This window comes from Chloroflexota bacterium, from assembly GCA_026710945.1.
Lineage (GTDB): Bacteria > Chloroflexota > UBA11872 > VXOZ01 > VXOZ01 > VXOZ01.
Window position 1 is genome coordinate 57672 of the sequence record JAPOQA010000031.1, and the last position, 57671, is coordinate 115342.

At 58.7% G+C, this 57671-nt stretch carries 44 protein-coding genes (2 of these 44 cut by a window edge); 25 read left to right on the plus strand and 19 right to left on the minus strand.

Annotated elements, in window-relative coordinates; all coding sequences use genetic code 11:
* Positions 1–3042: the 5' portion of an O-antigen ligase family protein gene (locus tag OXE05_06430; GenBank protein ID MCY4436954.1), read on the minus strand. Its footprint begins 75 nt before the window's first position; 3042 of the gene's 3117 nt are visible here — the first part of the coding sequence; its start codon is at positions 3040–3042; the stop codon falls past the left edge of the window.
* Between the two features lie 258 nt (positions 3043–3300).
* The gene (gene mnmA / locus OXE05_06435; protein MCY4436955.1) at positions 3301–4443 is read right to left on the minus strand and encodes a tRNA 2-thiouridine(34) synthase MnmA; all 1143 of its coding nucleotides are present in this window, start codon (positions 4441–4443) and stop codon (positions 3301–3303) included.
* 462 nt (positions 4444–4905) lie between these two features.
* Here mnmA and OXE05_06440 point away from each other — a divergent pair, with 462 nt between their 5' ends.
* Positions 4906–5343, plus strand: a complete 438-nt coding sequence (locus OXE05_06440; protein ID MCY4436956.1) for a thioesterase family protein — start codon at positions 4906–4908, stop codon at positions 5341–5343.
* Positions 5344–5361: 18 nt separating this feature from the next.
* Entirely contained in the window at positions 5362–5526 is a 165-nt protein-coding gene (locus OXE05_06445) for a hypothetical protein (GenBank protein MCY4436957.1), read from the plus strand.
* A gap of 463 nt (positions 5527–5989) precedes the next feature.
* Here the strand turns inward: OXE05_06445 and OXE05_06450 are convergent, their stop codons facing one another.
* The 3 genes from OXE05_06450 to OXE05_06460 form a co-directional block, all read right to left on the minus strand.
* The gene (locus OXE05_06450; GenBank protein MCY4436958.1) at positions 5990–7396 is read right to left on the minus strand and encodes a hypothetical protein; all 1407 of its coding nucleotides are present in this window, start codon (positions 7394–7396) and stop codon (positions 5990–5992) included.
* Between the two features lie 48 nt (positions 7397–7444).
* The gene (locus tag OXE05_06455; GenBank protein MCY4436959.1) at positions 7445–8764 is read right to left on the minus strand and encodes an extracellular solute-binding protein; all 1320 of its coding nucleotides are present in this window, start codon (positions 8762–8764) and stop codon (positions 7445–7447) included.
* 88 nt (positions 8765–8852) lie between these two features.
* A complete protein-coding gene (locus OXE05_06460; GenBank protein MCY4436960.1) occupies positions 8853–9515 on the minus strand; it encodes a glycosyltransferase family 2 protein in 663 nt (220 codons plus the stop codon).
* 291 nt (positions 9516–9806) lie between these two features.
* Between OXE05_06460 and OXE05_06465 the strand changes: the two genes are divergently transcribed.
* Both OXE05_06465 and OXE05_06470 read left to right on the plus strand, forming a co-directional pair.
* On the plus strand, positions 9807–11519 hold the full coding sequence (locus OXE05_06465; protein MCY4436961.1) for a CocE/NonD family hydrolase: 1713 nt from the start codon (positions 9807–9809) through the stop codon (positions 11517–11519).
* Positions 11520–11651: 132 nt separating this feature from the next.
* Positions 11652–12935 carry an MFS transporter gene (locus tag OXE05_06470; GenBank protein MCY4436962.1) on the plus strand — a complete coding sequence of 428 codons (1284 nt, stop codon included), beginning with the start codon at positions 11652–11654 and terminating at the stop codon, positions 12933–12935.
* Positions 12936–13103: 168 nt separating this feature from the next.
* On the opposite strand, the gene OXE05_06475 is transcribed toward OXE05_06470, so the two are convergent.
* Together OXE05_06475 and OXE05_06480 are read right to left on the minus strand one after the other, a co-directional pair.
* Complete coding sequence (locus OXE05_06475; protein ID MCY4436963.1) at positions 13104–13508, minus strand: PIN domain-containing protein; 405 nt, start codon at positions 13506–13508, stop codon at positions 13104–13106.
* The gene (locus OXE05_06480) at positions 13495–13776 is read right to left on the minus strand and encodes an AbrB/MazE/SpoVT family DNA-binding domain-containing protein (protein MCY4436964.1); all 282 of its coding nucleotides are present in this window, start codon (positions 13774–13776) and stop codon (positions 13495–13497) included. Before OXE05_06480 ends, OXE05_06475 begins: the two co-directional genes overlap by 14 nt.
* A 279-nt stretch (positions 13777–14055) precedes the next feature.
* Here OXE05_06480 and alaS point away from each other — a divergent pair, with 279 nt between their 5' ends.
* From alaS to OXE05_06510, 6 genes are all read left to right on the plus strand, one after another.
* Positions 14056–16713, plus strand: a complete 2658-nt coding sequence (gene alaS, locus OXE05_06485) for an alanine--tRNA ligase (protein MCY4436965.1) — start codon at positions 14056–14058, stop codon at positions 16711–16713.
* Positions 16714–16792: 79 nt separating this feature from the next.
* On the plus strand, positions 16793–18862 hold the full coding sequence (locus OXE05_06490) for a RecQ family ATP-dependent DNA helicase (protein MCY4436966.1): 2070 nt from the start codon (positions 16793–16795) through the stop codon (positions 18860–18862).
* A gap of 6 nt (positions 18863–18868) precedes the next feature.
* Positions 18869–20143 (plus strand): DNA-processing protein DprA, encoded by a 1275-nt coding sequence (locus OXE05_06495; protein ID MCY4436967.1) that lies wholly within the window; start codon positions 18869–18871, stop codon positions 20141–20143.
* A 141-nt stretch (positions 20144–20284) separates the two neighbouring features.
* Entirely contained in the window at positions 20285–21505 is a 1221-nt protein-coding gene (locus tag OXE05_06500) for a DegT/DnrJ/EryC1/StrS family aminotransferase (GenBank protein MCY4436968.1), read from the plus strand.
* A 297-nt stretch (positions 21506–21802) separates the two neighbouring features.
* Positions 21803–22561 (plus strand): DUF624 domain-containing protein, encoded by a 759-nt coding sequence (locus OXE05_06505; protein ID MCY4436969.1) that lies wholly within the window; start codon positions 21803–21805, stop codon positions 22559–22561.
* Positions 22562–22571: 10 nt separating this feature from the next.
* Complete coding sequence (locus OXE05_06510; GenBank protein ID MCY4436970.1) at positions 22572–23744, plus strand: ABC transporter ATP-binding protein; 1173 nt, start codon at positions 22572–22574, stop codon at positions 23742–23744.
* 341 nt (positions 23745–24085) lie between these two features.
* Here the strand turns inward: OXE05_06510 and OXE05_06515 are convergent, their stop codons facing one another.
* The 5 genes from OXE05_06515 to OXE05_06535 form a co-directional block, all read right to left on the minus strand.
* Positions 24086–25072, minus strand: a complete 987-nt coding sequence (locus tag OXE05_06515) for a zinc-binding alcohol dehydrogenase (GenBank protein ID MCY4436971.1) — start codon at positions 25070–25072, stop codon at positions 24086–24088.
* Between the two features lie 210 nt (positions 25073–25282).
* On the minus strand, positions 25283–25612 hold the full coding sequence (locus OXE05_06520) for a transcriptional regulator (protein ID MCY4436972.1): 330 nt from the start codon (positions 25610–25612) through the stop codon (positions 25283–25285).
* A complete protein-coding gene (locus tag OXE05_06525; GenBank protein MCY4436973.1) occupies positions 25596–26165 on the minus strand; it encodes a hypothetical protein in 570 nt (189 codons plus the stop codon). Before OXE05_06525 ends, OXE05_06520 begins: the two co-directional genes overlap by 17 nt.
* 133 nt (positions 26166–26298) lie before the next feature.
* Positions 26299–28104 carry an ABC transporter ATP-binding protein gene (locus tag OXE05_06530; GenBank protein MCY4436974.1) on the minus strand — a complete coding sequence of 602 codons (1806 nt, stop codon included), beginning with the start codon at positions 28102–28104 and terminating at the stop codon, positions 26299–26301.
* A 530-nt stretch (positions 28105–28634) separates the two neighbouring features.
* Positions 28635–30434: an ABC transporter ATP-binding protein gene (locus tag OXE05_06535; protein MCY4436975.1), complete on the minus strand. Its 1800-nt coding sequence runs from the start codon at positions 30432–30434 to the stop codon at positions 28635–28637.
* A 220-nt stretch (positions 30435–30654) separates the two neighbouring features.
* On the opposite strand from OXE05_06535, the gene OXE05_06540 reads away from it, so the two are divergent.
* Positions 30655–31230: a hypothetical protein gene (locus OXE05_06540; protein ID MCY4436976.1), complete on the plus strand. Its 576-nt coding sequence runs from the start codon at positions 30655–30657 to the stop codon at positions 31228–31230.
* Between the two features lie 3 nt (positions 31231–31233).
* Complete coding sequence (locus tag OXE05_06545) at positions 31234–32490, plus strand: NTP transferase domain-containing protein (protein MCY4436977.1); 1257 nt, start codon at positions 31234–31236, stop codon at positions 32488–32490.
* On the opposite strand, the gene OXE05_06550 is transcribed toward OXE05_06545, so the two are convergent.
* The gene (locus OXE05_06550) at positions 32474–33487 is read right to left on the minus strand and encodes an A/G-specific adenine glycosylase (protein MCY4436978.1); all 1014 of its coding nucleotides are present in this window, start codon (positions 33485–33487) and stop codon (positions 32474–32476) included. The genes OXE05_06545 and OXE05_06550 overlap by 17 nt on opposite strands.
* Positions 33488–33606: 119 nt before the next feature.
* Here OXE05_06550 and OXE05_06555 point away from each other — a divergent pair, with 119 nt between their 5' ends.
* The 10 genes from OXE05_06555 (at position 33607) to secF (ending at position 46505) form a co-directional block, all read left to right on the plus strand.
* Positions 33607–34503 (plus strand): radical SAM protein, encoded by an 897-nt coding sequence (locus OXE05_06555; protein ID MCY4436979.1) that lies wholly within the window; start codon positions 33607–33609, stop codon positions 34501–34503.
* A gap of 603 nt (positions 34504–35106) precedes the next feature.
* Entirely contained in the window at positions 35107–36069 is a 963-nt protein-coding gene (argF, locus tag OXE05_06560; protein ID MCY4436980.1) for an ornithine carbamoyltransferase, read from the plus strand.
* Positions 36070–36155: 86 nt separating this feature from the next.
* Positions 36156–37013, plus strand: coding sequence for a diadenylate cyclase CdaA (gene cdaA / locus OXE05_06565; protein ID MCY4436981.1), 858 nt, complete (start codon positions 36156–36158; stop codon positions 37011–37013).
* 9 nt (positions 37014–37022) lie between these two features.
* The gene (locus OXE05_06570; GenBank protein MCY4436982.1) at positions 37023–38366 is read left to right on the plus strand and encodes a CdaR family protein; all 1344 of its coding nucleotides are present in this window, start codon (positions 37023–37025) and stop codon (positions 38364–38366) included.
* 297 nt (positions 38367–38663) lie between these two features.
* Positions 38664–40139, plus strand: coding sequence for an FAD-dependent thymidylate synthase (locus OXE05_06575; GenBank protein MCY4436983.1), 1476 nt, complete (start codon positions 38664–38666; stop codon positions 40137–40139).
* 187 nt (positions 40140–40326) lie between these two features.
* On the plus strand, positions 40327–41412 hold the full coding sequence (recA, locus tag OXE05_06580; protein ID MCY4436984.1) for a recombinase RecA: 1086 nt from the start codon (positions 40327–40329) through the stop codon (positions 41410–41412).
* Entirely contained in the window at positions 41409–42794 is a 1386-nt protein-coding gene (gene secD / locus OXE05_06585; GenBank protein MCY4436985.1) for a protein translocase subunit SecD, read from the plus strand. Before recA ends, secD begins: the two co-directional genes overlap by 4 nt.
* Before the next feature lie 14 nt (positions 42795–42808).
* On the plus strand, positions 42809–44296 hold the full coding sequence (gene hisS, locus OXE05_06590; protein ID MCY4436986.1) for a histidine--tRNA ligase: 1488 nt from the start codon (positions 42809–42811) through the stop codon (positions 44294–44296).
* Positions 44289–45305 (plus strand): ATP phosphoribosyltransferase, encoded by a 1017-nt coding sequence (hisG, locus tag OXE05_06595; protein ID MCY4436987.1) that lies wholly within the window; start codon positions 44289–44291, stop codon positions 45303–45305. The genes hisS and hisG overlap by 8 nt, the downstream gene beginning before the upstream one ends.
* Before the next feature lie 306 nt (positions 45306–45611).
* Positions 45612–46505 carry a protein translocase subunit SecF gene (gene secF, locus OXE05_06600; GenBank protein MCY4436988.1) on the plus strand — a complete coding sequence of 298 codons (894 nt, stop codon included), beginning with the start codon at positions 45612–45614 and terminating at the stop codon, positions 46503–46505.
* Positions 46506–46630: 125 nt separating this feature from the next.
* Here the strand turns inward: secF and alr are convergent, their stop codons facing one another.
* The 3 genes from alr to OXE05_06615 form a co-directional block, all read right to left on the minus strand.
* Positions 46631–47779 carry an alanine racemase gene (gene alr, locus OXE05_06605; GenBank protein ID MCY4436989.1) on the minus strand — a complete coding sequence of 383 codons (1149 nt, stop codon included), beginning with the start codon at positions 47777–47779 and terminating at the stop codon, positions 46631–46633.
* A 147-nt stretch (positions 47780–47926) separates the two neighbouring features.
* Complete coding sequence (locus OXE05_06610; protein MCY4436990.1) at positions 47927–48715, minus strand: class I SAM-dependent methyltransferase; 789 nt, start codon at positions 48713–48715, stop codon at positions 47927–47929.
* Between the two features lie 225 nt (positions 48716–48940).
* On the minus strand, positions 48941–49819 hold the full coding sequence (locus OXE05_06615) for an aldo/keto reductase (protein MCY4436991.1): 879 nt from the start codon (positions 49817–49819) through the stop codon (positions 48941–48943).
* A 748-nt stretch (positions 49820–50567) separates the two neighbouring features.
* On the opposite strand from OXE05_06615, the gene OXE05_06620 reads away from it, so the two are divergent.
* Both OXE05_06620 and OXE05_06625 read left to right on the plus strand, forming a co-directional pair.
* Complete coding sequence (locus OXE05_06620) at positions 50568–52184, plus strand: GMC family oxidoreductase (GenBank protein ID MCY4436992.1); 1617 nt, start codon at positions 50568–50570, stop codon at positions 52182–52184.
* Positions 52181–52684: a gluconate 2-dehydrogenase subunit 3 family protein gene (locus tag OXE05_06625; GenBank protein ID MCY4436993.1), complete on the plus strand. Its 504-nt coding sequence runs from the start codon at positions 52181–52183 to the stop codon at positions 52682–52684. The genes OXE05_06620 and OXE05_06625 overlap by 4 nt, the downstream gene beginning before the upstream one ends.
* 570 nt (positions 52685–53254) lie before the next feature.
* On the opposite strand, the gene OXE05_06630 is transcribed toward OXE05_06625, so the two are convergent.
* Positions 53255–54961 carry a cation:proton antiporter gene (locus tag OXE05_06630; GenBank protein MCY4436994.1) on the minus strand — a complete coding sequence of 569 codons (1707 nt, stop codon included), beginning with the start codon at positions 54959–54961 and terminating at the stop codon, positions 53255–53257.
* A gap of 315 nt (positions 54962–55276) precedes the next feature.
* Between OXE05_06630 and OXE05_06635 the strand changes: the two genes are divergently transcribed.
* Positions 55277–55501, plus strand: coding sequence for a hypothetical protein (locus OXE05_06635; protein ID MCY4436995.1), 225 nt, complete (start codon positions 55277–55279; stop codon positions 55499–55501).
* Between the two features lie 73 nt (positions 55502–55574).
* Here the strand turns inward: OXE05_06635 and OXE05_06640 are convergent, their stop codons facing one another.
* Both OXE05_06640 and OXE05_06645 read right to left on the minus strand, forming a co-directional pair.
* Positions 55575–56423 carry a sugar phosphate isomerase/epimerase gene (locus OXE05_06640; protein MCY4436996.1) on the minus strand — a complete coding sequence of 283 codons (849 nt, stop codon included), beginning with the start codon at positions 56421–56423 and terminating at the stop codon, positions 55575–55577.
* A gap of 202 nt (positions 56424–56625) precedes the next feature.
* Positions 56626–57671, minus strand: the 3' portion of a protein-coding gene (locus OXE05_06645; GenBank protein ID MCY4436997.1) for an MFS transporter. It continues 208 nt past the right edge of the window; only the last 1046 of its 1254 coding nucleotides appear in the window; its start codon lies off the right edge, out of view — the gene reads right to left on this strand; it ends in the stop codon at positions 56626–56628.

Consider the following 57671-nt stretch of genomic DNA (forward strand, 5'->3'; position numbering starts at 1 on the left):
GGCGCACAAGGCCGCCGTTAACCAAAACCAGCTCGCCAGGTCCGGCAAGAAATAGTAATTGTCCAACATGCCGTGGGTTACTGCCGCGAGTTGGCTCCCAGCCAAGCCCACACCAAGAGCGCGTACTTCCTTTTCCCGGCTGGTATACGCAATGCGATGTGTGAGCATGAAGAAGCGCGCAAGATAGCCAACGATGAAGACGACTCCCACTATCCCGAGGCGCAGCCAGAAGTCAAGGAAGAGATTGTGCGGGTGCGACAAATTCGGCTCACGCCAGGCAGCCGGGTTCAAGTACTGCGCGTGGACATAGAGGTAGTTATCCAGACCTACACCGGTGATCGGGTAGTCCGCGATCATCTGCAGGGATGACTGCCCATTAACGATTCGCATGTGCGTCGTTGTGCCTGGCTCGACACTTAGTACCGACCGCACCCGCTCCGGGCCAAAGTTGACGCCACCGGCAAACAGCAGCACCGCGACGAGGACTACGCCACCGAAGAAACGTACCCGTAGTCGGCGTTCCGGCAAGAGCACCCAAATGAAGAACAGCAGGAGTATAAGCCCGGCTATCCATCCCGCGCGCGAGAAGCTGCCCAGCAACGCCACCGCGAGCACACCTGCGAGCGGCCAAGCCACACGGGAGGGCCAAAGCTTGAACATGCCGGCAGCGACCACAAACGGCAGCGCCCGTTCGACTATCATCGCAAGGTGATTGGGCGAGGGATAGAATCCCGAGAGCCGAATCACGCCTTCTGCCTGCACCGCAGCATTGGGGTCGATGATGGGCCCTGCCAGCGCCACTGCCGCCGCCACGGCCGCGCCCGCCACAAACGCCTGTATCAACCGCCACGCCTGCTGCCGGTTTTCGAGCAGCCAGCTTGCGACCAAGAACAATAGCACCGGCACAACTATCGTCTGGCGCAACTCGCGCAAACTAAAGACCCCATAGTGGGAAAACAGGAGCGACACCGCACCGATCACGAGCAAACCGACAGCCCACCAGGTAAAGACGCGCCGTTCAACAACCAAGCGCTGCCTCACGAACGTGTGCACCAGCAGCGACCCGACGAGCAGTGCCGCCAGAATCTCATTGACGGGCAGCGCGAGGCGACCGGCGGCGGGTGTCAAAACGGAGAAGGGCAGTGTTGCTGCCACAACGAACAAGAGTGCACGGGGCCAGACCAGTGCGGCAAGGCCAAGCAGGGCCACGAGCAAATACTGCGCCGCCGCTCCCGGCACAATCCACAGCAGACCGGCCACCGGCAGCAACAACCCGAATCGAGCCGTCTCATGCTGCCATATGCCACTGGCAGTCCGTTCCATGATCTTGCCGAGAAGCTCGCTAAGCTGACGCCGTTGCCGCAGCCATCCGGTAAGAATCCAGCCGATTGCGGCAATGAATCCCGCGTACAGCCCGCCTACAAGTACATAGGGCCACAAGGGACGTTCCCGCACGACGACTATGGCATCGATGTCTACCCCAATGTCGCTCGACTGTAGGTTGCGCCGGCCTGTGACTTCGATCTCAACAAGGTGCTCGCGATCCGGGAGTCGATCTGCCAGCAGCACTTCTTCTTGCCAGCGGTCTTCAGGTGCGTAAAGGTCCAGCATGGCCTGACCGCCCGCGTCCTTGTCCAGGCGGTGGGCAAGAGACTGCGAGCCGTTGATGCGCACCAATGCAATGCCCTTGTCCGGCCCTTTGTGGACTACCAGGGAGACTGCCGTGCCATGAAAGCGAAAGCGCAGGCGGGCGCCCGCCTGCGGGCTGCCCCGCGCCTGACCCAGCGAGTAGGTTTCATTGGCGATGTCGATCCACTCGCCCTCCCAGGCGAGCGCGGGATGGTTCTCCTGATGGTAGCCCGGCCCGAGTACGGGCGGCGCGCCCATCAAATCCCGCATGGCCGCAAGCACCGGGCGCTGTGCGAATTCCTTATCCACAATGCCGAAGTATTGCGTGGGGTCATCGGGGTGGGCTTGGGGCCAGTAGAAGTGCCAGAGATTTATCATCGGCAGCCACGGCCACTCGCGTTGCGCGCGCTGCATGCCCTCCACTGTGTAGCGTGCCTGCGTCGCTTCCGAGACATTGCCCCAAGGCGAAGGACTGCCCTGCCAGTCCGTTGGCAGCGCGACCCACCCGTACTCTCCGGCCCAGATGGGTTTGGACGCGTCGCCGTTTCGCACCATCACTTCCCGTACCAACACCGCTCGCGCCATGTTCGTGCGGTGTCGCGCTATGTAGCGGTCATCCGGGCCGTGCCACAAGCCATAGGACGCCGTGCTGACCACGTCGAAGTACGGCGCGCCGCCGTGCGCATAGATGCCCTCGAGAAAGAGCAGCTCACTGAGGTTCTTGGGACCGGTCTCAGTCGTCGGCGCCAACACGGCGGCAACGATGATCGCCTTCGGATTCGCCTGCCGGATACGCTGCGAGGCCACTTGGAGCATCGCCACGTAGGCCGCCGGATCGGGATTGTGCGGCCACCATTCGCCATGGAGATTGGGTTCATTCCAAATTTGGAAGATCTGCACGTCCCCGCGGTACCGCTGGGCAAACGCATATGCAAAGTCTCCATAGTCCTCAAGCCGTGCCGGTGGGCCCTGTTGACGCCCGTCGTCCGGCGGCTTGTCGTCGGCATACGCCCAAGGTGGGGGTCGTTCGAGGCGCGCGATGATCGTCAAGTTGTGTTGCTTCGCCAGCGCGACCAGCCGGTCGTACTTCTGCCAGGTACTTTCCTCGGCAAGGTCGTTCCAGTACCTTCCCTTCCACGGACGCTCGATGTCCTCCCAGGCAAAGACCTGCCGGATGTAGCGAAAGCCTGCTTCTTCCAATAACGCCATGCCGCGCTCGATACGATCCCAATCCGGGTCTTGATCGAAGCGCGTATTGATGCCGTAGCGATACACCGCGGCGTGGCGGAGGGGGTGCACGGATTCGCGTCCGTAGGCGACGCCGGTTTCAAACCAGAAGCGGTAGCCGACCAAGGCCAGCGTCGCGGCGCAGAGCACCAGAAGACAACCAACAAAGAGGAGTAGTCGCACCACTGTAGGAAAAGTCTCTCCAGGGAAGCACTATCTAAGCGCGTGGCGACCAATCGGGATCCCATTTAAGCAGAGTTTAGCAGTAACGCCGCTAACGCGTACTCGCTGCCTAGGACTGCCGCAAGTCAGTTGGGACGCTGGGTGGAGTCTCGTGCCCGGGCGGGAAAGCTTCAGGTCAGGCGGAGAAGATGAGGGAGCAGTTGGCCCGCAGCCGCTTCCAGGCACAAGTCTTGCGGCAGGAAAGTGCCCGAGGGAAGCCTGTTACACCACCGCAAGCAGCTCTTCCTGGGCCGGATTGAGGACACGGTCTATGCGCCCCCCGCCAATCACTTCATCATCTTGATAGAATACCGTCGCCTGGCCGGGAGCAACCGCGCGTATCGGGCGGGCAAACACAACCTCCGCTGCACCATTACCCGCCGGCTCTACAATTGCTTCCACCTCTTCCATACGGTACCGCGTGCGCACGTTCACACGAATTGGCTCCGTTGGAGGCGAGCCCGCCACCCAGTGCACGTCAATCGCCTGCAGGGCATGCGCGTAGAGGTCTTCCTCTTCACCGACGAAAACGGTATTTGCCTCCGGGTCCAATGCAATCACGTACAACGGGCGCGGCCACGTCAAGCCAAGACCCCGGCGCTGTCCGACCGTATAGTTGACAGTGCCGTCATGTGCGCCTAGTACCTTTCCATCTTTAAAACAGATCGGCCCGGAGCGGGCGATGCCTGGCTGCCAAGACTCCAGGAAATCGCGATAGTTGTCGTTGGTCACAAAGCAAATCTCATAGCTATCCGGCTTGTCCGCCACGTGCAGACCGTACCGCCGCGCCAAGTCGCGAGTCTCTGTCTTTGTCTGGGTCCCCATGGGAAAGAGCGTTCGCGCCAGTTGTTGCTGGCCCAGCATATAGAGCACGTAGGACTGGTCTTTCTGTGGGTCTAGCGCGCGATGCAGACGATAGCGCCTGGACACGGCATCTCGCTCAATGCGCGCGTAGTGGCCGGTGGCAAGATAGTCGGCGTCGAGCTCCTGCGCCCGCTTGAGAAAGGCCGCAAATTTGACGAACTGATTGCAGTCGACGCAGGGGTTCGGCGTGCGGCCGCTGGCGTAAGAAGCGACAAACCGCGCCATGACTTCCTTCGCGAAGATCTCGCGGAAGTTGAGTGAATAGTGCGGGATGCCGATCCGGTCCGCCACGCGCTGGGCGTCATGGGTGGCGCTCAACGAGCAGCACGCGTGCAGGCGGGTATCCACCATGCCCTTCTGCCAGACATTGAGCGTGATGCCAATCACCTCATGTCCCTGCTCGGCAAGCATGGCGGCCACCACAGAAGAATCAACGCCGCCGGACATCGCGACGACGATGCGCAGCGGCTCTTTGGTTCGGGAATTCTCGTCAGGAAACATAGCCCTCTAAGTTTAGCACAATTCGCTCCCTCCACCTTGGAAATCCCGCAAAATCAGTGCCGCCAAGCAAGGGTCTCCCTCTCCCATGGAGACACTTGCACTACCAAGGCCGACTAGCTAGAGGCCCCCCTCTCCCTAGGAGCTTGTCACAAGAGTTCACTGCTCAAAGTAGACTTACCCTTCGACAAGGCTCAGGGCGAACGGCAAAGGCAAATCCCGTTCGTGCTGAGCCTGTCGAAGCACAGTTTTGCTTATCGAGTCGACCTATGAGACTGCCTCCTGGGGGAGAGGGTCGGGGTGAGGGGAAGACCACGTCAACCAAGCCTATTGCTAACAGTCAGGCACAGTTGCATAGGGCTCTCATTCGATCGAGGACGGTGTTATTGGTAGCCTGCGACGCATACGCTATACTGGGGGCAGCGAGAGCCGCGCACGCATCACACTACTACCAGCACGCAGCGCATGACACTAGACGTCCCGATACGCGTTCGCTATGCCGAAACCGACGCCATGGGGGTGGCGTACCATGGGCATTATTTCACGTGGTTCGAAGTCGCGAGGGTAGAGCTTATGCGCGCGCTAGGATTGCGCTATCGAGACCTTGAGGCGGAGGGGATCTACCTGCCGGTTGTGGAATGTCGAGCGCGATTTCTTGCCGCCGCCCGCTACGACGCTCCCTTGCAGGTGCGCACGGCGCTCATGGCGGCCACGCGCGCCAGGATCGTGTTCGGCTACCTCGTGCGGGAACCGGAAGCGACTGTCCCACTTCTCGCCTGCGGTCAGACTACCCACGCGTTTACTACGCGCGAGGGCCGCGCCACGCGACTGCCCCAAAGTCATCCGCTGTGGCAAGGCATGCGTAACGTCACTTGTCAGCCTGAATTCGTCTCAATTGCCTAACTGGGAGCTGCAACACCGATGACCAATCGCCCTCAGACGCAAAAACGCTCCGTGTTGCGGCTCGTCCTCTACGCGTTGGTGCTGCTCACGCTCGTCATAGCATTCCTCTACGCTTACGAGCTGATTGGCGGACTCGTCGACTCCTTGCTGGAGTTCGTCGGAGACATCATCGGCCAATTCTAGCGTCCCAGTTCGCGCGCCTCTTCTCCATGCTATGGCCCCTGAGAATTGTAAGTGTTGAGTAATTCGTTGACAGAATCCGCTTTCCATTCTGAGGAGTTGACGGTGCATGTCATTCCGAGCGGAGCGTCGAACCCTGTTCGCGGAATCTAGGGTCCCTGCTCAACGCACTTTAACGGCTTCAGCACACTAGATTCCGCGCTAAGAGCGACTCTTCGCTGCGCTTCGTTCGGAATGACATGTGTACTAGTCATGTCTAACACTGCGAAAGGTTGCTTTTGTTCTCAAATCTGTCAACGAATTACCTGACATTTACAAGAATGACCGCCGACCGCAGCGCGTCCGGGATTCATTTACTTAAGAACCTGTTGGGGGATTCAAGACATGCTTCGCCCGTCTTCGCCTATTCAGAATTGCCAAGGTCCGAGCATGTCATTCGCACAAGGCAGCTGAGTGAGAGCCTAGACTACTCCGGCACCGGAGTGGGGGGCGGTTTCGGAGTGAGATACTCCTCGATAGCGTCGTGGGCGTTTTGCGCCGCTTCCTCAATGGAAACTTGGCCCCGCGCCACGGGCAGGGTGAGCCGGCTGAAGATCTGCCAACTCAACACGGTTGAGGTTGCCAGGTGGGAAGGCACACTGTCCACCAGGAGTTCCAGCAATACGTCCCGCGCTATGGGGTCGAGCAGCAAGGACATGTACTTGCCGGCCGGCTTGTTGATGAATCCCTGCGCTTCCGTAACGGCCGGCACCAAGCGAATCTGGCCGAGGTGATGTCCCAGATGCAGCATGGTCGCGAAGCCCGCGTCGCCATGCTGGCTGCCGACCGGCATCACCAGCGCCTCCTGCAGGCCGAGTGGTGTCCCGCTGCGGTCTTCTTTGGGTATCACTGCGGGCATGCGGTCCGCCCTCAGCCTGCCAAAGAATGGATTGAAGACCATCGCTGTCTGCAGGCGCTGGCCGTCAATGGTGCCGCGCAGCGTATTGGAGTCTACATCCGGGCCATGTGGCATAACGCCATGGATGCGGCCGAGTTCCTGCCAGAAGCGGATGCCGCGCTGCGCCGCCGGTTCGGTGAGCTTGATCTCCCCCGTATCCAAATCTACGGCGTCGCCGCCCTCTTGGAGCACAAAAGGCAGCCAGCCCGGAATGCTCCACTCCGTATATCCCCAGAAGTCGATCTTCGTATCGCCGTCAACGTCCCGGGTCAGTGACTTGGCCGCGAAGATGAAGTCCTCGTGGTTCCACGTGTGCGTCGGCGTCGCTACTTTGAATTCCTCAAACTTTGTGCTGTTGTACATCACCATAGCCGGCAGCACGGCCAGCGGCACGGCCATGAGCTGGCGCTGGTAGCGCGACAATTGCAGCGCGTTTCCCGCGAAAGACTCAAGCAGGTCGCTGTCCTCCGTCTGGGCGTAGCGATCCAGCGGCGCGAGGATTTGGTGGGTAAAGGCGCGCGGAAAGTCCAACGCGGAGTGCATCCAGGCGATGTCGAGCGGCGCACCGCTCGCGTCGCGGGCGACGACGAACTCCCAAAATGCATCACGCCACGACTTACCGCTCGGCCGCAGTATCTCTACGGCTTCTAGCTGAGAGCGCGGCGTGGGGCCGTCAATTTGCTCCTCGTTCCAGGCGCTGATGGCATTGCTGGCCTCGGTGGGGATGCCGGCGAGGCGCGCCATAAAGGCAAACGTCAGGGTCACCGGCTCGGCTGATTGGCCGCCGTCGGATGATCGCGGGGCTTCCCGGAATGGCGCATTGCCTTCAAGCTCGGGCCTTGCGCTTGCGCGCCCCGGACCCCCGCCACAGGCCGCGAGTACTGCAGCACTCCCACACAAAGCAGCCAGCGTCGCCACACACTCTCGTCTCGTCATCTCGTTCACCCTGATTCGTCAAACGCGTATACTTCTGAATCCTCGTCACTAACGAGGCGGTGAACCGAGCCATTCACGCACCACGGCGGCACCGTTCTCCAGGGCGGCAGGGGCAGCGAGACTGCCTCTCAGCGCCGGCAAGGCCATCCGCTCGGTCAAGGTCTTCCCTAATCCACTATACAACGAGAGCGTAGTGCCGACACTATACGAGAGGCTTCGCAAGACCACGTCCGCTCGGTCCAGCCCCAATGCAAGGTCAGCGTGCATGCGGTTGGGACGACGGATGAACTCAATTGCGTTATTGCGCGGTGGCACCAGCAACTGTGACCCTAGTTGTGCGGCCAGCGGTTTGGCAACGGCGTAGGCAGCGTCAATATTCGCGCTGTGCGCGGAAACGCCAACCATGTCGGTGACCAACATGGGTAGGGATTGGGACGGCCCGTTGGGTGTCCCAACAAAGGCGAACGGCAATGAGTAAGGCTCCGTGTTGTGCCAGTTGATGAGTTCGAGGCGCAGCGGCGCTGTGGAAGAACCGTTTCGCCGCCGCATAACTGCATCCATGGTGACGTGCGGCCCGCCTTCCAGCGCCCGATAGCGGTGTGCAAGTTCCATCCAAAAATGCAGCCCGCGCCGGGCCTCTGACTGGTCAAGCGTCGTTCTGCCGGCGCCAAGATCGGCAACCCGCCCGCCTGCGCCAACAATTAGAGGCAACCAAGCGGGAACGGTCGTCGTGCCAAACCCCCAAACTGTGCCCTTGTCCGCGGTGTGTGTCAGCGCCGCGGCCATCGTGGCAAATTCATCCCACGTCCAACTTGACAGCGGCGACGGCACCTCGCGCGCCGTGAGAACTTCAGTATCATACCGCACTGAAAGAATGCCCAGCGCCGCCGGGAGCGCCATTTGCTGTCCCCAAAACTCTAGGGCGCGCAATGACTCCGGATGGTAGCCCTTCAGTGTATTGTTGGTGTCGTTATCGAGAAAAGGGTTTAAGGGACGCAGCAAATCGCCGCGCAAGATCTCCGGGAGGTCATCCTGCAAACTGAACCAGACAACGTCAGGAGCCTCGCCTGCCGCAACGCGCTGGCGAATTGCGGTCACAAACGAACGGCCGGGCGTGGCTACGATCCTGTGTACTTCTCTGATGGTGGGTATGCCGTCGCGCCCGCCGGGCGCCAACCCGTAGCGCACTGTCGGCAACGCCTTGTCCAATACGGCGTTCACCCGGTCACCGGCTCGCACGGCAACGGTGACGGTGACCTCCTCCGGCACTGGCGTCGGCGCATCGGGGGCGCCGCGTTTACCGCAGGCAAGCAACAGACCGCTGCCAAGGCCTGCACTGCCGGCTCGTAACAATTCTCGTCGCGTCATGGGCAAGACCCCCCGCAAAGAACTGTCCTTAGGGTACATACTCCCACTGCGCTTCAAATGTGTCAATCGCCTGGCGCAATGTTCCGGCTCAACTACGGAGCGCGAACTTCACCAGGGTCCACAACGCGTGCGGCCCGTCAATCCAAGGATTGAGCTTGCGCTCTCTGCGTGGCGTGTAAGATATCGGCACCTCACGAATGCCATAGCCTAGCTTCAGGATTTTCGCCGTGATCTCCGGCTCCAATTCAAAGCCCGAAGACTCGATAGTGAATCGATCGACAACCTCCCTGGCCATCATCTTGTAGCACGTCTCCATGTCATGCAGCGAGGCCCGAAACAGGATACGTGTTACGAGGGTAAGGAAAACATTGCCGAGACGCCGGACGAACTCCTGGTGTTCCAACGATCGCACGCCATAGACCACCTTGGTCTCGCCCCGCGCGATCGGTCCCAGCAACGCCGGAAAGTCCGCCGGATCATACTCCAGATCAGCGTCCTGAATGACGATCACGTCTCCCGTCGCCGCCGCCAACGCGGTGCGAATTGCCGCGCCCTTTCCTCTATTCTCCGGGTGATAAACTACGTGGTACCGCTCGTCCTGGAGAGACTGTAACACTGCTGTCGTGCCGTCCGATGAGCCATCGTCTACGATGACGATCTCTTTCTCCAAAGAGACGTCCGCCACGCGCTCCAGAACTGCGCGCACGGTCTCGCATTCGTTGTAGACCGGAATCAAAACGGAGAGTTTCATAGCAGCTATACCATCGGTTGCAAGAATCAAACACCCAAACGCACTGGGAGGAGCGAGGCACTCAGGGAATGCCCAACGGGGCTAGGGGTGTCGGCAAATGCGTAGCTCAGAGTAAGTCAGGTCTAGGTTGGTTTAGGAGCGCCCCTACTATATCATTGGGTCCATAACTGAGTAAACACCTCCCACGATTCGAACTTGCCGGCGCCAAGCTGCACTGCTCTCGAGACCAGGGCAGGCCGCGACCGCGCTGTGCAGGATCATCTCCCATAATTCAGCGCCAAGGAGCACACAATGGCCACGCCGCCGTACTCCGTACACGTGGAACGAAATGTCGCCGTGCCCATGCGGGATGGCGTTGTCTTGCGCGCAGACGTTTACCGACCGGATGCTGCGGGGCCGTTTCCCGTAATCCTCACGCGCACGCCGTACAACAAGACTGCCTTAGACGGCGGTCCGTCACCTACCTACGAAACCCTGGCTGCGTCAGGGTATCTTATCGTGGCACAAGACGTGCGCGGCCGCTATGCCTCGGACGGTGAATTCACGCCGCTCTTTGCCTTTGGCTATCCGGATATCGAAGACGGTTACGATACGGTTGAGTGGTGCGCGCGGCTGCCGGATTCAACCGGCGACGTCGGCATCTTCGGCAACTCCTACGGGGGCTTTACTTCGTATTGCGCCGCTTTCAGCCAAGCCCCCAGCCTCCGCTGCGTCTTTGCCGAAGGTATGACCCAGCGCCTCACGGACTTTGAGCCGCACTTCCGTCCCGGGCGGCGCTTTGCCTGGTCTATGTGCACCATCGCGCCGGACATTCGTCTCAAGCAGGGCCTCGGTGGGCCGCATCACAAGGAGATTGCCGATCAATTGTGGGAACGTGAACGCCACAAGTGGCTGTGGTTCCTGCCCCGCAAGGACATACCGGACGATCACTTTGGCGGGCCTGTGCAGGCCGCCTACTACCGCACGCTCATGACCGAGGCCGGCGTCGACACGTTCCAGTGGCAAGACCGCTACCCGGACGTCCGCGTACCGGTATTCCACCGCACGGGCTGGTACGACCGCTTCGTGCGCGCGATCGACGGCCATACGCTCATGGCACAGCAGGCCGGCACGCCGGAGGCCCGCGCCGGGCAGCGCGCCATGATTGGACCCTGGGGACACACAAGCGCCCTTAACGTCTACGAAGGCGAACTGGATTTCGGTCCTGACGGCCTTGTGGAGCAGACCGACCTCCTGCTCCGCTGGTTCGATTTCTGGCTCAAAGACCAGGATACCGGCATCATGGACGAGGGGCCGATTAGCCTATATATTCTTGGCGACAATGCGTGGCGCAACGAGAATGAATGGCCGCTCGCGCGTACACAGTACACCGACTATCACCTACACAGCAACGGCAACGCGCAGACCCCTCACGGCGACGGCGCCCTTTCGCCAGATCAGTCGGGTGACGAGTCGCCCGACCAGTTTGTCTACGATCCTCGCGATCCGGTGCCCTCTTGCCATCTGATGCACGATCAAGACGGCGTCTTCGACCAGCGCGTGCTGGATTCTCGCCAGGACGTGCTCGTCTACCAGACCGACACCTTGACTGAGCCATTGGAGGTGACCGGCGAACCGGTCCTGCACCTGCATGCCGCTTCCAGCGCCGTTGACACGGACTTCATGGCAAAACTGATCGACGTCCACCCCAATGGCTTTGCGCAAAACCTCAGCTACGGTGTCGTGCGCGCCCGCTACCGCAATGGCTATGAGTCGTCGCAACTGCTAACGCCCGGACAGGTGTATGAATTCACCATCACGCTCAACCCGATCGCGAATGTCTTTCAACCCGGCCACCGCCTGCGCCTGGATATCTCCAGCAGCGACTTTCCCAACTGGGACCGCAACCTGAACACCGGCAGCGACGGCTACGCGGATGCCACGATGGTCAGCGCCCGCCAGACTGTGCTTCACGATGCCAACCACCCAACGCGCATCACTTTGCCCGTTATTCCGAGAGACTGAATCCCGCGGCTGACTGCCTAAGTGAGCACAAGTTTGCAACCTGCGCTACCGTTCGGATGGCGCGTTCGCCGCGCTACTTGGCTTAGGCCGCGTTTCCGTCGGCAAGTCGGCGGGCATTGAGAGGATCCGGGCATGGCGAGCCAAGCGGTAGGCCTAAGGGAAAAGTTGCTCCTCCTAACTGAAGGCCACCGCCGCCTATATCGCAACTCCTCGTTTGTATTGCTCTGGAGCGGTCAGACGGTCTCTGTTTTTGGTGATGCCTTCTTCAATCTCGCCGTCATGTGGGTGGTGTGGTCGGAGACCCAGTCAACCCTGCAGACCGCCATCATACAGGCCATCTGGCACCTCCCCGATGTCCTTCTTGCGCCCTTGGCCGGCGTCCTCGCCGACCGCTGGGACCGCAAAGCGATCATGGTAACGACCAGCCTCGCCGCGGCAGCAGTGGTGGGAGCGGTGGCCCTGCTGGTGATGCTAATCGGACACCTGCCTCCCATCGTTGCCTTTGTAGCAATCTTCAAGCTAAACAGCCTGACTACGTTCATGAACCCAGCCCGCGCCTCGGTCATGCCCTCCCTTGTAGGGCGTGACCTGCTGACCACGGCCCAGGGCTTGTTTTCCACCGCCAGAGAAACAGCATCTTTGGCTGGCAGCGCGGCTGCCGGGCTGCTGATCGCGGCTGCGAGTGCAGTGTGGGCCTTGGCGGTCGATGCGGCGTCGTTCCTGTTCGTGGCGCTGTGTATCGCGCTCGCCCGCCTGCCAGGCAGGGCTGCCCCATCCGCCGCCTCGAATGAGGCTCGTCCTCGGCTCTCTCTGGGGTCAGTCGCCCAAGACCTGCGGGAAGGGTGGCGGACGGCCACCGGGCTGCCGGTGTTGCGGGCGTTGCTGTGGCTCAGCGTCCTTATCAACATCGGCTCCTTCATGGGTCCGCTGTGGCCGGCCCTTGTACAGGAGCGTCTTGGCGGCGGGGCGGGCTCTTTCGGCATGCTTTTGGCAGCAGGGACGGCAGGCGGCATGTTTGGCGGACTTTTGGCCGGGCCGTTAGAACGGCGCCTCGGCGCAGGGCGTGTTCTGGCATCGGGCTGGAGCCTGTCGGGGGCATGCACGTTGGGGATAGCAATCTCCACCTGGATGACAGCGACCGTGGTCCTGGAGTTCGTAGAGACCGCCTCACTTACCGCCAGCATGGTGGCGAGTGGCGCGATCACGATTACAGCCGTTCCTGAAGAGTACCGCGGCCGGCTCTTTGGCGTATTCCGCAGCCTGTCCGTCGTCCTCATCCCCGCGAGTGCCCTCGCCGGAGGGTTCATTGCGGAGTTCGTGGAGATTTGGATCATGTTCGCCGCTGGCGGAGAGATAATCCTCGCCCTCGCGTTGACCGCCTGGGTGAATCCCCACGTTAGAAACGCGCGCATCTGAGAGGCGCGGGGAGAATTCGAGTCCGGGTAGCGCAGGTTTGCAACCTGCGCCGATATGACCAAATTTGATACCCGTGCTACCGCCCGGTCGGGGCGCCGCGACAATGCCCACAAACGTCAACCGCCCCGAGCCGCGCGGTAAAGCGGAACCGCACAAACGCTTACTTCTTCACGTCGGCACGACTCTGCGAACATCCTCGATCTTGTCGAAGTCGCTCTCCCAGCTATATATCTCCGTAATCCCACGGGCTTTCATGTGCACAACTGTGTAGGCGTCGGCGAAAGAGATGCGGTGCTGTACAAACACATCGAGCGCTTCCAGGCATAGTCGCTTCTCGGCAAACCGGATTCCAGGCAGGGAGATGATGGCGCCTACCATCGACCCTATCCTCTCTCTGGAAACACCGTACGTGCGCTGGAGAGTGAACACGGTTTCGAATACGACCAACGGCGAGGTGACAACCTTTTCCTCCCCCCGCTGAATTATCGCCAGCAGCCGACGCGCGGATTCTGCCATTTCCAAGTTATCACCCGTGAAGTAGCGTAGAAGGATGTTGGTATCAAGAAAGCGCATCGTCTTCACTTTGCCGGTCAGACTCTGCTTCTTTCGCCACCCCTTCTTCGAACGCAGCGCGTTCTTCACGCCAAGTTAGAGCCTTTTGCGAACTTGCTGCTGCGCCAAAGTAACGATCCACTGGGGACAGGACCGGCAGCAGGCGAACTCCGTCTGGTGTCGATTCAAACCGCACGAAGTCCCGCGGCTTGATGCCTAGCTCCTTTCGTATCTCAGCCGGTACCGTTACCTGGCCCTTCTGCGTTACCCTCGTTTGGTAAACTCGCACTGTAATACTCCTTAACTTCTTCTCCCTATTTCCTTAAGTAATACTATTCTATAGGTAATACATCTGCCAAGGGCACACCAACCTAGAATCTTTCCCGTTACCTGCATTCCCCCACTACCGCACACATGCCTGCCAGGCCTAACACACCCCTTCTCCCTTGACGGTAAGCGTGATGCTGCAGCCTGCCGAATCTCTCTGCATTCGCTACAATAGATGGTACTACTCGAAATCTACTGCCATTCGGCGAGACCCCTACTGTTTGTGAGGCAAAGAATTACCGTGCGCACTGACGAAATTCGCCAACGCTTTCTCGACTATTTTGCAGAAAAAGAGCATCTTGTCATGCCGGGATCATCGCTCATTCCACAGAGCGATCCCAGCGTCTTGCTCACCAGTGCCGGCATGCAGCAATTCAAGGACTATTACCTCGGCCTCGCCGATCCGCCGCGGCCGCGCATTGCCACCGTCCAGAAGTGCCTGCGCACCGATGATATCGACGAGGTCGGCGACCAGTCGCACCTCACCTTCTTCGAGATGCTGGGGAACTTCGCTTTTGGCGACTACTTCAAAGAAGAGGCAATCGCCTTTGCCTGGGAACTCGTGACCGAGCGCTTTCCCTTTGCCAAGGAGCAGGTGTGGGCAACCGTATTCGGCGGTGAAGATGACCTCGGCCCCGATGAAGCTGCCGAGCGGGCGTGGCTTGCGGTTGGCGTGCCGCCGGAGCGCATAGTCCGTTACTCAGGCTGGAAAGAGAACTGGTGGGGCCCTACCGGTGATTCCGGCCCCTGCGGACCGTGTTCGGAGATCCATCTTGAGCTCGCGCCGAATACCGATGGTCACGACTGCCTGGGTCCGGCCTGCCCCTGCGGCCGCTTTCTTGAAATCTGGAACCTCGTGTTCAATCAGTATTTCTCACGTGCGAGCAACAGCAATCTCAGCGCCGACGCCCTGACACCACTTGACAGCGTTGGCGTGGACACAGGGGCCGGTCTGGAACGCTGGGCCGTGGCGCTTCAGGGCGTTGCCACCCCGTACGATACGGACCTCTTCCAGCCGATCGTGCAGCAGGCGGCGCAGTTGCTCGGCTGCACCTACGGCGACCACACGGAGCAGGACGTCGGCCTCCGCATCATATGCGAGCACGCGCGCGCTGCCGTCTTTCTGATTGGAGACGGCATCCTGCCGGGCAACGTGGGGCGTAGCTACGTGCTCCGCCGCCTGATCCGGCGCGCCATGCGCCACGCGTACCTGCTGGGCCGTCGGGAGCCCATGCTGGCCGCACTGTGCCGGACTGTCATCGCGCATATGGGTACAGCGTACCCTGACATACGTGCGCGCGAAGACTTCATTTTGCGCATGATCACGCAGGAGGAAGAGCGCTTCTTGCGCAACGTGAACCAGGGTCTGCCAATTCTCTCTGGAATGCTGGAAGACGCGGAGCAAGCAGGCGGCACAATTCTCGGAGGTGCAGATGCGTTCCTGCTCCATGACTCGTACGGCTTTCCCATTGAGCTCACCCGAGAAGTCGCCGCCAGTCGCGGGATTACGGTGGATGAAGAAGCCTACCAAGCCGCGCTGCGCGAGCAACAGGAACGCAGCCGCCAGAGCGCGCAATTCGAAATCGTGCAGAACCTGCCAACCGACTTTGCTGGCGTAGACTTCACTGGGTACGAAGCAACCACTGATACCGGCACCGTCGTCGGCATACAGCAAGGCGACGAGCGCGCCGGCAGGCTGGAAGCCGGAGAAGAGGGCGTCATTGTGCTTGACCGCACACCTTTCTATGCGGAAGGCGGCGGCCAGGTGGGTGACACCGGGCGTATTGAGAACACTGACGGTGTCTTCCGCGTGGAAAACACGTACTCGCCGCAACCCGGTCTCATCGCTCACCAGGGCCGTGTGACGGAAGGGTCGATCGTGGCTGATCGTTCGGTCACGGCGACCGTCGACCCCGAGAGACGCGCCAACACGGCGCGCAACCATACGGCGACCCATCTCATGCACGCCGGCCTGCGCAGCGTGCTCGGAGACCACGTCCAGCAATCCGGGTCGCTGGTCGCGCCGGACCATCTGCGCTTCGACTTTTCCCACCCTGAGGCCCTTTCGCACCAGGAGATTGAGGAAGTCGAGAGACGCGTTAACACCCTCGTACAGTCAAACTTGCAAACAGAGATCGCACATCTGGAAACGTCGGAGGCGGTGGCCGCCGGTGCGCTGGCGCTCTTTGGCGAGAAATATGGCGAGACCGTGCGCGTTATCACTATCGGTGACGTGAGCAAAGAGCTCTGCGGCGGCACCCATGTCCCCGCCACCGGTTCCATTGGACTCTTCGTAATCCAGAGTGAGTCTAGTATTGGCGCGGGCCTGCGCCGCATTGAGGCGCTTACGGGCCCCGCCGCCGTGCGCCACGTTCAAGAGCAGAATGCTCTACTGCTCGACCTCTCCCACTCCCTCGAAGCACCGCCGCAAGAGCTCGGCGAGCGCACTGCCGCCTTGCGTGAGGAACTCGCCCAGCAACGGCGAGAGATTGCACGTTTGGAACGCGGGCAGGCAGGCCAACAGGTGGAGCACCTCATCGCCGCTGCAGAGGTCGTAGATGACATGAAGCTGGTCGTAGGCCGCGTGGACGTTGCCAATGTCGAGAACTTCCGCGAGCTCGGCGACAGGGTCAAGGATCGACTCGAGGGCTCCGGGGCATTGCTGCTCGGATCCGTCCTCAACGACCGCCCCCAGTTTCTCATTATGACAACCAAAGGGCTATCCCAGCGAGGCATCCATGCCGGTAACCTCGTGCGCGCGGTGGGCAAAGTGGCAGGCGGCGGCGGCGGCGGCGGACCCGAAACGGCCCAGGCCGGCGGCCGCGACCCTGGAAAACTGGACGAGGCCCTGGCGAGCGGTGCACAGCTCCTCCGGGACGCCATGACCGGCGCTACGTAGCACGGGCTCCATGACGGCGGCAACACTCCTTGGCTTTCCCTGCATCAATGGCGGTGCATGTCCATCTTTGTAAAGAACTATGGACTATATCACAAGAAGAGCGCTTGAGTTACTTCGCCTAGGCACTGGCATTCCCGCAGCGACTTTTCGCGAGGAGCAGGAAGAAGCCATCCGCCACATTGTCGAAGGCAGAGGCAGGTTGCTTGTTGTCCAGAAAACCGGATGGGGCAAGAGCAACGTATATTTCATAGCGACCAAGCTGCTCCGTGAGGCCGGGTTTGGCCCAGCCTTGCTCATTTCGCCATTGCTTTCGCTCATGCGCAACCAGATTGAGGCTGCGGAACGAATGGGTGTGCGGGCGGTAACAATCAATGCAAGCAACAAGGCCGAGTGGGCCAGTGCAGAAGATCAGCTAGAAAACGACGACGTGGACATCCTCCTCATTTCCCCCGAGCGGCTTGCCAACGACGACTTTCGCGAACGGATTCTTCCCGACATTGCAGCGCGCTTGGCATTGCTAGTCATAGATGAGGCCCATTGCATCTCTGACTGGGGACACGATTTCCGTCCCGACTACCGTCGCATCGAAAGAATTGCAAGGACATTGCCAGGGAACATCCGGCTGCTCGCTACTACCGCTACCGCAAACAACCGTGTAATGGATGACCTAAAGGCGGTGCTCGGCCCCAGTCTGCATGTCTTGCGGGGAGAGCTCAATCGGCCATCTCTCTTGCTACAAACTATCTCGCTCCCTAGCCGAGAGGAACGGTTAGCCTGGCTTGCCGAACAACTCGCATCCATTCCTGGGTCAGGCATCATCTATGCCTTGACGATTCGCGACGCTGAGCAGGTAACCTGTTGGCTTCGATCAGAAGGACTGGACGCCCAGTGCTACACAAGCAGATCAAGAAACCGGCAAGAGTTAGAGCAAGCTCTCTTGAAAAACCGGGTAAAGGCACTAGTCGCCACAACTGCGCTTGGCATGGGCTTCGACAAGCCTGATTTGGCATTTGTCATCCATTACCAGACTCCAGGCTCGGTTGTGCACTACTATCAGCAAGTCGGACGAGCAGGCCGGGGGTTGGACGCAGCTTACGGCGTGCTGCTCAGCGGCACCGAGGATAAGGAGATTATCGACTACTTCATAAGAAACGCTTTTCCTACAAAGGATGAGGTCGGCCACGTGCTTGCGGCCTTGGAAAACGAACCGGCTGGCCTCTCCATTCCGCAGCTTTGTGGGTCGATCAATGTTAGAGAAAACCGCATCAAGCAAACCGTTAAGCTCCTCTCCCTTGAGTCACCGGCGCCTATCGCGCAGCAGGGGTTCAAGTGGCAGTTGACTGCGGCGCAACTAAGTGACGCATTCTGGGAGCGCGTGGAACGACTCACTGCTTTGCGACGAGAAGAACAGCGCCAGATGCAAGAGTACGTGACCCTAAAGTCGGGCCATATGAACTTCCTAATTCAAGCACTGGACGGTAAACCGGAAGCAATAGAACCGCCTGACATACCAGCGCTACCCATGAAGCCACAACAGGAGAAGGTGCGGAGAGTAGTTGAATTCCTGCGTCGTACCTGTCTGCCAATCGAACCACGTAAAAGATGGCCGGATGGTGGCCTACCAAAGTACGACTTGAGGGGATTCATCCGAAATGAACATCAGGCAGAAACGGGACGGGCGCTTTGCCAATGGGGAGATGCCGGCTGGGGCCGGCTCGTTCGCATTGGAAAGTACAAACATGAGCGATTTTCAGACGATCTAGTTTCAGACTCTTTCCAACTATTCCTTGAGTGGGACCCACAGCCGACCCCAACTTGGGTAACCTGCATTCCATCGCGGCGTCAACCCACGCTGGTGAGAGACTTTGCCTCGAGGCTGGCAACTGAATTGGGACTGCCATTTCGGGATGCTCTCGTAAAGGTAGACAACCGACCACAGCAAAAGGGCATGGCCAACAGCATTCAACAGGCGCGTAACGTGGATGGCTCACTCGACGTAGTGTCAGATCTCATAATTCCGGGACCCGCTCTGCTTGTGGATGACATGGTAGACTCGCGGTGGACACTTACGATTGCAACGTGGCTACTACGTACTCATGGTTGCGGGAAAGTATTTCCCTTTGCGCTTGCTAACACTGCAACGGACTGATCTATGATAGATGCAGAGTTATCAGCCAACGCAAAAGCTATACTCTTGTTGACCGCTCCATTGCTTATCGGAAAGAGCAAGAATTCAGCACGCCCTTTGACCCCATCAGAGTACGACCAACTGGCGCATTGGCTCAGGCAGCACGGCCGCGAGCCGGCCGATTTGCTCGAGCGTCAGACAGGGGATGAGTGGGACAAGTCTGAACTCCGACTTGACTACGAACGAATAGGTCAACTAATCCAACGGGGCTTCTTGCTCAGCCAAGCGCTGGAGCACTGGCAAGCCCGGGCAATTTGGGTGGTTAGCCGAGCGGACCCAGGATATCCAAATCGATTCAAGCGACGGCTCGGCAAGTATGCGCCACCCGTACTGTACGGCTGCGGAGATGCCGAATTGCTAGACAGCGGTGGTCTGGCCGTGGTGGGATCCCGTGAGGTCCCAAAAGCACTACTAGAATACTCCGAGGGAATTGGTCGGCTTGCTGCGGCTGCCCGGTGCACCGTTGTCTCCGGTGAGGCGCGGGGAGTTGATCAAGCAGCAATTCAAGGGGCATTGGGGGAAGGCGGAAGAGCCGTTGGCGTTCTGGCTGGAGGCTTGGAAAACGCTGCGCTGGCCCGCAAGAATCGTGAAGGATTGCTGGATAAGCGGCTTGTCCTAGTTTCCCCGTATGATCCAAGGGCGCGCTTCAATGTCGGAAACGCCATGCAACGCAATAAGCTAGTGTACGCCTTTGCCGACGCGGGATTGATAGTGGAATCCGATTACAACAAAGGCGGCACTTGGACTGGAGCCGTCGAACAACTGAATCGTCTGCGCTTCGTACCAGTTTTTGCTCGCTCCGACGGACAAGCCAGTCAGGGCATCGAGGCTTTGCTACGAAAGGGAGTTCACCCATGGCCAAATCCCCAAACGCCCTCAGACTTTCGGCAGGTTCTGGACGGCAGCTTCTTGCCTTCGCAGACTGAGTCTCCAAGACAAGCGGCGTTGCTGCCAGAAGAAGAGGATGGTATCCCACACAGTGCTGCGGAAGAAGCACAGGAAGTCACGATTCGAGAAGCACAGGCCAAAGACGCCTACGTTGCAGCAGAGACCCCTCCCGATCAGCTCTTTACCAAGGTTGAGCAACTACTGACCTCGATCACCACTCCCACGTCAGAATCTGATGTAGCAACATATCTTCACGTAAACAAGACCCAAGCAAGAGAATGGCTAAAGCGATTAGTCCGTGATGGGAAATACAAGCGGCAGAAGAGGCCAGTTCGCTACGAAAGGATTCTCTAGGAACAACCTTGGTTAAGTCACATTGCCCAATCAATTGAGCCCCGAACCAGCAACACCCACTTTCTTGTCAAAACCTCCCCATTTCAGGCATCGTAGAGAATGAGTTGAATGAAGAGTACTTGACTTGCAAGGAGTTTCAGCATGTCATTGTCCGCAGAAGAACAAGCGTTATTGAATGGCGAGAAGCGCAACCTGCCGTTCCTACCGGCGCTGGGCGGCTGGTACAACGAAGAAGAGGTGGAAGCCCTGACCCAAGCGCTCCGCGAGAGCATGGACTGGAGAGTCGGCTTTACCGGCAACGACATTACGGAGTTTGAACGGGAATTTGCCGAGTATTGCGACGTAAAGTACGCCTATGCTGTGAATTCTTGTGGCACCGGTCTCGATGGGGCGATGCAGGCACTGAACCTCGGCCCGGAAGATGAAGTGATCGTACCGGCCATTACATACATAGCGACCGCCCAGGCGGCAGTCGGCGTAGGCGCGAAAATCGTGTTGGCCGAGTGCCACCCGGATACTTTCAACATCGACCCCAACGACGTGGAACGCCGCATGACGGCAAACACCCGCGCCATCATGCCCGTCCACAATAACGGTCTCTCCGCCGACATGGACGCCCTGGCAGATATTGCCGAACGACATCCCCACCCCACGCACGGCCCGCCCCCCGTGGTCGGCGATGCCGCTCGTGCCGCCGGCGGCGGCTACAAGGGCACCCGCGTCGGCAAGAAGGGCGCCATGAATATCTTCAGCTTCCAGACCACCAAGAACATGACAACCCTTGGCGAGGGCGGCATGGTGACGACGGATGATGACGATTACGCGGCCTACATCAATAGCAGCCGCTCGTTTGGCTGGGGATTGAAGGGCTGGGGTACAAACTACCGCCTCACCAAGTTGCAGGCCGTCGCCGGTAGAATCCAGCTTGCGCGGCTCGACGAAATGAACGACCTGCGCCGCGACCGTGCGTTGTTACTCTCCGAGTGTCTGGCCGATGCGCCCGGTGTCATTATTCCCCAAACCCCAGCAGGTTACGATCACGTGTGGTACGGCTATACGGTCATGCTGGAATCTGAGTGGGCCGGTGAGCCGCGCGATAAGGCTTTAGAGCACATGCAGTCCGAATACGGCGTTGGCGGTGGCATTATGAATGCCGCGCTCCCCGATTACGACTCCATTTTGAATAAGATGGGCCACAAGCCGGAGGACGTGCCCGTATCGACCGATCTTGGTCGGCGTCTCTTCTGCCCCTCGCTCCATCCGTTGATGAGCGACGACGACGTAGCGTACGTCGCGGCCTCAATCAAGGCGAGCATGGAGACAGTGGCGGGGACTGTTGGCGCCGCTGCGGTTGCGCGGTAAGGCGCATCTCGTCGCGGTACAAGCAGCGCGTTGAGAATTAGAACAGAATTGAAGATAGGGAGGGATGAAGATTGCATCGGCGCCCCTCCCTATCTGTTTGCGTGGCACAGAGTGTCGCACGAGACGCCGCACCGGGCCCGTGCTCTCCGGCGTAGTTGCGTCTGCATACCGATTGCTCTACATTTGGGAAAGAGCCCTTTCCCAAGCCTGTTCACGCGGGTAGCCTTAAAAGCAATGCCGGAAACGCCTTGCTCCGCAATCGCAGTATGAAGTGCAAAAGGACGACCTAGCGCAGTGATGCTCGTTTTCAATGTCTGGCGCAGAGCGCTGGGCATGCACTACTTTGAGTTCTTCACCGTCATCAGAGGCAATATCCTCTGGGCGCTCTTCTGTCTTCCGTACGCGCTCTATAGCTACCTCGCATTCCTGCAGGTCTCCGCGGACGCCGCGGAAACCGCCCAGGAAACCTCGCCGATCTTTCTGGGTATTTCGTACACTATCGCCTCGCTAGTGCTGCTTGCGCTTGCCGGTCCTGCTACTGCCGCACTCTACGATTTCGCCGCCAAGTCGCTGGCCGGCGAAACTGTAAACATGCGGATCTACTGGCAGAGCTTCAAGACTCTCTTCGTTAAGGGCTATCTGTTGGCAGCGATCAATCTCTTGATCCTCGCGGCGCTCGTGCTCAACACCTGGTTTTACCTCACGGCAGACATTCCCCAACTCATGCGTGCTCTCAGCATCGTCTTCTTCTGGGGCATTGTGTTCTGGGTGGCAATTCAGCCGTACTTGTTCTCGGTAATGATTCGTCTCGAGACCTCAGTGCTGCAGACGTTTCGCAACGCCGTCTTGTTGGCGCTCGACAACCTCGGCGTCACGATCAGCCTGATCGGTGTGCAAATCGTGATGCTATTCTTTTTCATTCCCCTCTTTGCCATTGCGTATCCGGTCCTGGGCGGCTCGATATTTGCCCACACCCACGTGGGAGTCCTGAATGAACTCCTTGACCGGTACGACGCAAAGCAGAGCGGCGGGAACGCCGCAAAGAGCGAATCGTGAGGAGGAAGCAATGTCAAGCCTCACTCTAGAGGGCGCTACCAAGACCTTCAAGCGGCCAAGCCCTTTCTCCTGGAAAGGCATGATCGGGCGGTTCAGAGGCGGTGAAGCAGACGACGTGGTCCTCCCCGACGCTGATGACACCGAAGACGACCTGATTTACGCGCTCAACGGGATTGATCTCCAAATCGACGACGGCGAGTCGCTGAGCGTGCTCGGACCTTCCGGCTGCGGCAAGACGACGCTGCTCCGCGTTTTGGCCGGACTAGATTTGCTGGACGGCGGCAAGGTGCTCTTCGACGGAGAAGACGTAACCACCGTGGGCCCGCAGGATCGCAACGTTGCCATGGTGTTTCAAGACTACGCCCTGTACCCCCACTGGCAGTCAGAGGATAACTTGGGCTTCTTCTTTCAAATGCACCAGCGCAAGCACGAGATTCCCGAGCGTATACGCATCACCGCGCGGGTCATGGGACTCGGCTTCGAAACGCTTCTCAGCCAAAAGCCGCCGAAGCTCTCCGGCGGACAACAGCAACGCGTAGCTATCGCGCGCGCGATCATTCGGGACCCACGGACATTCCTCTTCGATGAGCCGCTCTCGAACCTGGACGCTACGGTGCGCGCCCGTACCCGCGTCGAGATTCGACGCCTGATACAGCGATTCGGCATAACGTCAGTCTACGTTACCCACGACCAATCAGAGGCATTCACGATGGGCGACCGCATTGCTGTAATGCATGAGGGCCGCATCTTGCAGGTTGATACCCGCCACCAACTTATCGAGCGCCCGCTCAACCTCTTCGTCGCCGACTTCATTACGGTGCCGGCCATGAATCTGCTGCCCGGCGTCGTGTATAGAGAGTACGTGGAGATCCACGACCGCAAGATTACGCCGCCGCCAATCGTGCTGCAACAATATCAGGCCGAACGGGTCACCATCGGCATTCGGCCAACAGACGTTGTGCTGCGATCCGAAAATGAGGAGGACACGATTCCGGCCAAGATCGAGACCGTGGAACCGCTCATGAGCGATCGCGCAGTTCTGCTCACGGTGCGGGTGGGGCGGTACACTTACCGCATTCAACGCCCCCAGACGGAGCATCACGAACCCGATACGCTCATCTTCATGGACGTGCCCCCGCACTGCCAGCACGTCTTCGATAGCAAGGGCCGGCGCGTAAACTAGCGTGCCGGGCGGCCAATTCCAGAGCCTATTCCTTCATCGACCCAGCGAATTCCTGGTGCCTACGTCTAACTGAAGCTGGAGCAATCGGTACTCCCACCCGACCCCTGGATTCCGGCTTGCGCCGGAATGACGGACTCATTCGATCAACCTTCAGCGGACAAGGCTCATTCTGACTGAGCCAGTCTCAGTAGCTCCAACCATGGCGTGAATTCACGAGTCTCAGTGGTTCGACACTTTTACATTGATGGGTAGCGCAGGGTCGCACGGGACGTGCGCGTAACCTGCGCCATCTCCCCGCGCAGTCGCTTACTCTTACCCATCATTGCAATGCTGTTGGCCACTTAGTCGTATTTCAAGAGGACGCCCAGGAATTCATCCTTGCGGTCGCGCAGGCCCTCGTAGGCCGTTTGCCCCTCAGTGTACGGCAACACGTGTGTAATGAGGGGCTCCACGTTAATGCGTCCGCTTGCCAGTAGCGACCAGAGAAACGGGATGTCCTGCTCGCGCGTCGCGGCATCAACCGTGCTGGCATGTGCGCCGATGAGGTGCACGCCCGTGCGATGGATGTCAAAGTAGGGATCGAGTTCCAGCTTATCCCGTGGACTCCCTAGCAGCACGACGCGCCCGTGGTTTGCTGCAGCTTTGATTGCTAAGTCGATAGTCGGCCCACTCCCCACGGCTTCTACCACAAAATTCGCACCACGCGGGCCAAGTTCCGGCAGCCAATCGGCAAGCGGCTTTTCACTCAAGTTGAATGCCAAGTCCACGCCGCACGCCTGCGCTTGCCCCAGGCGAGACGCCGCAAGGTCCGCGGCGGCGACCTGACCGGCTCCCGCCAACCCGCAAAGCTGCGCACAGAGATTGCCCACCAGACCCATACCGATCACAAGTACGTTTTCACCAAAGTAGACCGGTGCCTGCCGTATCGCCGACAAAGCAATTTGCAGCATAGATAAGAAGGGCGCGTGAGAATCGTGCACTCCTTCCGGCACGGGCAGCACGGCATCATGACTGAGAAGCGCGTGCGTGGCGTGGCGGCCCCGATGAAAGACGCGTGCCCCGGGGGCGGGATCGGACACGCCATCGCCTACCGCCAGCACTTCGCCCACAGCGGCGTAACCCGGCCGAAACGGGTACTTGGCATAAGCAAAATCAGGCTCAGCGAAGCCCCGGTGCGTCTCCGTGAACATGGCGAGCTCCGTGCCCGCGCTAATCAGCGAGAACCGGTTACGTACCAAGACCTCACTGGTGCCTGGTTCGTCCGGGATGGCCAGAGTCTCTGCGACGCAGGTATCTCTGCTTGGAAAGACTAGCACCTGAGTTTCCATGTGCGCTCCTTTATTGCTCTTGCCTCATTTTGGATGAAACCACGGTCGGCCCCTCGCGCCAGGTGTCGAAACACAGACTATGCGGTCGTGATGCCGGCCCGGCCCCGTATAACTCAAGCGTTACCTCATTGCGGTACCCACTTGGCCAAACCGCACGATACTCCGTTGCCACTGGGATTCGTAGCGCGCATCCTGCATTGCGGCAACAGTCTAATGGGCGCGCTCTATGAGCCGTGTGAGATTGGCAAGGTGCTCATGGAGCTTGGCGCGACCTCGCGCACTCAGAGAATACCAAGTTACCGGCCGGCGGTCGCGGAAGGTCTTCTCGACTGCAACATAGCCACCATCTTCCAGCTTGCGCAGATGCGTCCCAAGGTTGCCGTCCGTTTCGGCGAGAACTTGCTTGAGACGGCTGAATGACATGAATTCATGCTTAGAGAGCAAAACACAGACTGCGAGTCGCACCCGATGCTCAAGCAGACCGCCAAGTGACGCCAATTCTTCAAGACTGGCGATGTCTGGATCAGCTCGTCTGGTCACGGGGTGTCACTTCAAGATAGCCCAGCGTCAATAGCGCCACAGCAAACAAGACCCCGGTAATCGTCCACCCATAGTCAGGTACGAACAGGGTGATGACATAGCCTACCCCCGCCACCAGGCCTACTCCCAGCAAACGACGGTCCAGGTGCAAACCGGCGAGAGAGTACGTTAATGCCAGCAACAGCAGCCAGATTGAACTATAGCCGGACCACGTTAGCTGTTCCGTTGCAACCAATACGCTACAAAGCAGACCAACACCTAGAAAAGACAGCCAATGCAGGCCCCACCGGATGCCTTCCCAGCTATCCGTCTGGCCGACACTCCGGCTATGGCGTATGCCCAACCATGCCGATATGACAACACCAAGCGGCGCCGCTACTGTCCAGTACCATCCAATCCAGCGAGGGTCACTGGCGAAATCTACCAGGGCAAAACCAATGAGCGCAACGGCCGCCCAAAAGACAAAGGTAGCCGTAGGCTGACCGGGCCCAGATCGCTGTGCCACGGCGCGAACGTACGCTACGTCCTCTCTAAGCTTATCTGTGTCCGACATGACAACCTCCTTTGAATCAAATATTACTCCTATATACCTTGTACTCTGTGTTATAGAGTACATAGCTCAACGAGTCAAGGGTGAGTCCGATCCGTGTGCTATGAAATGGGGTATCTATACCCGTGAAAAGCGCCTAGTGTTCGACGCTTTCCACGTATTCCAACGACTGGTGCCGGAAGTAGGTGTCGTAGAGTCCGGCGTAGTGGCCGCCGGCGGCTAAGAGTGTTTGGTGGGTGCCTTCTTCCAATATGCGGCCGCTGTCCAAGACGAGGATGCGGTCGGCGTGCTGCACCGTGTACAGGCGGTGCGCAATGACGATGGACGTGCGGTCGCGCATGATAGCCTCTATGCCGTCTTGGATCTGGACTTCGGTAAATGGGTCCACGCTTGCCGTGGCCTCATCCAAAATGAAGACTGCCGGATCGTGCAGCATGACGCGCGCCAGCGCTACAAGTTGGCGCTGGCCCATGGAAAGGCGCCCGCCGCGCTCGCCGACGTCCGATTCCAGCCCGTTCGGCAAGTCGGCAAGCCAGTCTCCTCCCGCAATGTGCTCCACCGCGCGCAGCACGTCCGCCTCATTGGCATCCGGCTTGCCATAGCGGACATTCTCCCCCACGGTACCGCTAAAGAGAAAGGGGGATTGCGGCACGATGCCGATCTGCCGACGATAGGATGGCAGGTTGAACGTGCGGATGTCACGCCCGTCAACCAGCAGTTGGCCCTCCTGAAACTCATAGAAACGCGCCACCAGCCGCACAATGCTCGTCTTGCCGGAGCCGGTGTGACCGACCAAAGCAAGGGACTCGCCCGCGTGTATCGTTAGATTGAAGTCGGGGAGTACAGTCTCAGTTGGCAAGTAACTGAAGTTCACGTTCCTAAACTCAAACCCGCCCTGCACGTTTTCAGCGGAAATGTCGTCGGTCTGCACCACTCGTGATTCTGCGTCTATCAACCCGAATACTCGCTCACTGGCAGAAAGCCCATTCTGGAATTGGCTCCAGAACGAAGCGATTTGCGTAAGGGGAAACCAGAAGAACATGAGCGCTTGGATAAAAAGGTACCAATCGCCCACGCTCATAGTGCCGGAGGCCGTGTTCAAACCGCCGAAGTAGACGATGACTGCTGTGCCGATGCCGGCGGTGGCGTTAAAGACGGGAAAAAAGGTATTCAGCACAATTCCCTGACGAAAGTTTACGCGATACGCTTGTTCGTTGATGCGGACAAAGTCATCGTGCACGGCCTTCTCTTGGCGAAAGACCTTAGCAACGGCAATACCGCTAATAGACTCCTCGATGTGCGCGTTCACCCGCGCCATAATGCGCCGCGAGTGCAGCGACGTTTCGCGGGCAATGCGCCGGAATAGGAGCGAAATGGCTGCCACGAACGGCGCCATCGCCAAAGTAATTAACCCCAGCTGAAAGTTGATGAACAGCAGCACACCCCCCATAAGCAACACCAGCATGGCTTGGCTGATGAGATTCATCGTCAGGGAGACCGTTTCCGCAAAGCCGTCGGTATCGGATGAAACGCGGCTTACCAGCTTGCCGGTCGGCTGGTCGTCAAAGAATGAGAGATCGTGCCCCATGGTTGCATTGAAAGCATCCTCTCGAATCTTGAGCGTCACGTTCCCAATTGCCGTGGCGCCAAGCCACTGCCGGAGGAAATTCAAACCCCATGAGACGCTGCTCAAGAGCAGAATGGAAGTGATGAGAAGCACCATTACCTGCGTGGCGGGATTGGCAATGACAAGGTCGATCCCGCGTGAAATGAGGATCGGTACCGCGGTATCGGTAAGCGAGCCCACGAATACCGCGAGCGCAACAATCAGCATGGGGCGTGTTTGCGGGCGAAAGTAGTTGATGATGCGGCGCAGCAGCGCGCGATCGCTATACTCGCGATCGTACGCGTCCGCGTCCAGGCCGTCCATCACAAAGCCCATTGGCTCATCCTCATCGGAAGTGCGGAATTGAAAGTGTCAGCGGTCTCAGGCTTAGGGTAGCGCGGGGGCTTGTCCCCCGCTCCGGGCGCAACCACGCGAGGAGACGCGGATGGATTCCCGTTTTCGCGGGAATGACGGATCGGGGATACACCCTCTCTCATCGCCAAGACGTGTTCGATGCGGCTAAACTTCGCCTTTCCTGTGCGGGACACCCCGGCACGTAGCGCGGGGGCTTGTCCCCCGCTCTTTGAGTTTCGCACTTGGCTCAGAGTAGATGGATTCCCGCTTTCGCGGGAATGACGGATCGGGGGTGTTCCCTCTCTCATCACCAAGATGTGTTCGATGTAGCTAAACTTCGCCTTATCTGTGCGGGACACTCCGGCACGTAGCGCGGGGGCTTGTCCCCCGCTCTTGGCACATCGCACATATCGAAGATCGGATAGTTTCCCGTTTTCGCGGGATTGACGGCAATTGGAACGGCTTCCCTGAGCTACAATGCCGTCACCTTGTGCCGCGATTCTACTCATCTACTAGTCTCCACTGACTGTGGCAGGCATTGCGGCGACATAGCGCTCGTCCCGATGCGCAAAGATGTCGCGGTACGCGGGACTGCGCGCAATGAGTTCCTCATGCGTGCCTTGGTCCTCCAATTCTCCGCCCCGCAGCACCAGAATGCGGTCGGCCCACCGGATCTGCGAGAGTCGGTGCGTGATGAGAAACGTCGTCCGCCCGTGCAGAATATTGCGCAGCGCACGCTGAATCTGATCTTCGGTCGCACTGTCGATCGCGCTCGTCGAGTCATCGAGCACCAGTATGCGCGGGTCGGCCAAGAACGCGCGAGCAATAGCGATGCGTTGCCGCTGTCCGCCGGAGAGCGTCACGCCGCGCTCGCCCACCACCGTGTCGTATCCATCCGTAAAGCCCATGATAAAATCATGCGCCTGAGCCTGTTTCGCCACCGCTTCAATCTCCGCACGGCTAACCGGACGCCGCACGCCAAAGGCAATGTTCTCGGCCAGTGTACGTGAAAAGAGAAAGACATCCTGGTCGATTGTCGCAATCTGCGAGCGTAGTGATTCCATCGACCACACGCGTACGTCGACGCCGTCAATCATCACTTGTCCATCCGAAACCTCGTAGATACGATTGATGAGCCGGGTGAGGGTGGACTTGCCGGACCCCGTCTGCCCGACGATTGCAACCGTCTCGCCCGGCTTGGCTTTGAAGCTAATGCCTTTGAGCATATTGGAATCGTGGTATGAGAATGAGACATTGTTGAACACCACCTCGCCTTCCATCTGCCTCTCGATTCCTGCGCGATTCTCGTCTATCTCCGTCTCCGCATTCAGGATGGCGAGAATGCGGTCCGCCCCGGCCGTGCCGAGCTTGACGAGAGAGAACGCAAAAATGGAAACAAACGTTGGGAATCGAAGCATGCCTAGAAAACCCATGAATGTAATGACCTGGCCGAGAGTCAATCCGCCGTTGCTGTAGAGATAGAGTGCGTGGGCAAGGCCGAGCGCTAACGCAAAAGAAAACATGAGCAGCGGCAGGTAGAGCGCCTGAATCTTGCCCTGTTTTATGAAGAGATCACGGTAGTTTGCCGCCTTGACCCGAAAACGGTTGAATTCCTGCTGCTCCTGCGCGTTCGACTTAACGACTTCAATGCCCGCAATCGATTCGGTCAGGTTGGCGTTGAGCACGCCGAATTGCGCGCGGAGCGCTCCTGCTACCGGGCCCAATCGACGCAAGTATCCCCGCAATGCAATGAGAAAGCCGATGAGGAAAAGCACCGGTATCGGCAGCAGCGCCGCATTCAAGAACGCAATGGCGATGATGGGTGCCACCATGTTGACGAGCCACTCCGAGAGCAGCAGCAAGCCGGGGTTGACCATGTAGTTGAGCTGCTTTACGTCATTGGTGGCACGCGCCATGATGTCGCCAACGCGTTGCTGACCGTGATAAGTCTGGCTCTTACCTAGCAGATTTACGTAAAGTTCGTCGCGCACGTCGCGCTCCATGCGCAGCGCCACAATCTCAGCCGTGTAGTTCGCGAGAAGCTGCATTACGCCTCTGAGCACGCTTATGCCGAGAATTGCCAGAGCAAAACCCAGGAGCACGGACACCACGGCGTTTGCATCTTCGACGGCGTCAAAGGCATCCCCCAGTATCCTCGGTACTTGCACCGCGGCCACCACGACACCGGCTCGAAAGAGGGTGCCAACCACCACGTGGACCGGGTAGCGCATCGCATGACTGACCAGCCACCGCGTGACGGAAGAGCGATCATACGTATGTTCGATATCCGGCGTAAACTCGCGGTTTCTCAACGGAGTCTCCAGGAAGCATGAACCGTTGCCATCAATTCACTATAACATCCTACAAAAGCTATAAAATCTCCTCAGCTACCGAAATACTCTGCACCGCCCATGCAGAAGAGCGGCGTCTAAAGGTGAATTGAAGCTTGGCGGCACTTGTTCATTTGCACAGATACTAGGTACATTAGAATGAAGAGCCAGGAGACCTCAGTTATTAAGAGTGGAGCGTGATGTGAAGAGTTTGGACGCGCAACGCCATTGGTGGCAGGTTGGGCGGGTAGTTCTGGGCGTGATGGCGTTTGCCATTTTGCTGGGTGGTTGTATTGCACAGCCCCAGGGCGTTGTCATCAATACCAAACCTACGCCCACACCGACGCCAGTTGTAGGCAACCCCAATAACGCAACGATCATCGAAGTCACGGTTGTGGACAACACGGTGCCGCCATCAGGCGTCGGCATTATCTGGATCAATCGCAGCGTAGGCTGGGCACCGTACGAGAGTCCCGGCGACGGTAGGTTGCCTCCCGATGAGTACGGCGTGCTGGTGTACATAGATGAAGAGCGCATCGGTGTCGTCTGGCCCGACGAAACCGGCGGAATGGGGCCGCGCCCCCTTGCAATTCCACAGAACGTATGGGGATTTGAGCTCGGCCAGCACACGCTCAAATTCGTCCAGCAAGGTCCTGAGGTGTGGCGAGAGTCTGCACCGATCATACTTGTGGTAACGGAAGACTTTAAGCCTACCCCCACAGTCCCGCCCAGTCCCACGCCGAAGCCAGTGCCGACACCGTCGCCGAGGCCGTCGTAGTTAATGTCTGAATCTCCTAATGGCGGTGTCGGCATCGTGCTGTTGGCCGCGGGGGAGTCCCAGCGGATGGCGGCCTCGTCAACGTCGTCATTGCCGAAAGCGCTGTTGCCCTGGTTCCGCAGACCGCTGATCCAGTACCAGCTTGAGCAAATTGCAGCGGTCGCCCCGGCGCACGTCGTTGTCGTTACCGGGTTTCATGCCGAGCGCTTAGCGCCCTACGTTGACGCTGTGGCGGGCATCCATGTAGTGAAAAACCCGAATCCGGAGCGGGGCAGAGCTTCCTCCATTGTGCACGGAGTGCGGGCGCTGCCCGAGACTCTGTCTGCCATCGCAGCAATCAACGTAGACCAGCCTTGTGCTGCGCCAATTCTCGCAAAACTCATTGCCGCAAGGGCCACAGGCAACCATCTCATTGCGATCCCGCGGTATCAGGGCGTGCGAGGACATCCTCCACTCTTCGCCAACGCTTTGCGCAGTGAATTGCTGCAGGTTCACGAGAATTCCCAGGGCCTGAAAGCGGTCACCCGGTCCCATCGCGCAGCAACGGCGTTTGTAGACATCGATGATCCCAGCGTGGTGTGGAATCTCAATACACCGGCTGACTATTATCAAGCGCAGCAACAACACATTCTGCTTGCTACAACGAATAGCGCCAAGACCGAGCACCTCGCATGGCTGCTCGAAGGTGTGCCGCTTCGGCGCGTTACGTTGGCAGAGGCGGGACTACAAAGTGAGTCGCCCCCTTCGGAAGACCAACCAACACTACAAGCAATTGCCGCAAGCAAAGCGATTGCGTGGTCGCGGTCATTTGGCGGATTGGCGCTTGCATCAGACGGCGGCATTTCTATACCAGCGTTAGGCGACTCTTGGGAAGAGCGCTTAACGGCCCGCTTTGCAGGCAGCCAAGCCACAGACAAGCAGCGCGTAGAAGCGCTGTTGGCACTGCTTCGACCCTACCGCTCAGAGGAACGGCTCGCGTACTTTCGTGAGTGCGTAGCACTTGCGAACAACGGAACCCTCTTGCAGTCGTGGAGCGCCGAGAGTGCGCCCGGCTTGATCGCCGAGACCTATCGCCCGGACCAGCTCGTCTCCGGTTTTTGGCTGCTGACACTGTGGTGCGACCCGCAATCCGGCAAGCGTCTCGGCGTATTCACACCTGATGACCCTGCGTATCCGGACGGGGCTTGGGCAAGCCTAAAACCCAGCGTGCGGCAGTTCTTGCTGGGCTATCTTGAGCGCTACCTCAATCCGGCAACGTAAGCGTTGCTTCGGATTGCTTGTCCCGGTCTCCTTCTATCACCACCAACCCATCGCCCTCCAGGTCTTGTGCCAGCTCCCACAACCAAGCCGCCTGCGGCCTTACAGGGCCTAGTTCGTGGAGGTGACTTACTATTGCAGCAAAGTTGAGCGTGTTGCCCGGCGAGCAATCGCGCAGAGCAGCAATGATTCGCCCCCGATAATAACGCCGCGAGCCCGCAAATGTTCCCTGGCTCTTAGGGCGCAGTGAAGGTAGGTCATAAGTATCTGTCGTCCGCCACGCCTGGCACCACATGGCGAGAGGACAGTGCGGGCAGTCCGGCTTGCGCGACGTGCAGACCGTCGAACCAAGGTCCATGAGCGCCTGGTTCCAGCGCGCAGATTGTCTCTTGGGTACGAGGCTATCCGCCAAGGCCTGAAGCTGCCGCTCCGTTGGACCTGCGACCCCAAGTAACTTCTGGAGATCGCCACGCAATACCCTGCCCAGCACGCGCCGCACATTGGTATCCACTACCGCTACCTGTGTGTTACCTAGAAAGCTTAGCAGCGCTCGTGCGGTATACGGCCCGATTCCGGGCAGACGCAAGAGCGACTGCAAACACATGGGGAATTTGCCGTCATGCTCCTGAACGACAGCCTGTGCCGCGCGATGAAGATGCACGGCGCGGCGGTTGTAGCCAAGCCCAGCCCACAGGCGAATGACTTCTGCCGTCGGTGCAGCCGCTAGCCGTCGCATGGTCGGGAATCGTTCGATGAAGGCATTGTACTTCGGTATCACGCGCTCGACTTGGGTCTGTTGCAGCATCATTTCAGCCAGGAATTTGCGATACGGACTCTTCGTTTGTCGCCAGGGCAATTCCCTGCGATTAAGGCGGTACCAGCCTAACAACGCGTCCTGGAAGTGCCGCACGACTTCAGCCCGCGTCAACTGCAGCGTGCCGTTGGTCGTCAGCGAACAATACTCGCCCCTGTCGTGCTTTCTTTCACGTTTGGTTAGCATGCGCCGAATGAATTCTTCTCTTGTATAAGTACTTTCACGTACGGAGACTGACTCGACGTTGCCGCTCCTCAACAAGCCCTCTATGGAATTGAAGAGGTGGCGGATCACTAGGAACGAGTATGCCACAGGCGCTCTACGAAGAAGTGCAGTGCAAGACTGCGCTCACGCGCGTACGAGGCATGGCTTTCGGCTGGAGTCTCAATCCCTACCGGGGATGTACCCATGGCTGCCACTACTGCTTCGCTCGCAGCACACACTTTTTCTATGATCTCAATGCTGATGAAGAGTTTTCTTCAATAGTCTTCGTCAAAGCGAATATAGCGGATGTGCTGCGCCTGGAACTCTCCGCACCAAGCTGGCGGCGTCACCGCGTCGTTATCGGTACGGCTACTGATCCGTACCAGCCGATCGAAGGCAAGTACCGGTTGACTCACGACGCATTGGAAGCCTTCCTCGCCTTCCGCACGCCGGTGTCCATCATTACTAAGTCCTCGCTTGTCGTCCGTGACGCGGATATTCTCGCTGAATTAGCGATGAGTCTGGGGTGTACGGTGAATTTCAGCATTACGACATTGGAGCGGACACTGTGGCGAGAACTTGAACCCGGCACGGCGCCGCCGGAACAGCGGCTACGTGCAATGCAGCGGCTCGCGGCACTCGGTGTCCACACCGGCGTTCTGCTTGCCCCCATCATACCGGGCCTCACAGCAACAAAAGAGAACCTGGAGTCCGTTGCCCGCGCGGCCGCAGAACACAACGCCTGCTTTCTGGCGGCGAACGTGCTCAACCTAGGTGTCGGCGTCAAGGAGCACTTCTTGCAGTATCTTCGGACCGAACACCCGGGGCTCCTCGGCACCTATCGACAGCTCTATCCCGGTCGCTATGCGGCTGATCGCTATACCGAACCGCTATACGATTATGTCACCCTACTGCAACAGCGCTACGCGCTAGACAAGCGAGAACTCACCCACTCTCCAAGACCGGAACCTGAGCAGTTACCCCTCGGCATAATGTAAGCTCTTCGCGATAGTCGATCGCACTCGGCTAGTCAAGTGTTGCATTCTGGAGTAGCAATTGCCGGTTTAGAGACTTAAGAGTCTTGTGCACGCAAACATCCTTCGCCGGCCTTGCTCTTTTCTTTGAAAACCCAGTGAAGCCTGCACCGGAGCTAGTGCTGGTGAATTCGGTATCGGATAGTCGTCAATCCTAATACTGACAACTCGGCACATACGGCGCCATCTAGGTTCATGATTTGTGTGCAAACAGTTTACGCAGTTTGGAGGCGCTAACATGAGTTAGCATGGCGATCTTGACAATCACGCAAGCCAACTGAATCCGAACAACGACGCCTACAGGGATCAGCGCGCGTGGCTCGACCATCTAGACGGTTGGGAACATCAGCTAGAAAACGAATTCACACGTTTGGATGCAGATGATGTAAGCAATAGGAGCAGCCTCAGCAGCTATCGAGGGCCAATCAAAGCTTGTACCACTTGGCCGGAACTGATATAATTCTTCTATCCTTCCCTTTGTACTCTTGTTCCCTCATACGTTCGATCTGAGACCTTTGATTCCTGTTTTCCGTCCCTCAGACCCAATGATGAAAGAAGCATCCATCCTTGAAAGGTCGAGACCTCCTTACGCTCGCTGACCTCTCAGCATCTGAAATTCACCAGATACTTGACACCGCAAAGTCTCTGAAGTCTGCCAAGCACGCGCAGGCGGGCTCCGTACCCGCAGCCGACGATCGTCCGCTCGTGGGACATACGCTCGCCATGATCTTTGAAAAACCCTCCCTGCGCACACGCGCCACCTTTGCCATTGGTATGCAGCAGTTGGGTGGACAAGTAGTGGACCTGGCCGCCGAGCATCTGCAAATGGGCGTGCGCGAGACCGTTCCGGACGTTGCCCAGAATTTGGAACGCTGGGTAGACGTCATCATGGCGCGGGTATTTGCGCATTCCACGCTGGAGGTCCTGGCAGAGCATGCCAGCATCCCTATTATCAACGGTCTTTCCGATTACACACACCCCTGCCAGATACTGGCTGATGTCCTCACGATGCAAGAGCACAAAGGGGAACTTTCCTCACGCAAGATCGCCTATATTGGCGACGGCTACAATGTTGCCAACTCCCTTCTCTTCGGCGCCGGCAAACTTGGCTATCACCTTGCGGTCGGATGCCCGGAGGGCTATTTGCCTCCAGACGACATCATTGCGCGAGCTCACGGCCTTGCCAAACAGTCGGGCGCGACACTGGAACTCTGTTCTGATCCGATAGCTGCGGTAAGAGACGCTGACGTTCTCTACACAGATTCCTGGGTGAGCATGGGATTGGAGGCGGAGGCAGCCGAGCGCGAACGTGTCTTTCCACCATTTCAGGTGAACACAGAACTGCTTAGTTATGCACGATCGGACGCAATCGTAATGCACTGCCTTCCAGCGCACCGCGGCATGGAAATCACTGATGAAGTGATGGACGGGCCCCAATCGGTGGTGTTCGATCAGGCAGAGAATCGGCTCCACGCCCAGAAGGCGGTGTTACTGGAGCTCTTAGTCGGTGGGGTCCCTCAGTCTCACTGAGTGCCGTCTCCAGGCACCGCGGCCGACACTACTCCCAAGGGGCAGAGGGATCACATAAGATAGAGGCCCAGTCTTAGAGGTGACGCGTGGTAGAAGACCTTCTTTGGCTCCAATCTCGCTTAGACATTAGTGCGGCGTTCGACATCCTTCTCGTCGCCGTCATCATTCACATCGTCTTTACGATCGTTCGCGGGACAATCGCGGACCAGTTGGTGCGCGGAATCGTCGTTCTGCTCGTCATTGCCTTCATCATAGGCAATATCCTACAACTGCTGGTATTCGATTGGCTCTTGCGAAGCATGTTATCCGCACTTGTCATAGCGATTCCCATCATTTTTCAGCCGGAGCTCCGCCGATTCTTGGAGCGAGTCGGTCGACGAGGCACCCACCCGCTCGCTCGCTACATTCCCAATAGTGAAGACGTCTCCACCGCCCTCGACGTGCTTTCTCGTGTAGCAGGTCGGCTCTCTGAGAAGCGCTGGGGCGGCCTCATCGCGATTGAACGCGATACCGGCTTGGAGGACCTGGTAGAGACAGGCCACCGCATCGAAGGCGAGGTAAGCGAAGATCTGTTGTTGACGATTTTCTATCCGAACTCGGCACTGCACGACAAAGCCGTCATCATTCGCGGCGATCGCATTGTGGCGGCATCTTGCATGCTGCCTCTCTCAGAGAACGTGCCGCAAGGAGAAGGGCTAGGCACACGCCATGCGGCAGCTATTGGCGTAAGCGAAGTGACCGACGCCATCGCCATTGCCGTCTCAGAGGAGAGCGGCGTAATTTCGGTGGCCCACGGCGGCACGCTCCTGCGGAACTTAGACGAGGAAAAGCTGCAAACATACCTCCAAGGTCTCTTTCGCGAGGAGCGAAGTGCGACGACACTGCCATGGCTGCCGTTCCGCTCCCTGTCGCGAAGCCAACGCGAGCGCAAAGTCCTAAAGTAACCATTACGCATGACCAGAATACGCTCTCTCTTGCCCCTCCTAGTTCGCTTCACTACCCACACTCTAGGTGTGCGGTTTCTGCTTGCCTTGGCGATCTCAATTACATTGTGGATCTTGTTCACCGGAGAGCAGAATCCCGTGCGTGAGGGCTTCTTTAGCGCGGAGATCCCAGTTGAAACAAGCCGCCTAGGCGATGGCTTGGTAGTGAGCCGTACCGCGCCGAGCACGGTACGCTTGCGCATAGCAGCCCCGCGTGACATTTGGGAGTCCCTGACCGCCGACAAGTTCAGCGCCGTGGTGGATCTCTTTGCGGTTGGTGTCGGCCTGCACGAGATACCTATCGAAGTTGCTAGTTCTGACGGACGCATTAGCATCATCGCAACTGACCCGGAGACCATAACGGTTTCATTAGAGGAGCGAAGAGAAAAAGAGGTGCCGGTGCGCGTAGACCTCGTGGGTGACCCACCGGAGGGCTACAGATTTCAACTCCCAGAGTTGCTGCCAGACCTCGTTAGCATAATAGGACCGTCCTCTCGGGTGGACTTAGTCGATGCGGTTTGGGTCAGTGTGGAGATGGATGAAGTGCGCAGTACCGTCAATCTCACAAAGCGAGCAATACCGCGCGACGCCCAAGGAGAAGACGTAACCGGAGTGCAGCTTGATCCACCTGTGGTTCAGGTGACGGTACCGGTAGAGCTAGCAATAACAAACAAAGACGTCCCCGTTCGTGTCAATATTGTGGGCCAGCCTGCGCCAGGCTACTTGCTCTCACGCTATCTCACCACACCGGCCACGGCGACACTCATTGGCTCGCCTGAAGTGCTTAATGGCCTGCTCTATCTGTCTACCGAGACCATTAGCGTCGAGGGAGCCACAGGAACGGTTACACAAACACTTGAGTTGGTGCAACCGCCGGGTGTAGCAGTCGCAGGCTCCAATGAAGTAGTGGTCACCATATATGTTGTGCCTATTGTGGCAAGCGTGCAGACCCAGGTCGCCGTAACCGCCTTGAATCTGCGGCCAGGTTTGGAAATAGAGGTGTTCCCTCCCACTGCGTCGGTAACGCTCGGCGGTCTGGCGCCCTTGCTCCGAGAACTTCAGCACGGCAGCGTGATCGTGTCTTTGAACCTCAGTGGTCTGGGCCCCGGCTCCTACGCGTTGTCGCCTGACACGAACGCGCCCACCGATGTGAAGGTTGAGAGTATCAATCCATCGCAATTTATCGTGGTCGTGCGTGACCAGACGACGTCTGCACCAGCCCCAGTGCCTGCTGAATCTCCAACTCCGACAGAAGAGCCGCCGCCTGCTACGCCGACACCGGCCCCTGATGCGTCCGCCACTTTGCGCCGCTGACGTTGGGATGCCGGCCCACACTGCGCATCACGATGCGCGGACTCTTCGCAAGACAGAGCGCTTGTCACACGTCGCGACACGTTTTTCTCTCTTGGTCGTTTCCTGCTATAGGGCAGTCTATCGTCTCCATTTCGAGGCTTGAATCCCTCGGGCCATCTTTGGGTGAGTGCCGCAGGATGCTATACTGAACGGACGCTTGGAGAGAGGCAAGACGGTTGTTTCTTGCGCCCCTCCTTGTATGGTTTTCCATGGCTTCCCCTGCCTGAACTACGTACCTTAGAGAGATAAGCCGACATCGTGGTCAAGTGGTCGTACACGCCCCGCGTGCAAATTGTCGGGCGGGCGGCAAGAAGCCCTGAAGCTATCACGGCCGGCATGGCGCGCATCAGTCGTGACCCGACGCCTGTGCCCCAACTCATCAAAGAAGCGCGCGACAACACAGCCATGGCCCGTCTGCGCAACCAGCGAGTTGTGTACGAATACGGGCACAATAGCGTCGCGGAACATGGTTGTTTCAGCGCCGCCATTTGGGACATCCCCCGTCTGCTTTCGCTGGAAATCGTGCAGCACCGGCTGGCGGCGTACACGCAGCACAGCGGACGGTATATCCCCTTTGAGGAAGTGCCGCGCCAATTCTATTTGCCTAGGGAATACCGTCGCGGCAAGTCGCGGCGCCTCTTCGAACAGGCAGTAGCCCAGAGCTACACAGCCTATCGCAAGCTCTATGCCGGCTGCACCGCCTATCTTCTGGAAAAGTATCCCCGCATGCGCGCTTCCTCGGCTGAACGCCGTGCCACGGAGGACGCGCGCTACGTCTTGCCCCTGGCGCAGACAACCCAAGTGGGGGTAACGACGAACGCGCGTGAATTCGCCCTTATGATCACGCGGCTGCTCTCATCACCGCTCCCTGAATTCCGTGAAACCGGTGAGAAGCTCTTTGCCAGCCTCCATCCGATTGCACCCTCGCTCTTTCCGGAAAAGTATATCCGTGCACTGCCTTACCCTCAGAGTGGACGCGATGCCATTCGGAAAGCGGCAGCGGCGCTTGGCATTGCCCCGGCGCCGAATGTCCGCAATTCTCCCAGGGCCGACCGGCCCGCACAACCGACAGCCAAAGACCCGGTGCGGCTCGTAGGCTATGATCCGGACGGTGAGCGGCACGTAGCCGCGGCGCTGTTGTTTCACAATTCACAAACGACTCTTGCCGACGCGCAGCAGGCGATAGCACGCCTTGATGCCGACCAAGTGGGCCAATTCATCCGGTCTGCCTACCGCGGACTGCATGCCCACGACACTGTGCTACGCGAATTCGAATTCCTTCGCTACCAGTTTGAATTGGTGATGTCGGAAGCCGCGTATCACCAGTTCATTCGCCACCGCATGAAAACTGAGATCTCTCAGTCCCACAGCCCCACGCATGGGCGCACGCTTCCGCCGCTTATTCGGAATGCCGGCTTTGCAGACGAGTACAATCGCACGCTCGATCTCTTGGAAGAGACGTACCACGCTCTTGGCGCCGACAAGCGTGCTGAAATCGTACTTGCCAACGGGCACAACCTCCGCATCCTGGCAGACCTCAACGCGCGCGAAGTCGTGGAAATATCCCGTATTCGCAGCGACCGCCACGCGCAGTGGGACATTCGCAACATCTCCGATGCGATTGCCGCCGCCGTGTCGCGCGTTCATCCGCACGTGGGATTGGCTTGCGGCGGGCGTGACTCATTCAAGGACGGTACTGCCGCCGTACTGCCGGATACTTCCATCTTGACGTAGGAATTGCGCCAACCTCGAAGTCAGCGTGCCCGCTTTCAAGCCTGAAGGCTAACCGGCCTTCCGCGCGTGCTCTTCGTTCCTTCCAATTGGGCTTCACTACGGAAATTGCCTATAATGGAGAATGCTGAATTTAACTTACACGATAGAATAATCGGAATCCCACAGATCAAGGAGTGGGTGCATTACCATGGCTAGGCGAACGAAGACTACTGAAGAAAATGGCGTGGAGGGACGTACCCAGGCTCTGCAGGCCGCGATCAGCCAGATTGAGCGTCGTTACGGCAAAGGCTCGATCATGCGCATGGGCGAAGAGGCAGGTGTGCCTGTTGCTGTCGTTCCTACCGGCTCACTATCGCTGGACCTGGCGCTGGGAGTAGGCGGCTTGCCCCGGGGCCGCGTCGTCGAGATTTACGGCAATGAGGGCAGCGGCAAGACTACCCTGGCCCAGCACGTCGTGGCTGAAGCGCAGAAACTCGGTGGCACTGCTGCTTTTGTGGATGCCGAGCACGCGTTCGATCCCACCTATGCCGCTAAGTGCGGCGTTGGCATTGAAGAGCTACTTGTTTCCCAGCCGGACAATGGCGAACAAGCTTTGGAAATCGCCGAGATGCTGGTGCGCAGCAATGCCGTCGATGTAATAGTGGTCGACTCTGTAGCGGCCTTGGTACCGAAAGCCGAAATAGAAGGCGAAATGGGCGACGCCCACATGGGCTTGCAAGCGCGGCTGATGTCCCAGGCGCTCCGCAAGCTTACGGCCGCAATCAGCCGTTCGCGCACAGTGGTCATCTTCATCAATCAAGTGCGCGAGAAGATCGGCGTGATGTTCGGCAACCCGGAGACCACGCCGGGAGGGCGCGCGCTCCGCTTCTACTCGTCGGTGCGCGTAGACGTTCGTCGTGTTGACTACGTGAAGAGCGGACAGGAGCAGGTAGGCATCCGCGTGCGCGCCAAGGTCGTGAAAAACAAGGTGGCGCCGCCGTTCCGAACGTGCGAATTCGACATTTTGTTCGACGAAGGGATTTCCAAGCTGGGCGATCTCATCGACCTCTCGACCGAGTATGGCATCGTGCGCAAGGCAGGGGCGCACTACTCGCATGGTGACACGCGCCTCGGCCTCGGGCGTGAAAACGTCCGCAATTTCCTCAAAGAGAATACCGACATCGCAGAAGCAATTGAACTGGCAGTGCGCACACAAGCACAGGCATCCCTCGCCGACACTCCCGCGGACGAGGTTGTCGAGGCGATGGCAGACACCGAGACTGCAGCGCAATGAACCGACGCTTTTACATTACCCTGGCATTCATTGTCGTATTCGTCTCGCTGGCAAGCTATGTCAATTGGCCCGGCAATCCAGGTCTCAACCTCGGTATCGGCAATTCGCGCCTTGTGCGCGACCTCCGCTATCACTTAGGCCTCGACCTGCAGGGCGGTCTCCATGTAGTGTTGCGAGCCACTCCCGCGGAAGATCAGAACATCACGTCCGACCACATGGAAGCCACACGGGGTATCATTGCCGAACGCGTGAATGCCTTGGGTGTCTCGGAGCCCATCGTGCAATTGGAGGGCACCGACCGCATCATCGTCGAACTACCCGGCGTAGCTAACCCGGATGAAGCCATCGCACTCTTCCGCGAAACCGGCGAACTTGCCTTCGTTGACCTTGGCAGAAGTTCAGTCCCACCCATTCAGGTAGGCGGGCTCGTTGAAGGTGAGCAGTATCGGAGGCTCTTCACCGGGGCTATGGTTGAGTCTGCGGAAGTCGGCTTCGATGAGCGCAGCCTGCCGCAGATCAACTTTGAACTCAAAGATGAAGGCGCGGTAATCTTCGAAGAGTTTACGTCTCAAAACGTCTGTGTACGCTCAGGCGGCTCACCGTGCACCTGGCTGGGCATTACGCTCGACAACTACCTAATCTCTGCTGCTACGATCTCGAGTACCATCTCAAACCGCGGTCGCATTACGGGGAACTTCACCCTGGAAGAAGCGCGTGATATTGTCATCAAACTGAAGTACGGCGCCCTGCCGGTACCGCTGGAAATAGCACAGAACCGAACCGTTGGCCCTACGTTGGGCCAAGACTCGGTTGACCGCAGCCTCCGGGCCGGAATTATCGGCTTGGCGCTTGTTGCCACCTTCATGTTGATCTACTATCGTATGCCCGGCCTGGTAGCAGTTGTCGCCCTGCTGATCTACGCGCTCTTAGTGCTTGGTATCTTCCGGCTGTGGCCGGTCGTGCTCACGCTCGCAGGTATCGCCGGATTCATCCTCTCCGTTGGTATGGCTGTGGATGCCAATATCCTGATTTTCGAGCGTCTGAAGGAAGAGCTGCGCCGGGGCAGATCCTTGCGCTCCGCCCTTGACGTCGGCTTCGATCGTGCTTGGACGTCGATCCGAGACTCCAATATTTCCACGTTGATTACGTGCGCCGTGCTCTTCTATTTTGGTACGGGCATCGTGCGTGGTTTCGCCGTCACACTTGCGATCGGCGTAATCATAAGCATGTTTACGGCGATTACGATAACGCGCACGTTTCTTTACGTCGTGGTACGCCTCCCGCAACTGCGCGACCATCCGTGGCTCTATGGTGTTGGTCAGGAAGAAGAGCCATCTCCCGAGCCTCGCCAAACACCGCCGCAGCAAGCAACGGAACCATAAGTAGTGAATCCTCGATGTCGCTAGAATCTCGCCCCATAGACTCTGTTCGTGGGATGCTGGACCTCGACTCCCAGCAGACCCACGTGCAAGCTCAACTGCGGCAATCTCTGCTCGATGCCTTCCAACTCGCAAGCTATGTCCCCATCGAAGTGCCGCTGGTGGAGCAGGCTGATCTCTACTTGCGCAAGTCCGGCGCCGAGACAATCTCCAAGATGTACACCTTTGAAGACTTCGGCGGACGTCGCTTGGCGTTGCGCCCGGAACTCACCGCCTCAATCGTTCGCTACTACCTGGGAAACGATCAGAACTCCACTTTCCCGCTGCGATATGCCTACTCTGGGCCGGTGTTCCGCTACGAAAAACCGCAACGCGGGCGTTTTCGCCAGTTCTCGATGGCAGGCGTAGAGCTACTTGGTAGTGACGGGCCGTCCGCCGATGCCGAGGTGATAGCGTTAGCGTGTTGGACGCTCAAAAGACTTGGCATCGCACAATACCGGCTCGTTATCGGTCACGTTGGCATTCTCTTGGAATTACTTGGCAGCTTGGGACTTTCGACCCGTTTGCGGCACTTTCTCCTCGACAGCATGGAAGACGTGGGGAGGCCCGGGCGGGGCCTGGGCTACGTGCGCAAGCGCCTGGAAGAGATCCACCCTAACCGGCGGGCCGCAGCAACGACACAAGAGTCCTTTACCGGCTCCGAGGAGCAGGCACAAGCCACGCTGCGCGCATCGTTGCAGGAGATGGGAATCGAGCTCGACGGCAGCCGACCGGCAGAGGCAATACTCGGCCGGATGTTTCGCAAACAACGCGCTTCCGATGAAGATGAGCGGCTGGAACGCGCATTTGAGTTTATCCAAGGCTTGCACGACCTTTCGGGAGCACCAGGGGAAGTGCTGGAACGCGCACGAAAGTTTCTGGAGTCATTTGGCTTAGGCGACCAGCCCCTTAGCCGCCTTACTGATGTGGTGGCGGCGCTCCATGCCTATGGCATTGAGGATTCTCACGTGCAAGTGCAACTCGCTCTCGGGCGCGGCCTCCATTACTACACCGATGTGGTGTTCGAGCTGTACGACTCAACAGGCCAGAGCCAGTTGTGTGGCGGCGGCCGCTACAACGAACTTGTGCAATCCCTTGGCGGGCGCAAGTCCGTTCCGGCGGTGGGATTCGCGTTTGGCCTGGAGCGCCTCCGGCTGGCTTTGGACGAGCAAGGCGCTGCGCCGCCGGCTCCGCCGCCAACGCAGGTGCTTGTGGCTGCAGCCAGCACAGGCGCCACACACGCCAGCATGCAAACAGCGCAGCGGCTCCGGGAACAGGGCATCAGCGCGGAACACGACCTGCGGCAACGCGCCGAGCGTGCGCGCATTGGCTACGCCAATCGGAGGGGAATCCCTTTTGTCCTCTTAGTAGAGGACAAAAATGACACCGCAATCCTGCGTAATCTATCCGAAGCCACCGAACAAGCGCTTTCATTGGGTGAAGTGGTGCAGGTGCTCAATGGCTGAAGCGCTGCGTCTGCTCGTGCCAAGCAAGGGCCGCATTGGGGAGCAAACACTGGATTTCTTCGCCAGGTGCGGCCTTGACGTCGTGCGTCCAAATTCGCGCGCATATGAAGCGACGTTCCCGACAGTTCCCAACGTGGCGATCCTCTTTCAGCGCGCGTGGCAAATGGTCGAGCAAATTCGCAACGGTGACGCCGACGCCGGCATTACCGGCTTTGACATTCTGTCTGAAATGCGGCAAGAAGGCGACAATCTCGTGGTCGTCGCGGAAGACCTGGGGTACTCCCAGGGGAGACTCGCCATTGCGGTACCGGAGGAATGGATAGACGTTCGTACCTTGACCGACCTTGCCGAAGTGGCGCTAGAGTTTCGCGAAAGAGGCCGGGTACTGCGCATTGCCACGACCTTTCCTTCCCAGACTCGCCAGTTTCTCTTCCAGCAGGGCATCACGTACTTCCAGGTTGTGCAGGCCGAGGGCGGTCTGGAGGCGGCGCCGACTCTCGGCTATGCCGATATCATCGTTGACTTGGTTTCCACGGGCGCAACGCTCAAAGACAACCGGCTCAAGATGATCGAACATGGGGTCATTTTGGAAACGCAGGCATGTCTTGTCGGAAATCGAGAACGACTGCGCGCGAGCGCTGCCAAGCGGGAGGCGCTGCGGCAGATCCTGGAACACATAGAAGCTTCGCAAAGCGCCGAACCATACTCGACGCTTACCGCAAACATGCAAGGAGACTCTGCAGAGGCAATCGCGGCCAAGCTAGCGGCATTTCCGGAAGTCGGCGGTCTGCTCGGCCCAACAATTGCTCGAGTATTTGCCAGAGATGAGCAGGACGATTCGTGGTTCGCGGTAACCGTCCAGGTAAAGTCCAAGGACTTGCTCTCTGCTGTGGCAAGCTTGCGGCAAGCGGATTGTATGAGCGTCTCCGTTACCTCTCCGCACTACATCTTTGCGCGGGAGAGTTCCCTTTACCGCGGCCTTCTCCAGACACTGAAATTGGAAGAATGAGCAGCAGCGCTATCGCTGCGGGAAACGTCCGTGAGCATAAGGCCGAATTGGACAAGAGCCGTGGCTGTGAAACAAGCAGTAATCAAGCGTCGCAGATTTGGGATATAGTGTACGGTATTGCAATGAAGATGCGTAAAACGCAAACCGTCATTCCCGCTTCCGCGGGAATCCATCGTGTCTCTTTGCAAGACACTAGTCCCGCTGGAGCGATGGCGACAAACCAATCAACCTCTCTGGCCGTTGCAAACCGGCCGGCGCGGGACAGACCTAAAACCACGCACATGAAAGACAGGGTAGCTGCATCAAATGTTTGACATTGTCGGCCGCAGGAAGTGGGCTTACGTTGTATCAGCGGTAATAATCGTTCCGAGTATTCTTTCGCTCATCTTCTTCCGCTTGCAACCAGGTATCGACTTTTCTGGCGGTACTATCTATGAACTACGCTTCGACGCCACACCAACTACCGAGGAAATCAAGCGCGTCTACCTGAGCCTCAATCTTGGCGAGCCACTTGTGCAGGCGACAGGTGAGGGCACGGTCATTATCCGTTCAAAGGAACTTGGGCTGGAGGATAAGCAAGCCGTGCGCGGCGCTCTGGAAGAGGTAAACGGCCAAGCTGAGGAGCTGCGCTTCGAAGCTGTGGGACCCGTGATCGCCCGGGAACTCACCCAGAGAGCCATTCTCGCGGTGCTGGTAGCATCAGTGGGTATTCTTGTGTACATCACGTGGGCGTTTCGCCACGTACCCCAACCTTTCCGCTATGGCGTCTGCGCGATCTGCGCGCTTGTCCACGATGTATTGATCGTGTTGGGCGTATTCTCCGTGCTGGGTTTCCTGGTCAATAAAGAGATCGACTCTATGTTCATTACGGCCATTCTCACCGCCATCGGCTATTCGGTGCACGATACGATCGTGGTCTTCGACCGTGTGCGTGAGAATCGCTCCAAATATGCCTATGCGCCCCTTCCCACCGTCGTGAACTTCAGTGTCAATCAGACGATCGACCGCTCGTTGAACACGTCCATCACGTTGCTCATTACACTCTTTGCGCTTTACCTCTTTGGGGGTCTGGCCATCAAGGACTTCGTCCTGGCGCTCCTGATCGGCACGGCAACAGGTACCTATTCCTCGATCTTCATTGCCGCGAGCCTGCTGGTGGATTGGGACGTCTTCTCTCGGCGTCAGGTTGAGGCGTCGTAGACCGCTTAGTGGTTCTACAACATTGCAACCACCGGTAGCGCAGGTTTGCAACCTGCGCCGTTGCCCCGCGTTATCGGACAACAGCACCATGCGCAACTGCTCGCCAATACGACATTCTTGTTCTACTAAGGCACTGCAATGCGCGGCAGAGCCGGGTTGATGCGACTCACAATCTCGTAGTTGATCGTCCCAACGTGTGTCGCAATGTGTTCTGCCGGGATCTCCGTCCCCAGCAGCGTTACCTCATCGCCAACCTGGACCCCTGGAATGTCGGTTACGTCAATGAGTGTCATGTTCATCATGACGCGACCGACAACGGCTGCGAGCCTGCGGCGCACGGCAACTTTTCCCACATTCGACAGCTTGCGGTCATAGCCGTCAGAGTATCCCACAGGGATGACTGCTATGTTTGAATCGCGCCGCGTGCGATACGTGCGCCCATACCCCACGGTCTCGCCACGCGCCACGTTCTGTATGTGCACGATACGCGTCTTCCATTGCATGACGGGACGTAGCGTCAGGGGTTGCGCAGAGCGCTCTGTCATAGCGATCTTCGTGTCCAGCGACGGCCACAAGCCGTAGAGACCAATGCCGATGCGCGCCAACCTGCCGTGCGCGGCCGGCGCCACCACTGTCGCCGCCGTTGCCGCCATGTGCTGATATGTTACGCCCATCCCGGCGCGTGCCAAGGCCGCCTGCGCCTCCGCAAAACGGCTGATCTGCAATTGGAGATAGGAGTCATCAGCCGTATCTTCCGCCGTCGCAAAGTGGGTGTAGATGCCCTCGACCGTGAGATGAGGCAAGGACTGCAACTGCCGCAGAAACGGGAGCGCCTCCTGGAACCCAACGCCCAGCCGGTACGTGCCCGTCTCGATCTTCACGTGCACGGCGGCGGTCACGTTCTGCGCCACCGCGGCCTGTGCCAGACACGCGGCGGCGGCTTGATCGAAGACAACCTGCCGAAACCCGAGCCGCACGACCTCCGCGGCGCGGCTATGGGGGGTAAAGCCCATGATCAAGACCCGCAGCGGCCCGGCTCCGTGGCGCGTCGTAATCCCGTCGTTGTGCAACGCCAACGCTTCATCAAGTGTATTGACGCCGAGCCAATCGACATGAGCGGCGATGCTCCGAGCCACAACGCGCAGTCCGTGGCCGTAGGCGTTGGCCTTGACAACAGCCAACAGAGAAGCCCCTGGGCTTAGCCGTTGTCTGAACGCGGTGATATTGTGCCACAGCGCGCCGCGGCTGATCTCTATCCAGGTAAGGGGTTCCATAGTCTAAGCATCCAGACTCGGTTGATGTACTCTTGCCAGTGCCGGCTCAAGCCTCGCCAACAAGCTGTAGCGCGGGGACTTGTCCCCCGCTTCTTGGCGCATAAGGTAAGGGCTGCCTCGGGCAAGGGGATTAGGGGAGACGCGATCCTAGGCTCTCACGCCGCTGAGGACGATCTCGTGTCGAGTCAAGAGAAGGTCTTCACCAACGCGCTGTGGCGAGAGACCAGCCAGGTCACCTTCCAGCCCGTCCCAGAGCATTTTCCTCGCAATTTCGCGGTTCTCATCAGTGGTGTTGGCGGTCTCGAACCATTCACTGGCCAGCATTTCCCGCTTCAGCAGGCGCGCGTCTCGCACCGGGCAGCCAACGTCCGCCATCATCCGGCTCAATTGACTCTCGCTGAACGCCTGTACGTGGGAGTGCCCACGCAAGCGCTCCATGCGGTTGAAGTACGCCGCTTTCTGCGGGTCTTCCGGCATGCCGAACTCGCCAATAACCAGCCGGCCTCCCGGCGCGAGCACACGCGCCATTTCTTGCATAGCCGGTATGGCATGCGTAAAGTGATGAACGCTAAAGCGGCATGTCACAACGCTGAACATCCCATCGGCAAACGGTAAGCGCGTCGCATCAGCCGCCGCAAAAGATATTTGCCCGTCACTTGCCACCGCGCCGTCCGTCTCTTGTTGCTCCGCGGCGCGGGCAAGCATGGCGGCCGTGAAGTCCACGCCAATGACTGAGCCGCTTCCCGTGATTTCCGCGGCAAGCGCAAACGCGACCAAGCCAGTGCCGGTTGCCACGTCAAGCGCGGTCGTGTCGGCTCCGGGCGTGGCCAAGGCGACCATCACCTCCACCGTGTCGCCCTGCCCGCCCGTATAGGATGCCGCCCGCTCCGTAAAGTGCTGTCGTACGTCCTGATCCGATGGTGCCTGTTCGCTCATGTGCGATCTCCCAGATTCTATCGTTATGTCAACAGCAGTGGCGCGGCAATTTGCTTCGGCTCACCTACCTCGCAACAACTGCCACCTCACCGCCGCAAGGACGCCGAAATCTTGCCGGAGACTTCCACTGCTGGCTCTAGCCTATCACGGCTCCACAGTCACGTCAGCTGACCCATTTTGTTCCCAACAAACCACTATGCAGCGCACGACGCAGGAACGGATTGGTTACGGCGCCTCAGCGAGTTTCCTCTGCTCATCGGCAAGAAACGGCGGTTCGGCTGCGCCCACGTTTGCCTCAAGTTCCTCCGTGTTCATCATGCCGGTGATGCACGCCGCCACGTGCGGATAGGAGAGCACGAACTTGATCGCGGCTGCGTGCAGGGACTCAACCGGCGGCTTGACGAGCGCCGCCGTCAGGCGTTCCACAGTTGCCGCGTCCTGAAAAAGCCGCCCGGAAGCAAAAGGCGACCGCGCCAACACGCCAACCCCTTTCTCCGCGCAGAGCGGAAAGAGCTCTGCCGCCGCCTCTTGCAGCGCCACGCTATACGAGACCTCAACCACGTCTGCGTAGCCCTGCCGCACGGCCTCCAGGCAGGCCGCTACGGAAGACGAAAGCCCAATGCTGCGCACCTTGCCGGCCTGTTTCAGTTCGCGCAGCGTCTCCCAGGGTTCTTCGCGTTTGACTACGTCCACCGGCGGATCGTGCAGGAGATACGCGTCAATGTAGTCGGTCTGCAAGCGGCGCAGGCTCAGTTCACATTCGTGGCGAATGTACCACGGCTCATAGCATTGCGGCTGGGGCACGCCCCGCTGTTGAAAGAGCGCCTGCGCTCCATCTATGCCCACCAGGTAGCCCGCCTTCGTGATGAGCACCGTGTCTGCGCGCCGCCCGCGCAATGCTTCGCCCAGAATTACTTCCGAGCGACCGTTGCCGTAAGCGTCGGAGGCGTCATAGGTGGTGACACCGAGATCCAGGGCGCGATGCAGGATTTCGACGCTATCTTCGGCATCTATCGGTCCCCACCAGAGCCCGCCGAGTTCCCAGGTTCCCAACGCGAAGGCTGAGACATCGATGCCGGTTGTGCCTAGTTTGCGCGTTTCCATTGGCGCTCTCCTCTATTCCATTAGGAGCCAACCTACGACTAGCCATTGCCACCTCACTGCGAGTAGTATACGCGAGACCACCAACAAGAGTGTCCAATCCCAAACTCACCGCTTCTTAAATTCCTATGAGTAGACTTGAGCCTGGAATATAGAGATATGATTGTCAACCATGCAAGGCTATTCCCGGCATGTCATTCTTGTAAATGTCAGGTAATTCGTTGACAGATTTGGCACAAGAAACATGGGAGTAGAACTCTGTGCTCACCTACACACATGTCATTCCGAACGGAGCGTAGCGGAGTGTCGCTCTTAGCGCGGAATCTAGAGTGCTGAGGCCGTGAAAGTGTGTTGAGCAGGGACCCTAGATTCCGCGAACCCTGTTCGACGCTACGCTCGGAATGACAAGGCCTTGTAGCGCTTTCTTCGGGAAAGCAAATTCTGTCAACGAATTACTCAACACTTACAATTCTGAGGAGCGCAGCGACGAAGAATTTCGTGTGCGGGATGCTTAGATTCCACGAACCCAGTTTGAAGCTGCGTTTGGAATAACTAGAGATGCGGCCCAGCGGGGATATCAAATCCTTATCTACTCATTCCGACCGCAGAGACCATTTCTTAGTTCTATGGATTCTGTTACACTTGCACCACTTGTGGTACGAGACGGGACTGATAGTTTGGTTTTATGCCCGATAGTTAAGGCAAGACACCAGCCTCAATCTAAGCGCACAATCTGCAAAGGAACGCTCGCGTGGCGCAATCGCATGACGTTGCAGATGTCCTAATCATCGGTGCCGGCGCGTCCGGCGCGGCGGCAGCGTGGTCATTGGCGTCGGGTGGACTTGACGTGGTCTGCCTGGAGCAAGGCGACTGGGTCGATCCTGCGGACTACCCTCATAGCAGTGTCGATTGGGAATTGCACCGGCAGACTGACTTCGCCAAAGATCCCAACGCGCGGCAGCGTCCGGAGGACTACCCCCTCAACAACGATGACACCCCCATTACGCCGCTCATGTTCAATGCCGTTGGCGGCAGCACCATCCACTGGAGCGGTCACTTTCCGCGCTTCCGGCCCTCTGATTTCCGCGTAAAGACGCTGGACGGCGTTGCCGACGACTGGCCTGTGACGTATGGGGACCTCGCGCCGTATTACGAGCAGAACGATGCCAACATCGGCGTTTCGGGTCTGAACGGTGACCCCGCCAATCCGGAGCGCACGCCCCGCCAAACGCCGCCACTCGGTCTCGATGCCGCTACCAAGGCTTATGTTCGCGGCTTGGAAAAGCTGGGCTGGCACTGGTGGCCGACTGACAACGCCCTCATTACTGCGCCCTTTGGCGAAGGGCGGCAGGAGTGCAATTACTGCGGGCCGTGCGACATGGGGTGTCCGCGCGGCGCCATGTCCAGTGCCCACGTGACGTACTGGCCGATGGCTCTGGCGAAGGGAGTGCGCCTCATCACTCGCGCGCGGGTGCGGGAGATCACCGTGGACCGGCGTGGCCGTGCCAGCGGCGCCGTGTACTACACGGCAGATGGCGGCATTGCTCAACAACGCGCGCGGGTCGTCATCGTCGCGTGCAACGGGGTGGGCACGCCGCGGCTGCTGCTCAACTCAGTGTCCAGTCTCTTCCCACACGGCCTCGCCAACTCAAGCGGTCTCGTCGGCACGCACCTCATGTTCCATCCCGTGACATTTGTGACTGGCGTTTTTGCCGAACCGTTGAACGGTTACGTGGGCCCACTCGGCATGGTTCTTCACTGTCAGGAATTCTATGAGACTGATACAAGCAGAGGCTATGTGCGTGGATTTCAACTCCAGATGGGTCGAGAGAGCGGCCCTCTCTCCACAGCTCTTGGCAACTTTCCCGGTGAAAAGATCCCGTGGGGCTCGGAACACCATCGCGTACAACGCGAGCGCAGCGCTCACACGCTTACGATCGGCGTCATGATCGAAGACCTGCCCGAGGCGCAAAATCGTGTTGAAATTGATGCCACCCTGACGGACAGCAATGGCATTCCGGCACCGAGGATTGTGTACAAAGTGAGTGAGAACAGCAGAAGGAGTCTGGATTACGCCATTGCGCGGGCGCGGGACCTTGTGGACGCCGCGGGCGCCACACAGGTATTGAACCAACCGCTTACGCGGGAAACGGGGTGGCACTTGATGGGCACCGCGCGCATGGGCAATGATCCCGCCAATTCGGTTGTAGACCGATACGGACGCGCCCACGACGTGCCCAATCTCTTCATCGTGGACGGGAGTCTTTTTGTCACGTCCGCTGCGGTCAACCCGACCAGTACAATCCAGGCCCTGGCGCTCCACGTCTCCGACTGGTTGAAGCATAACTTCCGGGAAGTGGCATCATGAGCAAACAACACGTTGATGGTGAGATTCTCACTAAGGAACAGCTAGCGCTCCTGGCAGCGATTCAAAACCGGTTGATACCCGCGCAGGACGAGATGCCGGGGGCAGGCGACGCAGGATGCGCCAGCATGCTCGATCGCTTTCTCAGCGAGCGCGCTGCACTGCGCCGTCCCATACTTGCCGCGCTGAACGCTATCGAGGCGGCAGCCGGCGAGCGACGGCAGGCATCCGCTGTAGACGATGCCGCATCCACGTATGTTGCATTCCTAGCGCTTTCCAATGCTGAACGTGACGAGGTGCTCCGTGCCGTTGAATTGGCGCACGAGGACCTCTTTTCTACCTTGTTGAATCAAACGTACACCGCCTACTACACAAATCCCGCCGTGCTGCTCGTTCTCGGCTGGAATCCACCGCAGCCGGAAGGGTTTCCCACCCCACCGCCCTTCGACGAAGCGCTCCTGGCCAACGTGAAGCAACGCGGCAAGATTTGGCGGGACGCGTGACGGCACATCTGGTTGGGAAGACCGCGGACCATGCCGTCAACACGACCGCACTTGGGCAGTACTCGGCGACCAAACGTAGTCTATTCGTGCTGGCGCCGCGACCTTCGATTGGGACCAGCCTCTATAGATTCGGCCCCAGGCTTTAGGAGAGTCGGCCACAGGCTTTAGATTTACTCCCTCTCCTTGGGAGGCCGTCTCATAATTCCGCTACAGAGCACGGTAGGTAAAATGAGGAACGCAACCAAGTGGCGGATCGTATTGACAGAGTGGTAACAGTGATGGAACCGGTAGCTTGAAAGCTTGATGCGACGCCCAGAAAGCAACAAACGTCTATCTCAAGACCTCGCTTAGCCTCTCTGCACGGCAGGATACTTCGGTAAGGCCAATTATGAGACAGCCTCTTGGGGAGAGGGTCGGGGTGAGGGGTTCCCGGCCTTTCCAGTCTTCCATGCCCGGCAATGGATACGTAAGTACTCCCAGATGGATATTCCTGTGGAGAGAGCCCCAAGAAGTGGCCGGCTTCTGCCCGCTCTGCATGGCACCCGCCAACTGTCTTCGCCGCCACCAACTTTAAGGGCCTTCCCAATGCCGGTAGAAGGCGGAGCGACGCTCACCGACAAGCTGCTCCAGTTCCTCTCCATGTATCTCGAACTTCTGAAAGACGTGCTGGATCACTTCAACGCCAGCCTCGAACTCCGGCTGCACTACGTCTGAGGCTCCGGCTTCACGCAATCTTTGGATTGCCTCCCGGCTGCTCGCCCGGGCAATAATGTCGAGCCCCGGGTTCAGAATGCGCGCGTGGCGCACGGCAACTTCCGCCGCCACGTCATCGTGAACGAGCACTGCCAAGAGTGACGCGTCTTCTAGCTTGGCGTGCGCAAGGACCGCAGGACTGCCCGCGTCGCCAAACACCACCGGCACGCCCTTGTCGCGGAGTTCGCTTACCGTCAGCGGATTGTATTCCACAATTACGTAGTGGATGTTCTGTAAGTCAAGCGCCTCGGCGAGCTCCCGCCCGACCCGTCCGAAACCGCAGATCACCGCATGGCCGCGGAACAGGCCCTCCCAATAGGGCGCGATATCCGGTTCCGCAAACCTCCCGCCAATGACCGGTAAAGCCCGCAGCAAGCGAAGAAGCGGCGGCTCGAGCAGCAAGAGAAACGGCGTCAAGAAAATGCTAATGAGCGCCGTGCTGATGACAAGGTTGAAGATGCCGCTGGGCAACGCTCCCGCTCCAACACTGATCTGTGCCAACACAAAGGAAAACTCGCCAACCTGCCCCAAGCTCAGCGCGGCGCAAACGGCAGCATGCGCCGGTACGCGCAGCAGAAGGAGCAGTATCATCAAGATAACCACTTTGCCCAGAACGGCTCCGGCAACCGTAAGACCGACCGCTCCCAAATTGCCGATGAGCCACACAGGGTCAAACAGCATTCCAATTGAAACGAAGAAGAGCGACGCGAATAGATCCCGCAGCGGTACAATCTCAGCCACTACTTGGGTGCGAAATTCTGATTCCGCGACGACAAGCCCGGCCAGGAAAGCGCCGAATGCCAGCGAAAGACCGACGAATTGAGCTAAGAACGCCGTGCCAAGCGCGATCGCCACAACGGAGAGGATGAGGAGCTCACGCGACTCGCCGTGGGCAATGTGGGTGAGCAGCCAATGTGCCACGCGCGCGCCGATGAAGTACGCCCCAATGCAGACTGCGGCCGCCTTGCCGGCAAGTAAGAGCAAGTCAAAGACCACGTCCTCGCCACCCGCTGCAAATGCCGGGAGAATTACGACCATTGGTACAACCGCAATGTCTTGAAGAATGAGAATGCCAAGCGCAATGCGGCCGTGAAGCGATTGCAACTCCCCGCGGGTCATGAGAACTTTGATGACTACCACGGTGCTGGAGAGGGCGACAAGGGCGCCCAACAGAATTCCCTGCGCAAGAGTAAGACCAAGAAAGCTTCCGACAAAGGGTCCAATGGCCATCGTCAGAGCAATCTGCCCAATGCCCCCAAGCACAACAATGCGTCCCAGGTGGCGCAGCTCACGCAGCGAGAACTCCGCGCCGACAGCAAAGAGGAGGAACATCACGCCTATCTCTGCCAGCACCTGGACGTCGTGCTGATCGGCATGCAGTACAGGGTTAAACGGCCCAATGGCGATCCCCGCAACCAAGTACCCCAAAATTACGGGCAACCCCATACGCTGCGCGACGAGACCCAGCAAGAAGGCCGCGAGCACGGCGAGGGAAAGACTCAATACTAATGAAACGTCAGGCACGGCAGTGCTCCTGCACTACTCAAAGACTGTGCTCGCTCTCAGCACAATTCAGAGCCGTTGCTTAGGGAGAATTGCGGCAGAGCACACGATGCGGTTCCTCGTCATCATGGTACCAGACGGTCACTCTCACCAATGGCTCGCGGCGCGTCACTCGCATATACTCTTCGGTCTCCACCGATTGACGCATTGGGGGATGGTCAGTGCTTTATTGCTGATCGGCAAACCAGCATTGCCAACCCAATGAGAAGCTGCTATACTCTCTTGCGGAAGTTGAAGTCTGGGGCTAGGCATTCTCAGCAAAGATTGGAGTGAGCGATGGGCTTCCTGGATGCGTTGTTTGGCAAGAAGAAGTCTGGTGGCGGGGTCCGCACGACAATCAAAGTCGGCCCGGGGGAATCCCTTCAAGACATCGCACAACGCGAGTACGGCGATGCCGCCAAGTGGGACGTGATTTTCCAAAAGAATAAGTGGCGCTTCGATGGCGAAGACCCGAAAACTATCTATCCCGGCATGGATCTAGACATTCCCGAGATTGACTAGGATCAGCCGCTCACAATTCGTATAAACTTAGCTTTAGGAAGGGCATTGGCGTTGCGCCAATGCCCTTCCTTTTTTACGCGCTCGCCGCCGTCAGCATCTCCCGCAACGCCTTGGCAGATTCTATTGCCGCTGCTTCCGGCGGCCCGCCTGCCACTTGATAGTGCATCTCCAACGTGTAGACGCCGTCGTAGCCGTCCTTTGCCAGCGCGCGGAACTGGCCTTCGTAGTCGGTCTCGCCCTTGCCCACCCGGCAGGCCTCTATCTCGCCGTTTACCCAACGAGCATCCTTCACGTGCATGTGTGCCAGATGGGGCTGTATTGCCGCGTAATGCTTGGGATACGGGTCTTCCTCCGCCCAAAGGCAGTTTCCCGGATCCCAGATTGCCTTCAAATGTGGCGAACCGACTGCCTCGATTAGCCGCTGCGACTCTTCGCCCACACCCGCGTAGCACGTCGGCTCATTCTCCATGCACAGGTCGAACCCATGCTTGGCGGCCATGTCGAGCGCCGGCCCAAACCGCTCCACAACCTTGGGGAATACCTCCTCCGGATCCTCGTCTCGCCAGAAAGAGAAGCAGCGTACCACACGCGTACCGAAGCGCTCGGCCAGCGCAAAGCAGTGCGGCAAGAGCGCCAGATGCTCTTCATACGTCATTTCCTGCGCGCCGAAGGTATCACCTTCAATCTTGCGCTCCCGGCCCTCCAACGGGCACTTGAATATCGGTGTACCGAGTGCGCTGACCTGGATGCCATTCTGCTTCAGGAGGCGTTGCACGTCATCCAGTCCATCCGGTGAAAGGTCCATCAGGTTCGTGCCGTTGATCGTGCGCAGTTCCGCATACATGATGCCGTGCTCGCGCATCACGCCCAGCCCAGTGGCAAAGTCCGGATGCACCTCGTCAGTGAATATCCCAATTTTCATCGTCGTACCCTTCTCTAATTAGTCAAATTATCCCTGCGTATTATACAAGAAGCTATTGTCCCACGGCGCGGACGATCCAGGAGGTTGCCCTTGCACATATGTGCCGCGCTCATTGCTACAGGGAATCTTGCCCGTGAGCTCGGTCGGCCTTCCGCCGCTACGCGCTTTCCGCATCAGGCGTCACTACCGTCTTGGCGTGCTCCTAGAGAGGCCGGGCGAATCGACGAAGCGCAGCTATTGCGAGGATGATTGAAGCAAGCGCAACCACCCCGGCCACGCCAAATAGGGCCTCGAAGGACACGAGATCAGCAAGAAGTCCTCCCACCGGAGTGAGGAACAACAAGATGCCGACCAGGGTATTCGTGAAACCCAAGTAGATGATGCGATCTTCCACAGGGGAAACCTCTATTGCCAAAACGGAGAATGTGACTTCCTGCCCACCTGTTGTAGTGCCGAGGAAGACAAAGAGGACAAGAAAGAGCCAACCTATCAGAGTAGTCGAGACATGAGCATCGGAAAGCAATTGTGCGACAATTGCCAGCACCGGCGGCAATACGCTCACCAACGTCGTCGCAACCAGGAGCAGCCAACCGCCGCCGCGCGCGCCCAACCAGCCCCACATAACATTGCCGCCAATCACACCGCCGATGAGGGCCACTGCAGAAGACGCCACCACCGCCGCAGGCAATTGCAGTACCCTTACGCCATACACCACATAGAAAGGCATCGCGACAGAGGCAAGCATGGCCAAAGTGCGGATAATGAGATACATGCGAAACGGTGGGTCGCGCATGACAATCTCCTTGATGCGGCGTAAGTCCTGACGCATAGTACGTTTCGGCAACATGGGCGGGACCTCCGGCTCCTTGACGGCACTGAACGACAAGAACCCGGCACTTGTGAACACCCACGTCAGCAAGAAGAGTAGCCAAACGTATTCGAGACTTCCTTCCGAACGTTCGAGTACCTGGCGCACGACGAGACCGGCGGCCAGAGAGCCAAGGCCGCCAAAGAAATTTCGCAGCGAAAAGAACGTCGAGAGCTGTCGCCGCTGCACAATACGCCCGACCAGATCGAAAAACGCCAGGCCGGTAAGGCCACCGGAAAGCGACGCGACGGCCATCAGGCCGATGAGAGCCGGCAGCACGATCTCCGGGCGTTCCGGCGCTACGAGCACTGTAGCCGCAAGCAGCGCCCAACAAGTGCTGCGCACGAGCGAGCTGCGCCGATAGTATTTGAGCCTCTGAC

Excerpts from the sequence above, each read along its gene's own strand:
- OXE05_06510 (MCY4436970.1), top strand. The coding sequence starts at position 22,572 with ATGTCAAGCCTCACTCTAGAGGGCGCTACCAAGACCTTCAAGCGGCCA.
- OXE05_06550 (MCY4436978.1), bottom strand. The coding sequence starts at position 33,487 with ATGCTAACCAAACGTGAAAGAAAGCACGACAGGGGCGAGTATTGTTCG.
- secF (MCY4436988.1), top strand. The coding sequence starts at position 45,612 with ATGTTTGACATTGTCGGCCGCAGGAAGTGGGCTTACGTTGTATCAGCG.
- OXE05_06545 (MCY4436977.1), top strand. The coding sequence starts at position 31,234 with ATGTCTGAATCTCCTAATGGCGGTGTCGGCATCGTGCTGTTGGCCGCG.
- OXE05_06515 (MCY4436971.1), bottom strand. The coding sequence starts at position 25,072 with ATGGAAACTCAGGTGCTAGTCTTTCCAAGCAGAGATACCTGCGTCGCA.
- OXE05_06470 (MCY4436962.1), top strand. The coding sequence starts at position 11,652 with ATGGCGAGCCAAGCGGTAGGCCTAAGGGAAAAGTTGCTCCTCCTAACT.
- OXE05_06555 (MCY4436979.1), top strand. The coding sequence starts at position 33,607 with ATGCCACAGGCGCTCTACGAAGAAGTGCAGTGCAAGACTGCGCTCACG.
- hisS (MCY4436986.1), top strand. The coding sequence starts at position 42,809 with ATGTCGCTAGAATCTCGCCCCATAGACTCTGTTCGTGGGATGCTGGAC.
- OXE05_06530 (MCY4436974.1), bottom strand. The coding sequence starts at position 28,104 with ATGGGCTTTGTGATGGACGGCCTGGACGCGGACGCGTACGATCGCGAG.
- OXE05_06455 (MCY4436959.1), bottom strand. The coding sequence starts at position 8,764 with ATGACGCGACGAGAATTGTTACGAGCCGGCAGTGCAGGCCTTGGCAGC.
- OXE05_06570 (MCY4436982.1), top strand. The coding sequence starts at position 37,023 with ATGACCAGAATACGCTCTCTCTTGCCCCTCCTAGTTCGCTTCACTACC.
- OXE05_06440 (MCY4436956.1), top strand. The coding sequence starts at position 4,906 with ATGACACTAGACGTCCCGATACGCGTTCGCTATGCCGAAACCGACGCC.
- alr (MCY4436989.1), bottom strand. The coding sequence starts at position 47,779 with ATGGAACCCCTTACCTGGATAGAGATCAGCCGCGGCGCGCTGTGGCAC.
- secD (MCY4436985.1), top strand. The coding sequence starts at position 41,409 with ATGAACCGACGCTTTTACATTACCCTGGCATTCATTGTCGTATTCGTC.
- OXE05_06505 (MCY4436969.1), top strand. The coding sequence starts at position 21,803 with ATGCTCGTTTTCAATGTCTGGCGCAGAGCGCTGGGCATGCACTACTTT.
- OXE05_06445 (MCY4436957.1), top strand. The coding sequence starts at position 5,362 with ATGACCAATCGCCCTCAGACGCAAAAACGCTCCGTGTTGCGGCTCGTC.
- mnmA (MCY4436955.1), bottom strand. The coding sequence starts at position 4,443 with ATGTTTCCTGACGAGAATTCCCGAACCAAAGAGCCGCTGCGCATCGTC.
- OXE05_06500 (MCY4436968.1), top strand. The coding sequence starts at position 20,285 with ATGTCATTGTCCGCAGAAGAACAAGCGTTATTGAATGGCGAGAAGCGC.
- OXE05_06635 (MCY4436995.1), top strand. The coding sequence starts at position 55,277 with ATGGGCTTCCTGGATGCGTTGTTTGGCAAGAAGAAGTCTGGTGGCGGG.
- OXE05_06460 (MCY4436960.1), bottom strand. The coding sequence starts at position 9,515 with ATGAAACTCTCCGTTTTGATTCCGGTCTACAACGAATGCGAGACCGTG.
- OXE05_06475 (MCY4436963.1), bottom strand. The coding sequence starts at position 13,508 with ATGCGCTTTCTTGATACCAACATCCTTCTACGCTACTTCACGGGTGAT.
- OXE05_06625 (MCY4436993.1), top strand. The coding sequence starts at position 52,181 with ATGAGCAAACAACACGTTGATGGTGAGATTCTCACTAAGGAACAGCTA.
- OXE05_06465 (MCY4436961.1), top strand. The coding sequence starts at position 9,807 with ATGGCCACGCCGCCGTACTCCGTACACGTGGAACGAAATGTCGCCGTG.
- OXE05_06610 (MCY4436990.1), bottom strand. The coding sequence starts at position 48,715 with ATGAGCGAACAGGCACCATCGGATCAGGACGTACGACAGCACTTTACG.
- OXE05_06450 (MCY4436958.1), bottom strand. The coding sequence starts at position 7,396 with ATGACGAGACGAGAGTGTGTGGCGACGCTGGCTGCTTTGTGTGGGAGT.
- OXE05_06615 (MCY4436991.1), bottom strand. The coding sequence starts at position 49,819 with ATGGAAACGCGCAAACTAGGCACAACCGGCATCGATGTCTCAGCCTTC.
- OXE05_06525 (MCY4436973.1), bottom strand. The coding sequence starts at position 26,165 with ATGTCGGACACAGATAAGCTTAGAGAGGACGTAGCGTACGTTCGCGCC.
- hisG (MCY4436987.1), top strand. The coding sequence starts at position 44,289 with ATGGCTGAAGCGCTGCGTCTGCTCGTGCCAAGCAAGGGCCGCATTGGG.
- OXE05_06490 (MCY4436966.1), top strand. The coding sequence starts at position 16,793 with ATGGACTATATCACAAGAAGAGCGCTTGAGTTACTTCGCCTAGGCACT.
- OXE05_06640 (MCY4436996.1), bottom strand. The coding sequence starts at position 56,423 with ATGAAAATTGGGATATTCACTGACGAGGTGCATCCGGACTTTGCCACT.
- recA (MCY4436984.1), top strand. The coding sequence starts at position 40,327 with ATGGCTAGGCGAACGAAGACTACTGAAGAAAATGGCGTGGAGGGACGT.